This window comes from Polaromonas sp. P4_F4 (assembly GCF_056401355.1).
Genome location: NZ_JBFUJO010000003.1, coordinates 111,426 through 168,149, shown reverse-complemented (window position 1 = coordinate 168,149; position 56,724 = coordinate 111,426). Strand labels below are relative to the sequence as shown.

The window sequence follows — 56,724 nt, the reverse complement described above, 5'->3', positions numbered from 1 at the left end:
CGCAGCGGCATCACGCCTTACGCCTGGTGGGTGTCACGCTATGGCTTGTGGCCGCTGTGGGCGCTGGGCCTGGGGATTGTGGGGCTGGCGCTGGTGCTGCGCCGCCGCTGAGCCCTTCTCTCGATACGCGATACGCGATATCCGGCCTGCTCAATGGCTGGACGCCATCACCCCGCGCAGCAAGTCCGGCAGCATGCCCAGCATGCGCAAGGCGTCCTGGCCCGGTGGCGTGCTGGTTGCAAAGTACATCTGCAGTGGAATCGGTGCAAAGTCATGCAGGGCCACGGCACTGATGGATGACGGATCCAGGTTGCTGGCCGTGAGGAAGTCGACCACCGTCCAGCCCATGCCGCGCTTGACCAGTTCCAACGCCAGCCGGGAGGTGTGCACCTGCAGGCCGGCCGGCGCCGTGAGCCCCAGATGGCCGGCCAGCTCGTCAATCGACTGGCACATGGGGTCTTCGCCCACCAGCCGGATCAGCGGCATGCTGGCGAGAAACGACATCGGGTTCAGGCGCCGCGTACGCACCGCGCGCAGCCAGACATCCCGCGTCACGGCCAGATAGAGCGGCCCCCTGACCAGCATCTGGCTGGTCAGCAGCGGGTGCGGGTGCTCGTAGTAGCCCAAGGCAAAGTCGACGCTGCGCGTGAGCAGGGCCTGCACCATCTGGTCCTGGTGCAGGGTGCGCACTTCAATCTTGACGCGCGGATAGCGCGCCAGGTGCTTTTCCAGCACCAGCGGCAAAAACTCATGGCTGATCGAGGGGATGGCGGCCAGCCGCACCTGGCCATCGTCAGGCTGCCGCAAATTGAGCGCAATGCGCTTGAGCTCATCGAGCTTGCGGTGGATCAGGGTCGACTCGTCGAACAGCACCCGGGCCTCAGGGGTGGGGGCCAGCGTGCCCTTGCCGCGTGTGAACAGCTTGTAGCCGAGCTGGAGCTCGGTGTGTGCAATGGTCTTGCTGACGGCCGAAGGCGTGATGCAGATCAGGCGCGCGGCCGCGCTCATGTTGCCGGCCTGCATGACGGCCTGAAAGACTTCAAGTTGCCGGAGGTTCATGGCGTAGGAGGGGGGTGTGAGTTTTGCTCATACCCTGCGCCTGATTATGCATCGCCATGCCTGGTTGCCGTGGCTACGATGAGCCACCTTTCGCCCTGAAGCGCGGCGACCGGGGACAGATCGTGGCACAGCTCGGGCCTCAGGCCCGCGCTGCCTGCCAATTGGCCGTCATTGGCCTTGGCCTTAATTCAATGATCAGGAAACAACCGAAATGCAAGTCAAGTTAAACATCCAGAAGCTGGTAGCGGGCATGGGGCTGGCTGTGCTGGCCACGTTTGCCGCAGCGCAGGCTGCCAAGCCCAATGTGGTGATTCTGGCCACGGGCGGCACCATTGCCGGCGCCGGGGCGTCCGCCCTCAACAGTGCCACCTATGCCGCCGCCAAGGTACCCGTCGACAAGCTGCTGGCGGGCCTGCCCGAGCTGGCCAACGTGGCCAACGTCAAGGGCGAGCAGGTCTCGCAAATTGCGTCTGAAAGCTTTACCAACGACAACCTGCTCAAGCTCGGCAAGCGCATTTCGGCGCTGGTGAAGCAGCCCGATGTGGACGGCATTGTCGTGACCCACGGCACGGACACGCTGGAAGAAACGGCTTACTTCCTGAACCTGGTGATCCGCACCAACAAGCCCATCGTGGTGGTCGGCTCCATGCGGCCCGGCACGGCGCTGTCGGCCGATGGTGCGCTGAACCTGTTTGATGCCGTCAGCGTGGCGGCCAGCAAGGACGCCGCCGGCAAGGGCGTGCTGGTCACCATGAACGATGAAATCCAGAGCGGGCGCGACGTCAGCAAGACCATCAACATCAAGACCGAGGCCTTCAAGAGTCAGTGGGGCCCGCTGGGCATGGTGGTGGAGGGCAACAACTACTGGTTCCGCGCGCCGGTCAAGCGCCATACCCTGCAGTCGGAGTTCAACATCGACGAGATCGACACGCTGGCGCCGGTGGAAGTTGTCTATGGCTACGGCAATGTCTCGCGCACCGCGCTGGACGCCGTGGGCAAGTCAGGCATCAAGGCACTGATCCACGGCGGCACGGGCAATGGCTCGGTGGCTGACCGCATCGTGCCGGCGCTGCAGGATGTGCGCGCCAGGGGCATCCAGGTGATTCGCTCCTCGCGCGTGCCCGATGGTTTTGTGCTGCGCAACGCCGAGCAGCCCGATGACAAATACGACTGGGTGGTGGCGCACGACCTGAACCCGCAGAAGGCGCGCATCCTGGCGGCGGTGGCCATGACCAAAACCCTCGACAGCAAGGAACTGCAGCGGATTTTTTGGCAGTACTGACTCGTTACGCGGCACGCGCCGTTGTAAAAAAAGGCGGGCCTTGCGGTACCGCCTTTTTTTTTGTGGTTCGCCTTGCTCAGAGCTGGCTCATGCCGCCGTCCACGATCAGCTCGGTGCCGACAATGAAGGCTGCCGCCGGCGACGACAGGTACACGACGGCGCTGGCCACTTCATCGGGCGTGCCGAAGCGTTTCAGCGGAACTTGCGCCTGAATGCCGGCGGCCAGCGCATCGAGCTGGTCGGCAGGCACACCCAGCTTGCCATACAGCGGCGTCTGCACCGGGCCGGGGCTCACCACATTGACGCGGATGCCGCGGCTGATCAGTTCACCCGACAGCGTTTTGGCCAGCGAAATCAGCGCAGCCTTGCTGGCGGCGTACACGCTGGAGTTCGGCATGCCGATGTGGGCGTTGATGGAGCCATTGAGGATGATGGCCGCGCCCGTGTTGAGCAACGGTGACAGCGCCTGGATGGTGAAGAAGGCGCCCTTGACGTTGGTGTTGAAGGTCTGGTCCCAGAGGTCTTCTTCAACGGCCTCGAGGGGCGCGAATTTCGCCACGCCGGCGTTGACGAACAGCGCGTCCAGTGTGATGCCCTGCTCCTTCAGGTTGGCCGCCAGGGCTTTGGCGGCGTGGATATCACCGGCGTCATGGCGCAGGGCCACTGCGTTGGCGCCGAGCTCGGCACGAGCCCGGTCCAGCGCGGCCTGGTCGCGGCCCGTGATGATGACGCGTGCGCCCTGTTGGGCAAATTGCAGTGCGGTGGCCAGGCCGATGCCGCTGCTGCCGCCGGTGACGAGTACGGTTTTGTTGTCAAAGTTCTGCATGATGATTCCTTGGGTTGTGTGAGGAGGTCTGGAGGAGGTGTGGAGGAAGTCGGTGGGCGATGTGCCCGCCGATGGATGAACTGTAGGATTTACCTTCGCTTGGAGGAAGGCCTGAAAAGTGGTTTAATCGTTCAGCTTTTATGAATGTTTGGGGGGTGTGATGGACCGCTTGCGTGCTTTCGAGGTGTTCGCCTCCGTCGTGAGCCGGGGCAGCTTCACGCGTGCCGCCGACGCCCTCGACACCTCCCCGGCCAATGTCACGCGCTACATCAATGAGCTGGAAGCCCACTTGAGCACGCGGCTTCTCAATCGCAGCTCGCGCAAGCTGTCTCTGACGGAGAGTGGTGAGGCGCTGTACGAGCGTAGCAAATCCATCCTGGAAGAAGTCGCCGATGCCGAGGCGCTGGCCTCGTCGGCCACCCTGCAGCCGCGCGGGCGCTTGCGCATCAATGCGCCGGTGAGTTTTGGCATCCGGCACCTGGCGCCGCTGTGGCCGCACTTCATGCAGAGCTATCCCGAGGTGGAACTGGACATTGCGCTGAGCGACCGCGTGGTGGATATTGTGGAAGAGGGCTATGACCTGGCCATCCGCATCTCCCGCGCCGGGTCGGCCTCCCATGCGGCGCGCAAGCTGGCGACGTCCCGCAACATCGTCTGCGCCTCACCCGCCTACCTGAAAGCGCACGGGCAGCCCGAAAAGCCCGCAGACCTGGTGGGGCACCGGTGCCTCGGCTATACCTATGCGGCCACCGCCAACGAATGGCATTTTGTGGATGACGCGGGCCGGCCGCACATGGTCAAGGTCAATTACGTCATGCATGCCAATAACGGCGACACGGCGCGCGAAGCGGCGATTGCCGGGCAGGGCGTCATCTGGCAGCCGGCCTTCCTGATCGGGGACGATTTGAGGGCCGGGCGGCTGGTTGCCCTGCTGCCCGGCTACCGCATGCCTGACATCGACGTGCTGGCCGTCTACCCCAGCCGCCGTCACCTGAGCGCCAAGGTCCGGGTCATGGTGGATTTTCTGGTGGAGGCGTTCCGGCCCGCCCCTGCGTGGGAAGTCCCGCCGGGGCCGGGAGTGCCGGAGAAGGCGGCTGCCCGGGCGGCCCGTCATCGCCGCGTAAAATGAACGGTTTAGCGATTGCCACGTCAGTTGTCGCTACCCGCGGCGCCGAAGCAGGCGCCGCGCCTTTGTCACCAACACTCCTATGCTCACTTTCCAGCAAATTATCCTGAAGCTGCAGTCCTACTGGGATGCCCAGGGCTGCGCCCTGTTGCAGCCCTATGACATGGAAGTCGGCGCCGGAACGTCACACACTGCTACTTTTTTAAGAGCGCTGGGCCCCGAGCCGTGGAAGGCCGCCTACGTGCAGCCGAGCCGCCGGCCGAAGGACGGCCGCTATGGCGAGAACCCCAACCGCCTGCAGCACTACTACCAGTACCAGGTGGTGCTCAAACCCGCACCGGCCAACATCCTGGAGCTGTACCTCGGCTCGCTGGAAGCCCTCGGTTTTGATCTGAAGAAAAACGACATCCGCTTTGTCGAGGACGACTGGGAAAACCCCACGCTCGGCGCCTGGGGCCTGGGCTGGGAAGTCTGGCTCAACGGCATGGAAGTGACGCAGTTCACCTACTTCCAGCAGGTCGGCGGCATCGACTGCAAGCCCATCACCGGCGAGATCACTTACGGACTGGAGCGCCTGGCCATGTACCTGCAGGGCGTGGACAACGTCTACAACCTGACGTGGACCGAAGGCCCGGCGGGCGAGAAGTTGAGCTATGGCGACGTCTACAAGCAAAACGAGGTGGAGCAGTCCACCTACAACTTCGAGCACAGCGACGCTGACTTCCTGTTCACCGCCTTTACGGCGCATGAAAAGCAGGCCAAACACCTGATTGGCGTGCAACTGGCCCTGCCCGCGTACGAGCAGGTGCTGAAGGCCGCGCACAGCTTCAACCTGCTGGACGCCCGGGGCGCGATTTCGGTGACGGAACGCGCCGCCTACATCGGCCGCATCCGCAACCTGGCGCGTGCCGTGGCACAGAGCTACTATGAAAGCCGCGAACGGCTCGGCTTTCCGATGGCGCCCCGCGAGTGGGTGGAACAGATGACGAAGAAGGCGGCGTGAGAGCGATGACGATGACTACCCAAAACCTTCTGGTTGAACTGTTTGTGGAGGAGCTGCCGCCCAAGGCGCTCAAGAAATTAGGGGATGCGTTTGCTGGCGTGCTGCTTGAGCAGCTCAAGGCGCAAGGCCTGACGACTGCTGAATCGGCACTCACGTCTTTTGCCTCGCCACGCCGTCTTGCCGCGCATGTGACGGCTGTCGCTGCGCAGGCCGCCGACAAGGCGGTCTCGCAAAAACTCATGCCCGTCACCGTCGGGCTCGACGCGTCGGGCAGTGCCACACCGGCCCTGCTGAAAAAGCTGCAGGCGCTGGGCGCCGATGCCTCTGCCGTGGCGGGCCTCAAACGCGCACCGGATGGAAAGGCGGAAGCGCTTTTCTACAACAGCACCGTGACTGGCGCCACGCTGGCGGAGGGCCTGCAGAAAGCCCTGTACGAAGCGATTGCCAAACTGCCGATTCCCAAGGTCATGACCTATCAGCTGGCCGATGGCTGGAGCGACGTCAAGTTTGTGCGCCCCGCGCACGGACTGGTCGCGCTGCACGGCAGCGATGTCGTCGCCATTGAAGCGTTGGGCCTGAAGGCCGGCAACATCACGCACGGCCATCGGTTTGAGGCTGCGGTCGACCCGGTGGTGCTGCAGAACGCTGACAGCTACGCGGCCACGCTGCAAATGGATGGCGCGGTCATCGCCAGCTTTGCCGAACGCAAGGCCGAGATCGCCCGCCAGCTGGCGACTGCTGCTTCCAAGGTGGGCGGTGGTGCCCGGGCGATTGAAGACGACGCCTTGCTCGATGAGGTGACCGCACTGGTCGAGCGCCCCAACGTGCTGGTCTGCGAGTTCGAAAAGGAATTCCTCGACGTGCCGCAGGAGTGCCTGATCCTCACGATGAAGGCCAACCAGAAATACTTCCCGCTGCTCGATGCGCAGGGCAAGCTGACCCACAAGTTCCTTGTGGTCAGCAACATCAGCCCCACCGATGCGAGCGCGGTGATTGGCGGCAACGAGCGCGTCGTACGCCCGCGCCTGGCCGATGCCAAATTCTTCTTCGACCAGGACCGCAAGAAAACGCTGGCCTCGCGCGTGGACGGGCTGGGCAAGGTGGTTTATCACAACAAGCTGGGTTCGCAGGGCGAGCGTATGGAGCGGGTCCGCGCCATTGCCCGGGCAATCGCCGAAAAGCTGGGCGACGCGACATTGGTGCAACAAGCCGATCAGGCTGCGCAATTGGCCAAGACCGACCTGGTGACCGACATGGTCGGCGAGTTCCCGGAATTGCAAGGCACCATGGGTCGCTATTACGCGCTCAATGATGGCCTGGCCGTGGACGTGGCCGATGCGATTGAAGACCACTACAAGCCGCGTTTTGCGGGCGACGACTTGCCGCGCGGCAATGTTGGCGTGATCGTGTCGTTGGCCGACAAACTGGAAACCCTGGTCGGCATGTTTGGCATTGGCAACCTACCCACGGGCGACAAGGACCCGTTCGCGCTGCGCCGCCATGCGCTGGGCGTGATTCGCATGCTGGTTGAGAAGGATCTGCCGCTTTCACTTCATCGCTTGCTTGCAGTGGCGACTCGTCCGTTTGTAGAGCAGTTCTGCGGAGGAACGCTTGTACCCATCCAATTGATGCCACCAGACGCGGATGAGAATCTCCTGCAGTCGTTGAATAAACACTTTGGAGTGGCTAATTCAACGGGGCAGGAACTTGCAAGCTTCATCTACGACCGCCTCGCCGGCTCCCTGCGCGAGCAGGGCTACAGCGCGCAAGAAGTCGATGCCGTGCTGGCGCTCAAGCCCCAGCGCCTGGGCGATGTCGCCAAACGCCTGGCTGCCGTGCGCGCCTTCGCGGCATTGCCCGAGGCGCCGGCACTCGCCGCGGCCAACAAGCGTGTCGGCAACATCCTGAAGAAAGCCGATGGCGCGGTGGAGGCCAGCATCAGGCCGGAACTCCTGCAGGAAGCGGCGGAACAGGCACTGGCCGAAGCGCTGCAGTCCGTCGGGCCGAAAGCCGATGCGGCTTTCACCGCCGGTGACTACGCGGCGTCCCTGCAGGGGCTGGCCGCCCTGAAAGCACCCGTCGACGCGTTCTTTGATGGCGTGATGGTCAATGCCGAAGACCCGGCTCTGCGCGCCAACCGCCTCGGCCTGCTGGCCACGCTGCACCAGGCCATGAACCGCGTGGCCGACCTGTCCAAGCTGGCAACATGAGCCCCCTCGCTGGCTGACCCTTCAATGCAAAGCACCATGAAACTCGTCATCCTCGACCGCGACGGCACCATCAACAGCGACAGCGACGACTTCGTCAAGACGCCGGAGGAGTGGATGCCGCTGCCCGGTGCGCTGGAGGCGATTGCCCGGCTCAACCATGCCGGATGGCATGTCGTCATTGCGTCCAACCAGTCGGGCCTGGGGCGGGGCTTGTTTGATGTGGCCTCGCTCAATGCGATGCACGCCAAAATGAACCAGATGCTGGCCGCCCTGGGCGGGCGTGTCGACGCCGTGTTTTATTGTCCTCACAGCCCCGAGGAGGCTTGCCAATGCCGCAAGCCCTTGCCGGGCCTGTTCGAGCAGATCGGTGCGCGTTTTGGCGTGCCGCTCAAGGGGGTGCCGACCGCCGGTGATTCCCTGCGTGATCTGCTGGCGGGTGCCGCGRCCGGTTGCGAGCCGCACCTGGTGCTCACCGGCAAGTCGGCGCAGTACCGCGGCGGCCCGCCGCCCGAAGGCTTGCCGCCGGGCACTGTGGTGCACCAGGACCTGTCGGCGTTTGCCGACTTCCTCCTGGAGCGCAACGCCCGGCCTTTGCCGACGTCGCTGTGAACAGTATGGCTTGCTGTTCTTGCTGCGCCCGGTGGAGCAGGCGTCAAGTGCTTGCAGAACTTCAAAAGATTTTCAAATTCATCCCGAATGCCGGAACACTGACATGCCCCTGATCCGATCCATCCTGCACATGCTGTGGATGGCCCTGACGGTGATTCCGTGGGCCATTTTTGTGATCATCGCCTCGCTGTTTGTCAGCAGCACCACCATGTACTGGATGTGCGCGGGCTGGCTGCGCGTGGCGGTCAGCGGCGGCACGGTCATCCTGGGCATCAAAAACCGGGTGACCGGCATGGAAAACCTGCCCACGGGACAGACCAGCGCCGCAGTGCTGCTGCTCAAGCACCAGAGCACCTGGGAGACCCTGTGCATGCCAACGCTGATGCCGCATCCGCTGGCCTACGTGTTCAAGAAAGAGTTGCTCTACGTGCCATTTTTTGGCTGGGCCATGGCGCGCATGGACATGATCCATATCGACCGCAGCCAGCGGGCGCAGGCCTTCAACAAGGTCGTCGCGCAGGGCAAGCGGCTGATGAGCCAGGGGACCTGGGTGATCATGTTTCCCGAGGGAACGCGGATTCCACGCGGGCAAAAAGGGGTTTACAAATCCGGCGGCACACGGCTGGCCATTGAAACCGGCGCGCCGGTGATTCCGATTGCCGTGACGTCGGCCAAGTGCTGGCCGCGCAAGGCCTTCATCAAAAGGCCGGGCGTGGTGGACATCTCGATTGGCAAGCCGATTGACAGCACCGGCCGAAAACCCGATGAGCTGATGCGGGAAGTGGAGCGGTGGATTGAAGCCGAGATGCACCGGCTCGACCCGGAGGCTTACACCACCGTCAGTGACGCGGTGCCAAACGCGCCCTCTGCCTGAGCCATTCAGGCGGACAAGTGGCTTACAAGCCGAGATCGGTCTGGTGCCCGGCCGCCGCGCCCGCTAAACTGCCATGATGCAAAGGCTTGTACAGCTCACTCTCGACCTCTTTGAGCGGGAGCCGGCACCTCCTGCGAACGCCGCAGGTCCTGAAGCCGCGCCGGCTTCAAACGACATACCGCCGCAAGTCCCCGAAAGTAACGCGCATTCTGCTATTGAAAAAATAGCAAGCGCCAGCCCGTCCACGGATGATCTTCCCCCTCAGACCCTGCAGCAGGCGCTGGGGCCGGCCACTTTTCGCCATCCACGCGCCAAGCGCGAGGCCCTGCTCGATGGCGTGTTGGTGGCTTATGAATTCAGACGGGGTAAACGCCGCACCATCGGGTTTTCCGTGGGCACCGACGGACTCGCGGTCAGTGCGCCCAAATGGGTGCCGCTGTATGAAATTGACAAGGCCGTGCTGGAGAAGTCGGGCTGGATCCTCAAGAAGCTGCAGGAAAGCCGCGAGCGCCATCACCGGCTCGAGTCTGCGCGCATCGACTGGAAAGACGGCGTCACCCTTCCTTTTCTGGGTGAGCCGGTCATGGTGGCGATCGATTCGCGCCATGCGTTTGGCGGCGTGGGCGCCGAGCTCAAGACCCGCGCCGCCGAGGTTTTGCTGCACGCTGACAATGAGCCGCATAACGACACGCGGTCCGGCGTGGCACAGCTGAGCCTGCATGTGGGCCTGCCCAACAGCGCCACGCCCGAGCAGATCCGCGATACCGTGCAGGCCTGGCTGATGCGCCAGGCCAAGCGCATTTTCACCGAGCGGCTGAATCATTTTGCCCCGCATCTGGGGGTACAGTGGCGCAAGCTGAGCCTGAGCAGTGCTGGCACGCGTTGGGGCAGCGCCAGCGCTGATGGCTCCATCCGCCTGAACTGGCGGCTGATTCATTTCAAGCAGTCGGTGATTGACTACGTGGTGGTTCACGAGTTGAGCCACTTGCGGGTGATGGATCACAGCCCGCGTTTCTGGGACACTGTGCGGGCGGTCGTACCCGATTATGCTGAGTTGCGCGGGCAATTGAAGGATGAAGCCATTCCCCGCTGGTGACTCAGGGCCCGGAGTGTGCTGGTCCGCGGCAAAGATTTGGTGCTTCCATGAGGTAAGTCACGAAAGTAAGGAATCGTAACAATGGAGTTTAACCCCTTAATCTGACTAAAACCATAAAATCACAGGGAAGTTGATAGTCGTAATCGGGAAAACTCATGAACCACAAGCTGATACTGGTCGTTGAAGACAATCCCGACCACCTTGAGCTGACTGTACTGACGCTGGAAGAGCAGGGCGTGTCCGCCGAGATTGCGGTCGCGCGCGATGGCGCCCAGGCGCTGGATTACCTGTTTGGGCAGGGCAGCCATGCCGGCCGTGACACCCAAAAGCAGCCTTCGCTGATCCTGCTGGACATGAAGCTGCCCAAGCTGTCCGGACTGGACGTGCTGCGCAGTGTCCGCAGCAATCCCCTGACGGCCCTGGTGCCGGTGGTGATGCTGACGTCGTCCAGCGAACAGTCTGACATCGTGGCCTGCTACCAGAGTGGGGCCAACGGTTTTGTGCGCAAACCGGTCGACTTTGGGGACTTCACCGAAAAACTCAATTGCCTGCAGGCCTATTGGCTGAACGTCAATGAGTCAACCGCGACGGGATGACGGTCCGCGCGTCATCCCACATTCAGGCTCCACCGCTTGATGCGGGCTGTGCCTGCGTTGGCCGGCGTGCCAATTCCTGCACGGCAGTCGCCATTTGAAAGGCTGATGCGATGATGGGTCGGATGACGCTGCGGACGCGCCTGGTGATGCTGGTGGTTGCGGCGATTGTCCCGCTGTTTGGCCTGTCCATTTTCAAGGCTTGGGTCGACTCGGATGCGGCCATCAAACGCGCCACCGCCAACCTGCAGTTTGCCGTTTCACTGGTCGCTGCCAACCAGGCCCGGGTAGCCGAATCTGCGCACCAGATCCTGATTTCGATTGCCAGCATGCCCGGCCTGACCAGCGAGAAATCACTGGACTGCCAACGGTATTTCAAAACCTTGCGGGAGAAGTTCTCCATCTACGCCAACCTGGGCATCATTGGCGTTGACGGTTATGCACGTTGCCACGGAATCGACAGCCGGCCGGCTTACCTGGGGGATCGCGACTATTTTCGCGCCGCAGTGGCTCGCCGCAGTTTTGTCGCCGGCGAGTACATCCTGGGGCGCCTGTCGGGAAAACCCAGCATCACATTTGCGTTGCCGGTGCTTGGCGAGGACGGGCAGGTCCTGCGCGTTGTCTATGTTGCGGTCGATTTGACCGAGATGGCGAAGTCGGTTGCCGCCATTCAGGTGCCGCCCGGTGCCGCGGTGGGCATCCACGATCGCCATGGCGTGTTGCTGGCGAGCAAACCCGAGCTCCCCATCAAGGTTGGGCAAAAGGCTGCCAGCCAGGTTTTGCAGGACGCCGTGAAGACGATGAGCACCGGCGTGCGCGAAGGCGTGGACGCCGCGGGTCAGCAGCGGCTCTGGGCCTTCATGCCCAGCAGTCCCCTGGCAGACACAGCCTTTTTCGTCGCGATCAGCATCAACCGTGAACTCGTCGTGGGGCCCGGTCAGCGTCAGCTGTGGATTGAGTTGGCCGTCCTCGCGCTGGTGGCGTTTCTCGGGGCCTGGATTGCCTGGATGATGGGAGGGCGCACCATCGTGAAGCCCACCCGGGAAATTCTTGACGCGACCCGCTTGCTTCAGAACGGCCGGCGGGATGTACGCATCCCGATGCCCGCGGTTGAGGATGCGGGTGAGTTCACCAAAATTGCCGGCGGTTTCAACGTCATGGCCGAGGCGCTTCAGCAGCGCGAGCAGGACCTTGAAGCCGAACTGGCGCGAAGCCAGCAGGCACGGGCCACGCTGGACCTGACGATCAACAGCATGCAGGAGGGCCTGGTCGCCGTAGACGCCTCTGGCCGCCCGCTGCTGGTCAACGAAGCGGCCTCCTCGCGGCTGTTTGCCGCGGATGTGCTGGCGCAGGCCCCCACGGTGTTGTCCGCCGAATGGCCGCAGCACCTCGGGCTGTATGTGCCCGGCACCGACACTTTGTACGCCTTTGACCAATTGCCGCTGTACAAGGCTCTTCAGGGGCAAAGCGGTGGGCCGCAGCACATCCTGATGCGCAACGCCGCCGTGCCTGCGGGACGCCTGATCAGCTGCACTTACCGGCCCCTGCACGGCAGCGCCGGGCAGGTGGGCGCGTTGATGGTGTTTGCTGACATCACAAAGCTGGAGCAGTTGCAGCTGGCGCAGGCACGCAGCTATGACAAGCTGCGCGCGGTCCAGCACAAGCTGCTGGATTCCCAGCGTCTGGGCCGCATGGGCAGCTGGGAGCTTGATCCGGTGACCCAGCGCATCTGGTGGTCGGACGAGGTCTACGAGCTGACCGGCTTCACGCCTGAGTCGTTTGACGGGCGTTACGAAACCTTCCTGCAGCTGATTCATCCGGACGACAGGGCCGATTACGTGCTGAGCCGTGAACAGTCCCTGCAGCGGGGTTCCGATTTTGTGGCCGAGTACCGCATCATGACACCGGCGATGAATGTCCTGTGGTTTTACCAGTTGGGCAAGTACCACGTGGGCGAAAAAGGGCAGGCGGCCCACTTCTCCGGCATGGTGCAGGACATCACGGCGCGCAAACAGTCCGAGCTGGCGCTCGTCGCCAGTTCCGATCTGCTGCGTCGCACCGGTGAAATGGCCAAGGTGGGTGGATGGGAACTGGTGGTGGAGGGCCTGCACCTGACCTACTCTGAACAGCTGTACCGGCTGCTTGACCTGAGGCCGGGCACCGCGCTGAATGTGGAAGATGTCAAAAATGCCTACCCCCCGGGCGCGCGCGAGGTGTTCCTGGCGACGGTGCAGGCGGCGATCGACCATGGGACGCCCTGGGACCTGGAGTCACCCCTGACCACGCGGACGGGCCGGCGCATCTGGGTGCGGACGCAGGGCCAGGCGTTCATGCAGGATGGCAAGGTGGTGCGGCTTGCCGGCGCCTTACAGGACATCACTGCGCAGCATGAGTCAAGGGAGCACCTGCGCCTGCTGGAGGCCAGCATTTCACGCCTCAATGACATGGTGGTCATCACCGAAGCGGAGCCCTTTGACGAGCCCGGGCCCCGCATTGTCTTTGTCAATGACGCGTTCGTGCGCCGCACGGGCTACAGCCGTGAAGAGGTGCTGGGCAAGACCCCGCGCATTTTGCAGGGACCCCAGACCCAGCTCGCCGAGCTTGATCGCATCGGTGCGGCGCTACGGAAGTGGCAGCCGGTCCAGGCTGAGCTGATCAATTACACCAAGAGCGGCGAGCCGTTCTGGCTCGACCTCGACATTGTTCCCGTTGCCGACGCCCAGGGCGGGTTCAGGCATTGGGTGGCGGTCGAGCGGGACATCACCCAGCGCAAGCTGGCCCGGCAGGCGCTCATCGACAGCGAGCAGCGTTATGCCGCGCTGTTCGAGGCCGCACCGGTGCCGATGTGGATCGTTGATGGACAGACCAATGCCTTTTTGGCGGTCAATGGCGCGTGCACCGAGCGCTACGGTTACACGCGCGAAGAATTGCTGGGCATGACGATTTTTGATATCCGTTCGGAGGATGAGGCCCAGCGCTTGAAGGCTGAAATCGCCAGCGGAGTCCACAAGCCCGTCAACCGCCGCGTGCACCGTGCCAGGGACGGCGCCGACTGGCATGTCGAGACGGTTTCCCGCAAGATCCAGTACGAAGGCAGACCGGCGCGGCTGGTGGTTGCGTTCGATGTGAGCTCGCAGGTGAAGGCCGAAAAGGATGCCCAGGAATACCTGTTCACCCTGCAGCGCGCCGCCGACGCCGCCGCGGCCATCACTTGGCACCAGACGCTGGATGGCACCATGCAGGAAGTTGCCGAGCAGGCCCGGGGGGTGATTGGCGCCCACCAGTCCGCGGTGAGCCTGACCATGAACAGCGACTGGGCGCAGGCCATCAACGCGCTGTCCCTGTCCGAGAAATATGCGGCATACCGTGATCGGATGAAGCCACCGGACGGCACCGGCATCTACGCCGCCATCTGCGAGAACAACCGGTCCATGCGGCTGACCCAGGCCGAGCTGGAAGCGCACCCGCGCTGGCGCGGCTTTGGCAGCCATGCCGACAAGCACCCCGCGATGCGCGGCTGGCTGGCGGTACCCCTGGTGGCCCGGAGCGGACAAAACATGGGCGTGCTCCAGCTCTCGGACAAATACGAGGGCGAGTTCACCCAGCAGGATGAATATGTGGCGATGGAGCTTGCGCAGCTCGCCTCCATCGCCATAGAAAATGTCCAGTTGCTGGAAGAAGTGGGTCGGCTCAATGCGGGGCTCGAGCAAAAAGTTGCGGAGCGCACCGCCGCGCTGACCCGGCAGGAGGCTTTGTTCCGCGCCCTGGCCGAGCGGGCGCCGCAGGTGGTGTGGACCGCCGACCCGGGCGGCGCCGCAACGTATTACAACCAGGCCTGGTTTGACCTGGTGGGAGGCCGGTTCAGGGACTGGGCCGGGGCGCGATGGCTGACTGCGATCCATCCGGAAGACCTGCCCGAGGTCAAGGCGAGCTGGCAATTGGCCAGCGCCAGCAAGTCGCAGTATGAGAACATCCGCCGCCTGCGCGCCAGGGACGGCAGCTACCACACCATGTCCTCCCGGGCCACGCCGGTGCTTGACGAGCGGGGCGAACTGGCCTTTTGGGTGGGCATTGATGCGGACATCACCGAAATCAAGGCCATCGAGGCCGCCTTGCGCCTGTCAAACCACGAGCTCGAGGCCTTCTCGTATTCTGTCTCCCACGACCTGCGCTCACCGCTCAACACCATTGACGGGTTCAGCCGCCTGCTGTCCAAGCAGCTTCCCGGCAATGTCAACGAGAAGAGCCGGCACTACCTGTCGCGCATCCAGGCGGGCGTGGCGCAGATGGGGCAATTGATTGAAGACCTGCTTTCGCTGGCACAGGTATCGCGCGCGCAGCTGCGGATGGAAGCGGTGGACCTTTCTGCGCTGTCCCGGCGGATTCTGGGTGAGTGGCAGGCGCGCGATCCCGAACGCCGGGTCGCGGTCCATATTGAACGTGGCCTGCAGGCGCATGGCGACTCGCGCCTCCTGGGCGTGGTGATGGAAAACCTGCTGAGCAATGCCTGGAAGTTCACCTCGCGTAAAGCCGAGGCGAGCATCAGCGTCAGCCAGCAACCCGACGCAGCAGGGCTGCCGGTCTTCATGGTCCGGGATAACGGTGCCGGTTTCGACATGGCGTATGTCGACAAACTGTTCAACCCTTTTCAGCGTTTGCATGCGGCGTCGGAGTTTGCCGGCACCGGCATCGGGCTGGCCTCGGCCAGCCGTGTGATTGGCAGGCACGGCGGCCGGCTGTGGGCGCAATCCGAGCCCGGCGGCGGGGCCACTTTTTTCTTTACCCTGCCCAGGACCGCTATTTCGGTCTGAGCAGATCAGCCCGATCCACCCCACTCTCGCCAACTTTTCTCGCTTTCCTCACGCATTCCCCGCCGGACGCCACACCTCGCCCCGGTCTTTATTTGCGTTGCCCCGGTTTTCGCCGCCTGTTTTAAATTGCTGAAGTAATTAAAATGCTGAAAATGACAAGTCCCATCTCTGTTACAACAGGCCACCATGCCGCGTGAACCCAAATCCTTTGAAGATGCCATCAGTGCGACGGACTTCTCCAGTGAAGATTACTGTGGCACCAGCTATGCTGCCAAGCTGCTCGGGCTATCGGTCGCCACGGTGCAGTCGTTGGTCGAAAAAGGAGAAATAGACGCCTGGAAGACCCTGGGAGGCCATCGCCGGATTGCCCTGCAGTCCATCAATGCCTATCTGGCCAAAAACAACCCGCAAACCACCAAGGTCGACACCGACCCGAAGAACCGTTTGCGCGTGCTGCTGGTCGAGGACGACGAGGCCACCCGGGAGCTGTACCAGCTCCAGTTTGAGGACTGGGACCTGCCGGTCGATTGCACCTGGATGCCATCCGCACTCGAGGCCTTGATGGACATTGCCAGCATGCGTCCGGACTTGCTGATTACCGACCTGTCCATGCCCGGCGTCGATGGCATTGAAATGCTCAAGGCCCTCAAGCGCAACCAGCAGCTGGCGGACATGCAGATTATTGTGATCAGTGGCTTGCCGCCCGAGGCCATTGAAGAGCGGGGCGGTCTGCCGCCGGATGCCCACCGGTTGCAGAAGCCGGTGAATTTCGACTGGCTGCACGGGTATGTCACGGCACTGGTGACCGCCAACCGCAAGTGGCATTAACAGGCTGCACCGAAACCTGAAGCAAGCGAGCCCGAAGCAAACAATCCTCATGAGCCGATTCCTCAACCTGTTCGGGATGAAGCTGGCAGACAAGATGCCCGGCCCGGGTGCGCAGAACGGGGATCGTTCGGCGGCGCCGGCGGAACTGGGCTGGGGGCCTCTGGAGCAGGCCGGCGACGGTACGGTATTGCTCGACGACCAGGGCCGGATCACCGAGGCGAATTCCCGCGCGCTGGAACTCCTGCATTGCGCGCTGCCGGCCCTGTCCGGCCTCGATTTTTGGGACGCCGTGCCCGAAGAAATCACCGAGCAGCATCAGAGCGCCACGGGCCAGGCCCTGACCTTTGCCGCGCGGCACGCCTTCGTTGCCCACGACAAGTTTGAAGACAAGTGGGTCCGGTATGCGTTCACGAGGCAGCCCCCCGGCTACGTCGTCAGCCTCAGGGATGTCTCGTCCACGCAAAGGTTGCTGGATGTGCTGGAAGACAGCGAGCGCTACAACCAGCTGATTTTTGAGGCGAATCCCAATCCGATGTGGATCTTTGACGACAGCTCCATGCGCATCCTCGCTGTCAACCAGGCGGCCGTCGAGTTTTATGGCATTGAGCGCAAGAAGTTCCTGGCGCTGGGCATGGAGGCGCTATTTCCCGAGGGAGAAGGCGCCGCGTTGCTCGGTTCGCTGGCGTTGGACAAAGGCGTCGCGGAGGGCCAGCTCGAGTTGCGCCTGTGCCAACAGCAAAAGGCGGATGGGCAGCAGGTGCTGGTGGAATTGGCATGCGGCCCGCTCAGCTGGAACGGCCAGCAGGCTGTTTTCGTGAGCCTGGCGGATGTCTCGCAGCGCCACCTGGCCGATGGCGCCTTGCGGCGGGTCAATGCAGAACTGGAGCAGGAGCTGGCCAAGTGCCAGAGCGAACTGGGAAAAGCCAGGCGCGATGTGGCCGCTTTCACCCGTGCGGTGTCCCACGACTTGCAGGGGCCGCTGCATGCCGTCAACGGGTTCGCGAAAATGCTGGCAAAAAACTATTCGACGGCGCTCGATGCGTCCGGGCTGCACTATGTGAACCGCATTCAGGCCAGCACCCGTCAGCTGGCCAAGCTGGTGGATGACCTGCGAACCCTGGTCCAGCTGCCGGAGCTCTCCGGCAATCCTGAGAAGTTCGACCTTGTACCCGTCTGCCGCGCACTGGTCGACGATTTGCGCAAACGCGAGCCGGGCCGCAACGTGGCGATCGAGATGGATGCCAGCCTGCTGCTGGTCGGCGACAAGGGGCTGCTGGCGACGGCCTTGGCCTGCCTGCTGGAAAACGCCTGGAAATTCACCTCGAAAAAAGCCGAGGGCTGGATCAAGGTGGGGCTGACGCCCGGCCGCAGGCGCGGCGAACTGGTCCTGCTGGTGTCCGACAATGGTGCGGGCTTTGATATGGCCTACAGCGGCAAGCTTTTCACCGCTTTCCAGCGCCTGCACTCTTCAGCCGACTTCCCGGGCAACGGCCTGGGTCTGGCGATCGTCAAGGGGGTTGCGGCCCTGCACGGCGGCAAGGTCTGGGCTGAAACCGCTGACCAGGCCGGGGCCAGTTTTTTCATGGCGCTGCCGCACGCTGCGGACAGCGCCTGATGGCCGCCTGAAAGCCCGACGCATCACACACCAAACACCACACATCACGCACCGCGGTACCGCAGCACCGCCCGCGGCATGTCAGGCTGCGCTGAAGCGGTAAACCCCGTCAGGGTCCAGCGAGCGCCTGAGCTGCCCGCCAAACCACAGCAAATGCAGGTGCGCGATCGACTCGCCGATCGCGAAGGTCGTCTGGTGCAAATCCAGCTTGCGTTTGAACATGACGGGCAGGATGTCCGCAGCGCTGCAGGGGCTTGCCTTGCAGGCCTGCATCACCTCTTCGAGCCGGTCCCGGTGGTGGTCATGAAGCTGCTGGATGCGTGTGTGCAGGCCGCGGAACGGTTTGCCGTGCGAAGGCAGGGTGAGCGTGGCCTCATCCAGCGGCGCGAATTTGTCGATGGACGCGAGAAACTGGCTGAGCGCATTGGATTCGGGCTCCATGTCGTAAACGCTCACATTGGTGGAAATGCGCGGCAGCACCATGTCGCCGGAAATCAGCACCGGCGCCGGTTTCGGGGAGGAGGTGAACGGGGCGGACAAGGTGGACGAGGAGACATCGGCGCAGTACAGCGCCATGTGCTCCGGCGCATGGCCATAGCCGCTGATACACCGCCAGTCCCGCCCGCCAATGCGGATCACCTGTCCGTCGGCCAGGCGGCAAAAACTGTCCGGCACCTCGGGCACCATGCTGGCGTAGTAGCCGGTCCGGCCCCTGATTTTCTCGACGGATTCCGGATCGGTCAGGCCGTGGGAGGCGAAAAAGAGGGCGGCGCTGTCTCCGCCAAAGCCGGTGGTGCTCTGAGCGCCGAGGCGGGCGCTATGGTAGTCGGTGGCGCTCATCCACAGGCGGCAAACATGGCTTGCCGTCGTCCAGTGCCGGCACAGCCAGTGCGCCAGGCCCATGTGGTCCGGGTGCATGTGGGTCACGATGACACGCAGGATCGGCAGGCCCTCCAGCTGGGTCGAAAAAATGCTTTCCCACTGCGCTCTGGACTCCTCCCTGCTGATGCAGCAGTCCACCACACTCCAGCCCTGGATTGTTGCGCCGGCGTTGTGCGGATCATCGAGCTCATCGCGCAGCAGCCACAGGTTGATGTGGTCCAGCGCGAACGGCAGCGCCATGCGTATCCACTTGACGCCTGGTGCGACCTCGAGCGCCGTGCCGGCCTCGGGCAGGGTGTCGGCAAACGGGTACTCGAGCTGCTGTTCAAGGTGGTTCATGTAATATTCGCGCTATATTTGACGTTTACGTAAACGTCATGTTGAATCATTGTAGTGACGACGCCGGCCGCGCGCTGTGCCTGTGCCGCCCTGCTTCCCTGCTTCCCTGCTTTTTGCCGGCTTTTGTCCTGTTGATCCCTGTTCAGTACCCACCCAATTCATCATGGCCACGACTTACACCATCAGCGACCTTGCCAAAGAGTTTGACCTGACCACCCGCGCCATGCGGTTTTACGAAGACATGGGCCTGCTGCAGCCCCAGCGCATCGGGCCGGGCGGGCGCAACCGCGTGTACACGGCGCGGGACCGCACCCGGCTCAAGCTCACCTTGCGCGCCAAGCGGCTGGGGCTGTCGCTGGTGGAGGCCAAGGAAATCATCGATTCCTACGACAGCCCGCGCGACACCGCCCCGCAACTGAAAAAATTCCTGGCCGTGCTGACCGAGCACCGCAAGAAGCTGGAAGCGCAAATGCTCGACCTGCAGGCCAATCTGGACGAGATCCGCACCCACGAGAAAGAGGCCAAGGCGCTGCTCGACAAGGCGGCCAAAGCCAAAGACAACACCAAAACCAAAAACAGCCACGCTTGAATCCCTGTTTCTGCGCCTGGCTGGTTCAACTGTTTTCAACCATTTCAACCATCTCAGCGGTATCAACAATTGCCGGAGGCTTGCTGCGCCCGGGTCAAATGGTTCATAATTGACGTTTACGTAAACGTCAATTAAGGCGTGACCCCATTTGCTCCCGACAGCACTCTCGACAGAAGGCCCTCCCCATGGATGCACTTTCCGCGCCGTCAGCGCTTTTTCAGCGCATTGAAGCGAGTTTTTTACGCCAGGGCATGATGCAGCACCTCGGCGCGCGGCTGCTGCGGGTGGAGACCGGCTTGTGCGAAATTGCGCTGCCGTATTCAGAGCGCGTCACCCAGCAACAGGGCGGTTTCCATGGCGGCGCCATGGGTGCGCTGGCGGACATTGCCGGGGGCTATGCCGCCCTGACGGTGGCACCGCTCGAGGCTGAAGTCACCACGGTCGAATACAAGATCAATTTCATGGCCGCCTTCAAGGATGGTGAACTCCGGGCGACCGGCCGTGTCGTCAGGGCCGGCAAGCGAATCATCGTGACCACTGCCGACGTGGTGCATGTCGGTGCCAACGGGAAGGAAAGCGCTTGCGCGCTGATGCAGCAGACGCTTGTTCCCGTCCCCAAGACCTATTGACGGCTCTTTGACCGCTCACTGATAACTCACAGAAAAACCGCCCAGAAGCTGCCGAGCCGCCACAAGCTGCCCCAAGGCGCCTGGCTATAACCTGCAACCTACCCAGAAAGCCCATCATGACCAACCTGCCAGGACTTGACTTCCAGCTCGGCGAAGAGACCGATGCCCTGCGTGACGCCGTGCGTGAATTTGCGCAAGCCGAAATCGCGCCGCGTGCGGCCGAACTTGACCGCAACGACCAGTTCCCGATGGACCTGTGGCAAAAAATGGGCGCGCTCGGCGTGCTCGGCATCACCGTCGGCGAGGAGTATGGCGGCGCCGGCATGGGTTACCTGGCCCACATGGTGGCCATGGAAGAGATCAGCCGGGCCAGCGCCTCCGTGGGGCTGTCCTATGGGGCGCACAGCAACCTGTGTGTCAACCAGATCAAGCGCAACGGCACCGATGCGCAGCGCCAGAAATACCTGCCCAAGCTCATTTCTGGTGAGCATGTCGGCGCGTTGGCCATGAGCGAGCCCGGCGCCGGCAGCGACGTGATTTCGATGAAGCTCAAGGCCGAAGACAAGGGCGGCTATTACCTGCTCAACGGCAGCAAGATGTGGATCACCAACGGCCCCGACGCCGATACCCTGGTGGTCTATGCGAAAACCGAGCCCGAGCTGGGCGCCCGCGGCGTGACCGCCTTCCTGATCGAAAAGGGCATGAAGGGTTTTTCGGTGGCGCAAAAGCTTGACAAGCTTGGCATGCGCGGCAGCCACACCGGCGAGTTGGTGTTCAACAACGTCGAAGTTCCGGCGCAAAACATTCTGGGCGGCCTGAACAGCGGCGCCAAGGTGCTGATGAGCGGCCTCGACTACGAACGCGCCGTGCTCACCGGCGGGCCGCTGGGCATCATGCAGTCGGTGATGGACAACGTGGTGCCCTACATCCACGACCGCAAGCAGTTTGGCCAGAGCATCGGCGAATTCCAGCTGATCCAGGGCAAGGTCGCCGACATGTACACCGTGCTGCAGGCCGGCCGCTCCTTTGCCTATACCGTGGCTAAAAACCTGGACATGCGTGGCGTGGAGCATGCGCGCCAGGTCCGCAAGGACTGCGCTTCCGTCATTCTCTGGTGCGCCGAAAAGGCCACCTGGATGGCCGGCGAGGGCGTGCAGATTTTTGGCGGCAACGGCTACATCAACGACTACCCGCTCGGACGCCTCTGGCGCGACGCCAAACTCTACGAGATCGGCGCCGGCACCAGCGAAATCCGCCGCATGCTGATAGGCCGTGAGCTGTTTGCCGAAACCTGCTGAGGCCCGTACCCTGGCGCAACGAATGGCCAAGGGATGACCCTGTGAGGCCGCCCGGCCTGCAACTGATTAAGATCGTTCCCATGACAGCATCACTTGAAAACCTTTTCAGCCACAACCGCGCCTGGGCGGCACAAATGGAAGCCGAACGGCCAGGATTTTTCACCAGCCTGGTCAAGCAGCAAACCCCCAAGTACATGTGGATTGGCTGCTCCGACAGCCGCGTGCCGGCCAACCAGATCACCGGGCTGGAGCCGGGCGAGGTGTTTGTTCACCGGAACGTGGCCAACATCGTGGTGCATTCCGACCTCAACGCCCTGTCCGCGATCCAGTTCGCGGTGGAGCGGCTCAAGGTCAAGGACATCATGGTGGTCGGGCACTACGGCTGCTCGGGCGTGCAGGCCGCGCTGGAAGGTGCGCGCATTGGCCTGGCCGACAACTGGATACGCCACATCCAGGACGTGCGCCACCGGCACCGCCAACTGCTCGACAGCCTGCGCGAAGACGTGCGGGCCAATGCCCTGTGCGACATCAACGTGATCGAGCAGGTGGTGAACGTCTCGGTCAGCACCGTGATGGTGGACGCCTGGGCTCGCAACCAGGACGTCACCGTGCACGGCTGGGCCTTTGGCGTGCATGACGGCCTGCTGCAGGACCTGCAGATGAGTGTTTCAGACCCCGAGGAGCTGGATGCCCGCTACCGCCAGGCGGTGGACCGCGTCTGGGACCTCTGGAACAGCCGTTAACACCAGATAACGCCAGACAGCGCCAAAACCAGGACTCGCCGTGTTTCCCCAGCGCCTTGACTCCACCATTGCCTACGACATTGCGAAAGCGATGATGGACGGGTTCAACCGCCACTACCAGCTGTTTCGCACCGAGTCGGCGCGCGCCAAGCACCGTTTCGAAACCGCCGATTGGCACGGCCAGCAACGCGCCCAGCGCGAACGCATCGAGTTTTACGACCTGCGCGTGCGCGAGGCGTCGATGCGGCTGGAGCGTGAGTTCAAGGCGGGCGAGCAGTCCATGGATGTCTGGCACCAGGTCAAGCTGCATTACATCGGGCTGCTGGTCAATCACCACCAGCCCGAACTGGCCGAGACCTTTTTCAACTCGGTCACCACCAAGATACTGCATCGCAGCTATTTCCAGAACGACTTCATCTTTGTCCGGCCGGCCGTCAGCACCGAGTACATCGAAAACGAGGAGCCGACGGCGCGGCCGACTTACCGCGCGTACTACCCGACCCGCGACAACCTGCGCGAGATCATCATCAGGCTGGTGCGCGACTTTGACCTGCGCCTGGATTTTGAAGACCTGGAGCGCGATGCCGGCTATGTGCTGGAGGCCATGAGCGAGCGGCTCAGCGACGTAAAGCTGCGTGCCAATTTCCAGATCCAGGTGCTGTCGGGCCTGTTTTTCCGCAACAAGGGCGCTTACGTCGTCGGCAAGATCATCAACGGCTTCAACGAAGTGCCGTTTGCCCTGCCGATATTGCACAGCAAGTGCGGCAAGCTGGTGATCGATGCCGCGTTGTTTGGCGAGGATGACCTGCTCATCCTGTTCAGCTTTGCGCGCGCCTACTTCATGGTGGACATGGGCATTCCGTCGGCATACGTGCAGTTTCTGCGCAGCATGATGCCGCACATGCCGCGTGCGGAAATCTACAACGCACTGGGCCTGGCCAAGCAGGGCAAGACGCTTTTTTACCGCGACTTCCTCCATCACCTGCGGCACTCCACCGACAAGTTCCGCATTGCGCCAGGTATCAAGGGCATGGTGATGCTGGTGTTCGACCTGCCCTCGTTCCCTTATGTCTTCAAGGTCATCAAGGACTACTATCCGCCGCAAAAAGACACCAGTCGCGAGCAGATCAAGGGCAAATACCTGCTCGTCAAGCAGCATGACCGCGTGGGCCGCATGGCCGATACCCAGGAGTACAGTGAAGTGGCCTTTCCGCGCGCGCGGTTTGATGACGAACTGATTGCCGAACTTCAAAAGTTTGCGCCCAGCCAGCTCGAGATCAGCGACCGCGACGGCGACGGCAACACCGAAGTGATCATCAAGCACGTTTATATCGAGCGGCGCATGATTCCGCTGAACATTTACCTGCAGGAAGCATTTGACGCCGGCGTCGGCGAGCCCGCCGCCAAAGACCAGATCGAGCGCGCCGTGGTCGAATACGGCAACGCCATCAAGGACCTGGTGGCGGCCAACATCTTTCCGGGTGACATGCTGTGGAAGAACTTCGGCATCACGCGCCACGGCAAGGTTGTTTTCTACGACTACGACGAGATCGAATACATCACCGACTGCAATTTCCGCCGCGTGCCGGCGCCGCACAATGACGAAGAAGAAATGAGCGGTGAAGTCTGGTATTCCGTCGGACCCAAGGACGTGTTTCCCGAAACCTTCGCGCCCTTCCTGCTGGGCAACGATGCCGTGCGCGAAGTCTTTATGAAGCACCACGGTGATTTGCTGGATGCCGATTTCTGGCAAAGCCACCAGGCGCGCATACAGGCCGGCCATGTGCACGACGTCTTTCCCTATGAACGGGAAAAGCGCTTCACGCGGCGCCATGCATCCGACCGCCATGACAACCAATTGTTGACCCACCTTCCGCCTGAGCCGGTGTTGACCGGCCTCAGCGGCATGACACCCTGAGCGCGGCAAGAGCCTGGCAAGCGCGCAAGAACAGCACCACAGTTTTCATTCAACCCTGAAAGGACACACATCATGTCGGATTCCATCGTTATTCTCGGCGCCGCCCGCACGCCCATGGGCGGCTTCCAGGGCGACTTCAGTGCGCTCGCCGCGCACGACCTCGGCGGCGCCGCCATCAAGGCCGCCATTGAGCGCGCCGGCATCGCGCCTGAAAAGGTCGACGAAGTCCTGTTTGGCAACTGCCTGATGGCGGGCCAGGGCCAGGCGCCGGCGCGGCAAGCCGGCTTCAAGGGCGGCTTGCCTGCCAGCGCAGGCGCCGTGACGCTTTCGAAGATGTGCGGCTCCGGCATGGAAGCCACCATGCTGGCGCACGACCAGCTGATGGTGGGCAGCCGCGACGTGGTGGTGGCCGGCGGCATGGAAAGCATGACCAACGCACCGCATCTGCTGCTCAAGGGCCGCAGCGGTGTGCGCATTGGCCACGACCGCATCTTTGACCACATGATGCTCGACGGCCTGGAAGACGCCTACGAACCCGGCCGCGCCATGGGCACCTTTGGTGAGCAGTGCGCTGAAAAATACCAGTTCACCCGTGAAGCGCAGGACGCTTTCGCGGTGGCCAGCGTGCAGCGCGCCAAGGCGGCCACGGAGTCCGGTGCCTTCAAGGCCGAGATCACGCCCGTCACGGTCAAGGGCCGCGCCGGCGACACCGTGATCTCCATCGACGAAGGCCCGGGCAAGGTCAAGCTCGACAAGATCGCGACGCTGCGGCCCGCCTTCAAGAAAGACGGCACCATCACCGCCGCATCCAGCTCGTCGATCAACGACGGCGCGGCCGCGCTGGTGCTGACCCGCGAATCCACCGCCAAAGAGCTGGGCGCCACACCCATCGCCCGCATCGTCGGCCACGCCACCTTTGCCCAGGCGCCCGAGTGGTTCACCACCGCACCGGTGGGCGCGGTGCAAAAGCTGCTCAAGAAGATCGGCTGGAGCGTCAAGGACGTGGACCTGTGGGAAGTCAACGAAGCCTTTGCCGTGGTGCCCATGGCCGCCATGAAAGAGCTCGGCATCAGCCACGACATCGTGAATGTGAATGGCGGCGCCTGCGCGCTGGGCCATCCGATTGGCGCCAGCGGCGCCCGCATCATCGTGACGCTGATCCATGCGCTGAAAGCCCGCGGCCTGAAAAAAGGCGTGGCGACGCTGTGCATCGGCGGCGGAGAAGGCACGGCGCTGGCGGTTGAGCTGATGTAATGTCTTGTCATCAGGGCCGCTGGCCGCATCCGCGCGAGGTGGCCCGGACTGGCTTTTACGTGAGATCTTTCGCATGAGCACGGTGTTGGTCATTGGCGCTTCCCGCGGGATTGGCCTGGAACTGGTCCGCCAGTACCGTGAGGCCGGCGATCGCGTGATCGCCACGGCGCGCGACGATGCCGGCCTGCAGCGGCTGCGCGCGCTCGGTGCCCACACCTTGAAGGTGGACGTGGCCGACCCGGCCAGCGTCAGCGGCCTGGCCTGGCTGCTGGACGGCGAGCAGATCGACGTGGCCTTCTACGTGGCCGGCGTTTACACCACGGCAGATGCCACCATGCCGCCCACATGCGAGGAATTTGACCGCACCCTGCACACCAATGTGCTGGGCGCGATGCAGGTCATCCCGCAGGTCGCGCCGCTGGTGGAGGCGGCGGGCGGCAAGTTTGCCTTCATCACCAGCGGCATGGGGCGGATCGGCGGGGTGGGCTCCAGCTTTGGCTGGACTTACCGCGTCAGCAAAGCTGCACTCAACATGGCCGTGGTTGCGGCCCAGCACGACTACCCCCAAGCCATCCTGGTGGCGCTGTCGCCCGGCTGGGTGCGGACCGACATGGGCGGCCCGGGCGCGCCGCTGGCGGTCAGCGACAGCGTGGCCGCCCTGCGCAAAACCGTTGCCTCTCTGAAGGCCCAACACAAAGGCGCGTTCCTCGACTACGACGGGCGCCCATTCGAATCATGGTGACCACATGCTGTTGACACAAGACCAGGAAATGATCCGTGACGCCGTGCGTGCCTTTGCGCAGGAGGAGCTCTGGCCCCACGCCGCCCGCTGGGACAAGGAGCATCATTTCCCGAAGGACGCGCACAAGGGCCTGGCCGAACTCGGCGCCTACGGCATCTGTGTGCCGGAAGAGTTTGGCGGCGCCCACCTCGACTATGTGACGCTGGCGCTGGTGCTGGAAGAAATCGCCGCGGGCGACGGCGGCACCAGCACGGCCATCAGCGTGACCAACTGCCCGGTCAATGCCATCCTGATGCGCTACGGCAATGCCGCCCAGAAAAAGCAGTGGCTGACCCCGCTGGCACAGGGCCAGATGCTGGGCGTGTTCTGCCTGACCGAGCCGCATGTCGGCAGCGATGCCTCATCGCTCAAAACCACCGCCGTGAAAGACGGCGACAGCTACGTGATCAACGGCGTCAAGCAGTTCATCACCAGCGGCAAGAACGGCCACGCGGCCATCGTCATTGCCGTCACTGACAAGGGCGCCGGCAAGAAAGGCATGAGCGCCTTCATCGTGCCCACCGATGCACCGGGCTACGTGGTGGCCCGGCTGGAAGACAAGCTGGGCCAGCATTCCAGTGACACCGCGCAAATCAACTTCGACAGCTGCCGCATTCCGGCCGAAAACCTGATTGGCGCCGAAGGCGAGGGCTACAGGATTGCCCTGGGCGCGCTCGAAGGCGGGCGCATCGGTATCGCCGCGCAAAGCGTGGGCATGGCCCGCAGCGCGTTTGAATTTGCGCTGGGCTACGCCAAGGAGCGTCAGAGCTTCGGTACCGCCATCTTCAACCACCAGGCGGTCGGCTTCCGGCTGGCGGAGTGCGCCACCAAACTGGAGGCCGCGCGCCAGCTGATCTGGCACGCCGCCAGCCTGCGCGATGCCGGCCGGCCCTGCCTGAAGGAAGCCGCCATGGCCAAGCTGTTCGCCAGCGAGATGGCCGAAGAAGTCTGCAGCGCCGCCATCCAGACGCTGGGCGGCTATGGTTATGTCAGCGACTTTCCGGTGGAGCGCATTTACCGTGACGTGCGGGTTTGCCAGATCTACGAAGGCACCTCTGACGTGCAGAAAATCATCATCCAGAGAGCACTTTAGGCCCCCACGGTCGTTCACTGCGTGTAACTCCCTGCCCCCCGAGGGGGCCGCTGCGCCTGCGGCCCGGCAAAGCCGGTTCCGCGGCCCCTGCTGGTTTGGGTATGGGCCTTGCCTTAGCCGCGTGGAAAGCACGCCGTAAACTTGCCGATTCAGTCCGCAATCCACAGCAGGAGACAAAACATGCCGATTACCAAAGGATTCCGTGCCCTGGTCGATGAAGCCATGGCGCAGGTCAAGAGCTACTCGGTGGACGAGGTGAAAGCCAAACTCGCTGACCCCCACGTGCAGGTCGTCGACATCCGCGATGTGCGCGAGCTGGCGGGCGGCACGGTGGTGGGCGCCTACCATGCGCCCCGGGGCATGCTCGAGTTCTGGGTGGACCCCGCCTCGCCTTATCACAAGCCCGTGTTTGCTGACGAGGGTAAGGAGTTCATCCTGTTCTGCGGCGCCGGCTGGCGCAGTGCGCTGGCCACCAAGACGCTGCAGGACATGGGCATGACCAACGTCGCGCACATGGACGGCGGGTATGCCGAATGGCTCAAGCAGGGCGGGCCGACCGAGACACTGGAAGACCGGGAAAAGCGCAAGGCCGGCAAAAGCTGATACTGCTGATGCCCCAGCCCCCGTTGCTGCCGTCGCAGCCTTGCCCCTGCGGCCGCCTGGCCGCCTCCGGAAAGCCCCTCGCTTTTTCACCATGCTGCGGCCGCTACCTGGATGACTTTGCGGGTTCGCCCGCGCCCGACGCCGAGTCGCTGATGCGCTCGCGTTACACCGCTTTTGTGCGGGAACGGGCCGACTACTTGCTGGCTACCTGGCACGCCAGTCACCGGCCGCCATCGATTGATTTTGATCCGGGCGTCAAATGGCTGGGCCTGGAAGTGCGGCAACACCGCGCGCTGGATGCTACCCATGCCGAAGTTGAATTTGTCGCCCGACAGAAAAGCCCCGGCAGCCCGGCTGTGCGTCTGCACGAGCGCAGCCGCTTCGTGCACGAGGCAGGCCGTTGGTACTATGTGGACGGCGATACGTGGTGATTGAGGTAACCACACCGGTCACAGCACATGGCGCTGAGCCGTTCCCTCTGTGCCCTTCTTGCTCCTTCCCGCCTTTGGGGGAAGGCTGGGATGGGGGCCATGCGACCCATGAGAAACGCTGTTTGGTTCATGGCAGCTTGCACCGCTTTAATGGGGCTGGAGACGGTTTGCTCGATTAGTCAGGGCCGTCCGGGTAGTTTTGTCTCTAACCACAAGAGGAGTCAAGTCCAGGGCGCGCTCACCCACATGCGGTGAGCCCCCATCCCGGCCTTCCCCCAAAGGCGGGAAGGGGTAACGCGGGGGGACTCAATCCGAACCATGTCTGGCGGGTGTAGTGCGCATACTGAATGCGTAGTATTGAAAGGTTTTTGCTTTGAAATTTGATGCGGTGTTGTTTGACTGTGATGGCGTGCTGGTCGACAGCGAAACGATCACCAACGATGTGTTGCGCGACATGCTGGAAGAGCGGGGCTGGAAGCTCACGCGCGAGGAATGCATGCGCATCTTCGTCGGCAAGGCCGTCAAGGACGAGGCCGCCACCATCGAAGCCCACACCGGCCGGCCGCTGACCGAGGACTGGATGGTGCGTTTTCGCGAGCGCCGCAATCAGGGGCTGATGGAGGGCGTCAAGCCCATTCGCGGCGCAGTGGAGGCTGTGGCGAAGATTCATGAGCTGTACCAGGGCCGCATCGCCTGCGCGTCGGGAGCCGACCGCTTCAAGGTGGAGCTGCAACTGGAGAAATGCGGGCTGATGCCCTACTTCAAGGGGCGCATTTTCAGCGGGCATGAAATGCCTCGCTCCAAGCCGGCGCCGGATGTTTACCTGGCGGCTGCTGCGGCGCTGGGTATCGACCCCAAGCGGTGTGCGGTGGTGGAGGACACGGTGACCGGCGTCACTGCGGGTGTGGCGGCCGGGGCGACGGTGTTTGGCTATAGCCCGCCGGAAGCGGGGCATGACGCGCCGGGTGCGTTGACGAAGACGGGCGCCGTCCGGGTCTTTGTGGCCATGAGCGGGTTGCCGGCGCTGCTGAACTGAGCTGGCGCGGCCCCATTCAGTTTAGGTCAGCGCCATGTGTTTGGCCAGATGGCTGAACACCGTGGAGACCCGCCGCAGGTGCCGCGATTCGGTATGCGTCAGAAGCCAGAGTTCGGTCTGACACTCATCCAGCGCGCCGGTCAAGGCCACCAGGTCGGCCCGGCCTTGCGCAAGAAACAGAGGCAACAAGCCGATGCCCATGCCTTGCGCCACCATTTCCGCGACGGTGAGTATGCTGCTGACCCGATAGCGCGGCGACACCCTGGGAAAATGCTTCTTGCGCCAGACGACCGACGGGTGCTCCGGCAAGGCGTCATCCGGGGCGATCCAGTCGACTTTCCCGGCCACATCGGCATCGAAGCGCCTGGGGCCGCCTTTTTTGGCGGCAAACAGCGCCACCCGGATCGGACCGACATGCTTGCCCACCAGGTGCTGCGGCGGCCGCTTGGTGGCGCGCACGGCAATGTCGGCATCACGCCGCGTGAGGCTGGCCAATTCGTTCCCTGTGTGCAGCTCGTAGACCAGCAGCGGGTGGGTTGACTGCAGCAACTTGAGCGCCGGCGCGACCAGGCCATGCAACACGGTATCGGTGGTGGTGAGGCGCACGCTGCCGGAGACCTGTTCGGGACTGGCCTGCGCGGCCGAGCGGGCCGACTCCAACTGCACCTCCAGTTGCTCCCCGTGGCTTGCCAGCACCTGCGCCAGTTCCAGCGGCTGGTAGCCAGTCCTTGAGCGTTCAAACAGACGCTGGCCCAAACCCTTCTCGATGCGCTGCAGCGAGCGGAAAACCGTTGATGCATCCACCGCAAGCCGCTCGCCCGCTTCTGCCAGGGTGTTGGTCCGCACCAGCGCGAGCACGACCTCGATATCGGGGGCGCTGAGTTTGTATTGCGTTGCTGCATTCATGGCTTGCACCTGTGCCTATTTTCATTGTCTGTTTGCAATCCTACATTACCCCCATCAATCAACTCAATGGAGCAATGCAATGCGGCAACCGGAAGCCAACAACACCGCCCCTTACGGCGTGGCCCTGCTTCGTATCAGCCTGGGCGTGATGTGGATGGCCCACGCCCTGTTGAAATGGCTGGTTTTCACCTTGCCGGGAACGGCGCAGTTTTTTGCGGGCGTGGGCTTCCCCGGCGTGCTGGCCTACCCCGTGTTCGCTGCGGAACTGCTGGGCGGCCTGGCCATCCTGCTCGGGCTGTATGCCCGCCAGGTGTCGCTGGCGCTGGCGCCCATCATGGCCGTGGCCGCGTCGGTGCATTTTGGCAACGGCTGGGTCCACACCAGCCAGGGGGGCGGCTGGGAGTATCCCGTGTTCCTGACCGTGGCCTCCGTGGCGCTTTGGCTGGCCGGCGACGGCGCCTTCGCCCTGCGCCGCAGCCCGCGTTTTGTGCCCGCCTGGTGAAGGAGTACACCATGGCCTCCCAACTTACATTGATCAGCCACACGCTGTGCCCTTACGTCCAGCGCGCGGCGATTGTCCTGGCCGAGAAGGGCATTGGTTTTGAGCGGCAGGACATTGACCTGGCCCACAAGCCCGACTGGTTCCTCAAGATCTCGCCGCTGGGCAAGACGCCCGTCCTGCGGGTGGACGGCGAAGCGATTTTTGAATCCGCCGTCATCTGTGAATACCTCGACGAAACGGCCGCACCCCGCCTGCACCCCGAAGACGCGCTGCAACGTGCCCGGCACCGCAGCTGGATGGAGTTCGGTTCGGCGATCCTCAACACCATCGGTGCCTTCTATAACGCGCCCAATGAAGAAGTCCTGGTGGCCCGCGCCGCCGAGCTACGCGCAAAGTTCCGGCAGGTCGAAGCGGCCCTGGGAAGCGGCCCCTACTTCGCTGGCGAACAGTTCAGCATGGTGGATGCGGTCTTTGGCCCGGTCTTTCGGTACTTCGACGTGTTCGACGAGATCGGTGATTTTGGCGATTTCGGTGTTTTCGCCGGCTTCACCGATATGCCCAAGGTGAACGCCTGGCGGCGTGCGCTGGCACAACGCGAATCGGTTCGCAACGCGGTTTGCCCCGACTACCCTGAATTGCTGCGCGCCTTTCTGCGGCAACGCGAGTCGGCGCTGTCCAGGCGCATAACTGTCGCGCTGCCAACTTGAGAGCCGGACATTTGCAAGGGAGAGAACTCTTTTTTCAAGGTTTGCGGATCGGGTGTCGAAATGCAGGTTTGTCGATCGTCGTAGGGGTGTAAGGTTCAAAATCTGAAAGGACTTCCCCATGAAATACCTCTGCCTCGCCTACTACAACCCCGAAAAATTCGCCGCACTGCCCCCTGGCGAGGTCCAAGCCCTGGTGAGCCAGTGCCCAGCCAAAGACGCCGAGTTGAAGAAGACCGGCCGCCTGGTGGTGAGCGCCTCGCTCGAGGGCCCGCAGGCCGCCTTTGCCTTGCGCCCGCGCGATGGTAAACCACAGGTGACCGACGGCCCCTATGCCGAGGCCAAAGAAATGGTTGGCGGCTTTTTCATCATTGAGGCGGCTGACCGGGACGAGGCGGTGCGGGTGGCTTCTCTGCATCCGGCTGCCACCTTGGGCGAAAACGTCGGCTGGGCGATCGAGCTGCACCCTATTGGGTTTTTTGAGCAGGCATTTAACCAGTAGGTCGTTGCGAAAAGGCGGTGGCTAAGAAGGTACGGTCACCGGGGTGACGGCGGGGATGGCTGCAGGTTGCGCGGTGTTTGGCTGTAGGCCGCCGGAGGCCGGGCATGATGCGCCGGCGGCGCTGCGCAAAACCTCGGGAGCCAAAAAAACGGCCTGGCATGCTAAGCTGCCAAGTCGTTTTTTTCAAACTACCCCGAGAAAACCCTATGCCCGGACTGCTGCCCAACGTTGACCCTGATGGCTTGCTTGAATTTTCGGTGGTGTACACCGACCGCGCGCTGAATCACATGTCGCGCAGCTTCCAGGGCGTGATGACCGACATCTCCAGCATCCTGAAGGAGGTGTACAACGCGCCCTCTGCTGTGCTGGTGCCCGGCAGCGGCACTTACGGCATGGAGGCCGTGGCGCGCCAGTTTGCCACGGGCAAACAGGTGCTGGTCATTCGCAACGGCTGGTTCAGCTACCGCTGGACGCAGATATTCGATATGGGGAGCATTCCCGCCTCGTCCAACGTTCTCAAGGCCCGCCAAACCGGCCCGGGTGCTCAGGCACCCTGGGCGCCCGCATCCATCGCCGAAGTGCAGGCCGCCATTGCAAAAGAAAAACCTGCCGCCGTCTTCGCACCGCACGTGGAGACCGCTTCCGGCATGATCCTGCCCGACAGCTACCTGCGCGCCGTGGCCGATGCCGTGCATGCCGTGGGCGGCCTGTTCGTGCTCGACTGCATCGCCTCGGGCGCCATGTGGGTAGACATGAAAGCCACGGGCGTGGACGTGCTGATTTCCGCGCCGCAAAAAGGCTGGAGTAGCTCACCCTGCTGCGCCATGGTCATGCTCAGCGAGCGCGCCCGCGCGGCCATTGAAGGCACCACCAGCACCAGCTTTGCCTGCGATTTGAAGAAGTGGCTGCAGATCATGGAGACCTATGAAAAAGGTGGCCACGCCTACCACGCCACCCTGCCGACCGACGCCCTCACGCGCCTGCGCGCCGCCATGAAGGAAACGCAAGCCTACGGTTTTGCCAAAGTGCGCGCCGAGCAGGAAGCACTGGGCGGCAAGGTGCGCGCGCTGTTTGAAAGCCGCGGCCTGCCCAGTGTCGCCGCCGAAGGCTTCAAGGCGCCCGGCGTGGTGGTCAGCTACACCACCGACCCCGAGATCCAGTCCGGCAAAAAATTCATGGACCAGGGGCTGCAGACGGCCGCCGGTGTGCCGCTGCAATGCGACGAAGGCGCCGACTTCATGACCTTCCGCGTCGGGCTGTTCGGGCTCGAGAAATGGCACCAGTCGGATCGCACGGTGGGGCAATTGGCGGCGGCGCTGGATCGCATTGGGTTGACAGCGCCGGTTGCCGAGACCGTTACCGGTTGAAGACCGGCTGAAGACCGGCCGGCTCCGGCGGTCCCCTTTTTTCTTTTCTCCCCTTTCAGATGAATGAAGAGATGTGTCTATGAAATGCGCATTGGTGGGCTCCCGTTTCTTCGCCGCCTCGGTCTTCGAGGCGCTGCGCAAGGAAGAGGGGATCGAGTTCACAAGCATCGTCGCTCCCGCTGCGGATGACCGGCTGGCGCTGGCTGCACAAGCGGCCGGCATCGCGGTGCATGTGCTCGAGAACCCCAGGTTCGTTCCGGGCAACGCGATTGCCGAGGGCACCGACCTCATCATCGCCGCGCACACGCACGCACGGGTGAGCGACGAGGCACTCGCGCGTTCGCGCCTGGGCGGCATCGGTTATCACCCTTCGCTGTTGCCCCGGCATCGTGGCATTGCGGCTGTCGAATGGACGATTCTGGAGGGCGATCCGATCGCTGGGGGCTCGATCTATCACCTGGCCGACGGATGGGATGCGGGCGCCATCGCCGCCCAGGACTGGTGCTTTGTCGCCAGGGGCGAGACGGCGCGCGAATTATGGGAGCGCGCCCTGGCGCCGATGGGCCTGGCCCTGCTGCGCAAGGTGGTTCATCACGCCCGGTTGCAGGGTTCCGTTCCCGCCTACCCGCAGGATCCGGGCTTCGCCACCAAGGCCCCCATGATCCGCAAGTCTGTCGTGTTGACCGAGGAAGTCTCTTCGGTGAACACATCGCTCGTGGTTTCAATCGTGGGTGCCGACCGCCACGGCATCGTGAGCTCGCTGGCCGAGCGGGCAGAGCGCTTCGGTGCCAACTGGGCGGCGAGCCGCATGACAAAACTGGCCAATGAATTTGCCGGTACGGTTCACTTCGAGGTGCCGCGCGGGAACGCGGACGCACTGGTGGCCGCGCTGCGCGGACTCGAGTCCAGCGGCTTGCAGGTGGTCATCGCCAGGAGCGACGGCGCCCACACGCCCACCTCGCTTCGTGTGGTTGAGCTTGAACTGGTCGGCGAGGATCAGGTCGGGATCGTCAGCAAACTGACCAGGATATTGGCCGAGCGCGCCATCAGCATCGAGAGCATTCATACCGAGATCGTCCGCAGCGGCGTGTCCGGCAAGCAGACCTTCAAGATCGAAGCGCACTTGCTGGTGCCTGCCGCCCTGTCCGTCGATGCGCTGCGACAGGAACTCGGCACCTTGGCCCGCGAAATGATGGTCGACATCGCTTTGGGAGAGCGGCAGAATCCCGGCCCTTGAGTTGAATGCCGGGCGGTTGCCTGTCAGCGTATCAACGTATCAATGCTGGGCGCCAGACCAACCCTCCCGTGCGCTCAACCCAACAGGCGCACCAAGCCGTAGAGCGCAAGTATTGCGGATACCAGCAGGAGTGCGGTCTTTGCGGAGCGAGCGCCGACCAGTGTTCCGGTTACGTTGCAGGCCAAAATGGCGCCAAGGATGTAGGTTGTTTTCATGCCCCAATGGTAAGGCCTCGCCTGCCGGCAGACGCCCTGTGTGTCGCAAGGAAACCACTCCGGCATCGGACGCCGTGGTTCAGCGGTCGCGGCAAATTGGCGGGAGCCGCCACCCGGCCGGCGATGTAGTAAGCCCATCCGGACCGCGGCGATTTGGCATGGTGTCTTGCGGCGCTATGCCGGCAGATCCGGCACCAGGGCGGCCAGTTTTTCATGGTCGAGTTCAAGGCTGCCGGGCTGCAGCAACGCCCGCATCTGGACTCTGATGGGTTCGGCCAAGGCGTCGGCTGCGGCGGATGGGGTGCGACCCTGCGCGCTCAATAGAAAAATCTCACGAACCACGCCCGGTGGAGTGAGCGGCTTGATCGCAATCTGGCTGCTCATGAAATGAAAAAGGGTGAGGCTGGGGACCAGGCTGATTCCCACCCCGCTCTCCACCAGCCCCTTGACCGCTTCGACCCTTTCGACTTCCAGGACGGTGTTGAGCTTGTGTGGCCGCAATGCCGCGTCGATCTGGTGGCGAAGGCGGGTCGGGCGGGTGAAGTGAATAAACGGAAACCGGGCGAGCTCTTCGAGGTCTATCGTCGCCTTGCCGGCGAGTGCGTGGTTCTGCCCGCAGACGACGTAAAAGCGGTCAAGACAGAGCAATTCCTTGTGAACGTCAGCGTCTTTCGCATCAACGGTCGACAGCGCCAGATCGACCTTTCCGTCACGAACCAGATCCACGCATTGCGGCGGGAGCGCATCGACGATCTCGATGTCGATAGCCGGATGCCTGCGCCGGAAGCCGGCCACGACAACGGGCAGGAAGCGGGCGCAGAGCGAGGGGATACCCGCTACCGCGACGCGATCAACAATGCTCAGATCGCGGCAGACGCCGCCCATCACCTCGTCAAAGTGTGAAATCACCTCACGCGCGGCGCGGTCAAAGCGCCGGCCGGCGGCCGTGAGGTCGACTTTCCGGGTGTCCCTGTCAAACAGCTTCGCCGCCAGCGTGTCTTCCAGCGAACGGATCAGGGAGCTGAAGGCCGGCTGCGATAAATGCATCTGCTCTGCAGCGCGCGTGAAGCTGCGAAGGTCAGAAAGTGCCAGGAAGGCACGGAGTTGACGTGTGGACAGGTTCATCCGTGACGATGATAGCCACGGATGCCGGATACGGGAACCCGCGGGCAGTCGCGCCCTTGTCCTTGGGATGGGGAGTCATTCGATTTTCCTTTGAGTCCCATTCAAAGTTTCGAATTTACAGGGGCCCTTGCCTCATCCATAGTTCGTCTGGTGCGACGCTGTTACGTACGTTGTCACGCTGTGACGCTGTCACGTTGTACTTTGAAACAGAGATACCCGCTGAAAGACCATTCCATGAAAACCATCCGCATTGGCGCCGGCGCCGGCTACTCGGGGGACCGCATTCCCCCCGCCATCGAGTTGGCGGAGAAGGGCGATCTGGACTACCTGGTGTTCGAGTGCCTGGCGGAGCGCACGATTGCCCTGGCCCAGCTGGAGCGGAGCAGGGATGCCCGCCTGGGCTTTGACCCCCTGCTCAGGGACCGCATGGAGGCGGTGCTGCTGTCATGCGTCAGCCGGGGGGTGAAGATCATCACCAACATGGGGGCCGCCAACCCCCAGGCGGCGGGACAGGAAATCATCAACATCGCGCGGGAGCTGGGATTGGACAGCCTGAAGGTGGCGGTGGTCCAGGGCGACGACGTGTTGCCGCGCCTCCATGACCACGAGCTGACCCTTCTCGAGAGCGGCGCGCCGCTGCGCTCTCTCGGGAGCTCCGTGCTTTCAGCGAATGCCTATATCGGCGCCGAGGCGCTGGTGAGGGCGCTGCGCCTGGGCGCCGATGTGGTCGTCACCGGGCGCGTCGCCGATCCGGCCCTGTTTCTCGCCCCGCTCATCCACGAGTTCGACTGGTCCATGTCGGACTGGAAGATGATGGGTCAGGGCACGGTGGTCGGGCATCTTCTGGAGTGCGCCGGGCAAATCACCGGCGGGTATTTCGCCGATCCGGGTTATCGCGATGTGCCCGATCTGGCCAGACTGGGCTTTCCCCTGGCCGAAGTGTCTGCAGATGGACGCGCCATCATCACCAAAGTGCAGGGTTCGGGCGGTTGCGTCACGACTGCCACCTGCGCGGCGCAGCTCTTGTATGAGGTCGAAAACCCCGCGAGATACCTGCAGCCGGATGTCGTCGCGGACTTTTCGGGTGTCACGCTGACCCAGGTCGGGCCCGATCGGGTACGCATAGCAGGTGCCAATGGACATCCGCGCCCGGCGACCTTGAAGGTGACCGTGGGACACCGTGACGGCTTCATCGGCGAAGGCCAGATTTCCTACGCGGGCCTGGGGGCCGAGGCGCGAGGCCGGCTGGCCCTGGACGTGCTGCGGCAGCGCCTGGAGAGCTCAGGCATCCAGGCGCTCGATAGCCGCTATGAACTCATCGGGGTGGATTCCATCCATGGCCAAACCCTGGCCCGCGGCTATCAGCCCTATGAAGTCCGGGCACGCGTGGCCATGCGCGTGGGAAGCAAAAAAGACGCCGAACGGGTGGCCAATGAGGTGGAGGCCATGTACCTCAACGGGCCTGCCGGTGGCGGAGGTGTCACCAAGTCGGTCCGCGAGGTGATTGCAGCGGCTTCCACGCTGGTCCCGCGCGACCTTGTCCAGCCAACTGTCACCACGATGGAGCTTTAAATGCTATTGCGAGAAATTGCCCATTCCCGTACCGGAGACAAGGGAAACCGGTCGACCATATCCGTCATTGCCTACGATCTCAGGGACTTCCCGGCGATTGAGCGTTCCGTGACGGCGGAACGTGTGCGTGCGCTGTACGCGGACGTCGTCAAAGGCGAGGTGGACCGCTATGTCGTGCCGCACCTGGGGGCCTTGAATTTCGTTCTGCACGACTCACTGGGTGGGGGTGTCACCCGGTCTCTCGCGCTGGACGCGCATGGCAAGTGCCTGAGCTCCGCCATCCTCGGCCTGTCCATCGAATAAGCTCGGCGTATTCAACAAAATTTTATTTTTAATTTTTAACAGGAGACATACACATGAAGTGCAAATCGATTCTTTTCCTGGCGGTGGCGAGCTTATCTTTCGCCGCCTTCGGCCAAGCCTACCCGAACAAGCCCATCAAGGCCATCGTGCCGTTTGCCGCGGGTAGCGCCACGGACCAGATTGGACGCGCTTTCGCGGCCAAGATGTCGGAAACGCTGGGGCAGGTCATCGTGGTGGACAACAGGGCCGGCGTCAACGGCATGCTGGGGGCCGATGCCGTCGCCAAGGCTGCTCCCGACGGCTACACCATCCTGATCGGAACCAACAGCACCAACGCGGCGCTCAAGAGCCTGATGAAAAAGCTGCCCTACGACCAGGACACGGCCTTCGCGCCTTTGGGGTACATGGGCTCGGTGCCGCTCATCGTGGCTGTCAACAACGATGTGCCTGCCAAGACCCTGCGCGAGCTGGTCAACCTGGGCAAGAGCAAGCCCGGCCATGTCACCTTTGCCAGCGCCAGCACCTCGCAGCTGGTTTCCTCCGAGATGTTGGCCAACATGGCGGGCGTCGAAATGACCAACGTGCCGTACAAGAGCGGCCCTGCGGCCATGACCGACCTCCTCGGCGGGCAAGTGATGATGTTCACCGCTGATTTCGCGGTGACCCTGCCGCAGGTCAAGGCGGGCAAGATCCGCGGCCTGGCGGTGACGTCGACCAAGCGCTCGCCCGCGATTCCGGAACTGCCAACGGTCAATGAGGCGCTGGGGCTCAAGGACTACGAACTGATCGCCTACTTCGCCATGTTTGCGCCCGCCGGAACGCCACCCGAGATCATTGCCAAGCTCAACCAGGCCATCAATGCCGCGGCACAGAGCAAGGACCTGCAGGAAAAATTTGCGCCGATTGGCTTCGTGGTTGAGCCCGGAACGCCTGAAGCCCTGGCCCAGCGCAGCCGCCTGGAAACCGCCAAGTGGGCCAAGGCCATCCGCGATGCCAAGATCGAGCCGCAATAAATAGCCGAACCAGGGCCGCAAGGCCTGGGCGGCGTGCATGGCTCGCGCGCATGAGCGCGGTCGCCCGGGTTTTGGGGATGTGCTCGAGCCTTCCTGCCTCACCTCGCCACGCCTCATTGCCGGGGCGATGGGGCGATGGGGCGATGGGGCGGTAGCGGCCCGTGGAGGACAGGCCTTACCTATCGATAAAACGCTTCGACCTTGCCCTTCAACTTGATCATCAGCGGATTGCCCTTGCGATCCAGCGTCTTGCCGGCCGGCACCTTGACCCAGCCCTCGCTGATGCAGTACTCGCCGACATCCAGGCGCTCCTTGTCATTCAATCGAATGCCCACGTCATGTTCGAACACGGCCGCGACGTGATGGGGGCTGCGCGGGTCAATCGACAGGCGGTCGGGCAGCGGGGGCAATGAAGTGGGAGTGGGGGTGGGGGTGGGAGTGGCTTCGTTCATGGGTGTCTCTTGTCAGTTAACGCGAATCTACATCCATTTTCCAGCATTTGATTCTTGACTGGTCTGGATGGGGACGCAACCGGGTTTTTCAACAGAATAGACCCATTGCGGTCCGACCGGAATTCACCATGGATCACTGCACAGCGTCGTTTGCGGTTGCCCGTTCTGGGAAATAATGATCTTATGAATGATCCCATGCCGATCACCCCCTCTATCTGGAGTCCCCTGCGCCAGCCCGCCTTTCGCGGGCTTTGGTTTTGCGGCGGCGTCTTTTTCATTGGCAACGGCATGCAGTCCATGGTGGCCGCCTGGCTCATGGTCGAGCTGACCGGTTCGTCCTTCCTCGCCGCGCTCGTGCAGACAGCGGTTTTCCTGCCCATGTTCCTGCTGGCGCTGCCTGCGGGCGTGCTGGCCGACACCAGCGATCGCCGGCGCCTGATCTCCAGCGCGCTGCTGGCGCAGGTGGCCGCATGCGCGCTGCTGGCCTTGCTGGTGCTGGGCGGCTGGGGTGGGGCGGCATCGGTACTTTTCCTGGTGTTTGTGTGCGGCTGCTGCACGGCGGTGCTGACGCCGGCCTGGAACTCGTCCGTGGTGGACCCGGTTCCCCGGGCCGAATGGCCGCAGGCCATCACCGCCGTCAGCATTGCCTACAACGTGGCGCGCGCCGTAGGCCCCACGCTCGCCGGTGTGCTGTTTGCACGCCTGGGTGCGGGCTGGGTGTTTGCGGTCACGGTATTCACGACGCTGGTCATGTGGGAATCGATTCGTCGCTGGCCGCCACGCGCTCACCCGCCGTCGCGCCTGCCGGCCGAGCGCCTGTGGAGCGGCACGCTCAGCGGGCTGCGCTTTGCCTGGCACTCGCGCATGATCCTGGCGCAACTGGTGCGGGCCATGGCCTTTGGCGCGGCCGGCTCGGCCCTGTGGGCGCTGCTGCCTGTGATTGCACAGCGCCAGCTGGGCGCCGGCGCGCAAGGCTTCGGCCTGTTGATGGGTTGCATGGGTATGGGTGCGGTGGTCACCGGTCTGGTCATCGGTCGTATGCGTGTGCGTTTCGGACTCGACGCTGTCGTTGGCGCCAGCTGCGTGGCGTTTTCTGCGGTCATGCTGCTCACCGCATGGGTCCGCGTGCCGCTGCTGATCTATGGCGCCATGGCGGTGGGCGGCGCTGCGTGGATGTCGGCCATGTCGACCTTCAACACCGCCACGCAGTCCAGCGCGCCGCCGTGGGTGCGCTCGCGCGCGGTGGCGCTGCATATCGTGGCCGCGCTGGGCGCCTTCGCCTTCGGCTCGGCGTTCTGGGGCGCGGTGTCCGACATCGCCGGCCTGACAGCCGCGCTGGTCGCGGCCGGCCTGCTGATGGCCGCCGGCTTGCTGCTGGCGCGCCCGTTCCCATTGCGCGTGGGCGCGGACCACGAAGTGACACAGGGCACGCCCTGGGAAGAGTTGTTCGTGGCGGCCGAACCCAGCCCCGAGGCCGGCCCGGTGGCGGTGGAGGTGGCCTACCGCATTCGCCCCGGGGAAGACCACGCCTTTCTCGACACCATTGGCCAGATGAAGGCGCCGCGCCGGCGCGATGGTGCCACCTTCTGGCGCGTCTACAAGGACCTGGGCGAACCGTCCCGTTATGTCGAGCGTTTCCTGGTGACCTCATGGGCCGACTACCTGCACCAGCGCGCTCGCGCTACCGTGGCCGATCACACGCTTGAAGTCGAGGTGCGCGCCTTCCTGGCGCACGGCGAAAGCGTGCGCATGTCGCACTACATTGCAGAGCGCTGAGGCGACGGCTGCCGGACGGTTATGGAGGAGCAGTTGCCGCCTTCATTCCTGCGCTCTGTGCCGAAACTCCCCAAGTGACAGCAGGGCGGCGCCATCACGTCAAAGTAGCTGGAGGTTTTGGCGGCCCAGGCCATCCGCCGTAATTCATACGAATTTTCAGCGGTCATGAGCTGCCCCACTCCAAGCCCGCGTCCGATGTCTACCTGGCAGCGGCCAGCGCACTGGGTGTGAATCCCCGTGCGCTGCGCCGGGCCGGCCTGAGCGCGGGCGGGAGCGATGGTCACGCCGGGCGTGTGTCCGGCGCCGCGACGGTGGACACGCCCTGGTCCACGGCCGCCTGCCACTGGGCTTTCATCGCGCGCTGGAAGGCCTCGCGGTTTTTCAGCCGCAGCCAGTAGTCGCGCACCGCGGGCGAGAAGCGCGGCTCCAGCGCCAGATGTTCCGCGAGCATGAGCGCATAGCCCACCGAGACGTCGGCGGCAGTGAAGCGCCCCGCGCAGAGAAACAGCTGCTGTGCCAGCGCGCCATCCAGCACGCGCAGCCGGGCCAGGAACCAGCGCGTGTAGTCGTCCGCGACCGCCTGCAGCGAACGCGCGGGCTCGAAGCGCGAGTAGCGCAGGACCAGGGTTTGCGGAAAGGTCAGGGTGGCCTCGCCGAAATGCAGCCAGTTCAGCCAGTTGCCGAAGCCGGGCTCGGTCACCGCCACGTTCAGTGGCGTGGGGGCCTGTTGGGCCTGCCGCGCCACGAGGTACTGGCAGATGGCAACCGACTCGCTCATGCGCAACTCCCCGTCTTCAAGCAGCGGCACCGTGCCCAGGGGATTGATGGCCAGATAGTCCCGCGCCAAGGCCCGGGGCGGGAAGGGCAGCATCTTCAGTGTGTAGGGCAGGCCGAGTTCTTCCAGCACCCACAGGGGGCGGAACGAGCGGGCGCTCATGCAGTGGTGAAGTGTGATCATGTGGGCATTCCGTTCATTTGCAGTCTAGTGTGGTGTTGCATGCTTGATGGCACAAATAAAAATGATGGATTTTTGGTCAAGGCAAGGCGCAAACCGCAGCAATAGTTCCACTATTGCGAGGATTTGCAACGCCGCCATGGCCGAAAAGACGCATTTTTATGTGCCAGATAGCGTGCAACACCACACTAGGGTGGACGAGGGTGCATGTGTGGCCAGCGAAGGGTCTGATTCTGCCAAATCGAACCCCTCTACACTCTGATTCATGAAGCCCGTATCAGCCACACCGCTCGCGTTTGTCAGGACGCTGCTGCTGGCGTATGCGCGTTATGGCCTTGATCCGGCCGGCGCCCTGGCCAAGGCACAAATCGCGCCAGCAGCCTTGCAGCAGCCGGGCGGCGCCATCACGTCCAAGCAGCTGGAGGTTCTGGCGGCCCAGGCCATGCGCGAACTCGACGACGAAGCCCTGGGCTGGTTCTCGCGCAAGCTGCCCTGGGGCAGCTACGGCATGCTGCTCAGGGCTTCGCTGAGCGCGCCCGACCTGGGCGTGGCGCTCAAGCGCTGGTGCCGTCACCATGGCCTGCTGACGGGCGATGTGGTCCTGAGTTTGTCGGTGGCCAATGAGGTGGCCAGCCTGACACTGCTGGACCAGGGGGTGAACCCCGCCATGCGCGAATTTTGCCTGGTGACCCTGCTGCGCAACCTGCATGGCGTGGCCTGCTGGCTGATTGACTCGCGCATTCCGCTGCAGGCGGCGTGCTTTCCGTTTGCCGCCCCGGCGCATGCGGCGGTGTACCCGGTGCTGTTTCCCGGGCCGGTGCAGTTTGACGCGCCGCAGGCGTGCCTGCGCTTTGACGCGCGTTACCTCGCCATGCCGCTGCGCCGGGATGAAAAAGCCCTGACCGCCATGCTGCCGCAGGCGCTCGCTCTGGTGGTGCGGCCCTACCGCCGTGACCGGCTGCTGGTGCAGCGCGTGCGCCTGTTGCTGCAAAGCCAGGCCGCCCCCGCCAATGCCGCGGCACTGGCCGACGCCTTGAATGTGTCGCCCCGCACGCTGCACCGCCAGCTGCAGGAAGAGGACGCGTCACTGCAGGCGCTGAAAGACGAGGTGCGGCAGGCGCAGGCCATGGACGCGCTGCGCCGCACCACGCGCCCCATCAAGCAGGTCGCGCTGGCGGTCGGATTTCGCAACGAGAAAAGCTTTGCGCGCGCCTTCCGGCAATGGACGGGCGACTCGCCGGCGGAGTACCGGCGCAAGGCTGCGCTGGGGCCTGGTCTGGATCAGGCGCTGGACGATGGCCGCGCGCGTCGCAAGCTCTTGTGACACCGCTTGCGAAGCCCGCAGGCCGCTTTCATCGTTCGGCTCGGACAACCTGTCTGCCAAGGCCTGGTTCATTGGGTGCCGTAGGCTATAAAAACATAGCAACCTGCATCGGGCCTCATGCCGCAGTGCATCCAGCGGGCTGGCGGTACTACCAGCCGCGACCTTGAGCACGTGGGTGTAAATCATGGTGGTGCTCACATCCGAGTGGCCCAGCAACACCTGCACCGTGCGAATGTCGGTGCCCGCCTGAAGCAAATGCGTGGCGAAGCTATGCCGTAGGGTGTGCACGCTCAAGACTTATGAATGCCTGCCTGTATCACCGCCTTCTTCAGGGCGCGCTGCAGGCGCTCCATAGTGTTTGTAACGAATTCGCTTACGGACCTGATCCAGCAACCGTGTGGCGCGCAAGGCAGGAGAGGATTTGCACAGTCTATCGAGCGCAAAGCCTTGCGGCGCGGCAGATAAACGCTTATTGTTGGGCGTCACATGTCTGAGCCCCCAAGCGCCACGGGGCAACCGAGTGGCGCATCTCTTCTTGAGGAGCATCGATGCGACCCTTCCTACGCCGTTCTCTTATCGCACTTGGCTGCACAGTTGTTCTTGGAGCTATCGCCTACGGAACCACATACGCGCCCGCACAAGCTCAAGCTCCATTGACGGCGCCCGCACAGTGCCAATGCTCACAGGACACACGGTTCCTTGTCGACGGGCACATCCTAAATTGCCAGTGCGGCGCGCTCCAGTGTGTAGCAGTTGTCTGGCCCAAGCCGGGTGTCCCACATGCCCCGGCGCTGGCATGCGTCAAATAGTCTGAGAAACACAGGAGAGAGATCTGCAAGTCAAAACGGAACTCATCGAAGGCGGCGTCGAGATCGAAGCCGCCGGCTTCACGACCGGCTTCATCACTAACAACGGTGTTGACATCAAGCATGACGTTTGCATCACGGCCCGAATAGAGGTGAATGGTCAACTTCAACGTTTCCCTCTAGCCAATGTGCTTGCTACAGGCCGGGGGGTCGGTTTTCGTTCGAAGCAGACGGTGGGCGAGTTATTGACTACTCATTTCAGTGGCGAGATGACGCAGGAAGGGTTCGTTATTCAACTGAATCAAGAGGCGCGTCTAGCGGCCAGTTCTTTTCGTCAGTTGGCAGATGGTGGTTAACCGATTCAGACGCTCCTAGAGCGCAGTCCTTTGCACCCATTTGGAAACTCGCGAAGGACGCTTGACGCGGTGATGCCCAACCCTTCCATCGAGCGGACGTCTTCCAGCGAGCATCGCCCGCCTCCAGCCGCCGCTCATGTCAAACGTCTAGGCATACAGAATGAACGGATTTGAGCAAAGGAAGAAGGATGTCCTTCAGCCGATATTTTTTGAAGCTGGGGCGGCTCTATTCGACTGCCAATCGTTCGAGTACGGAATAGCCTATCTGCTGTACCTATTCTCTCGTCTTGGTGTGAAGGACTTGGACACCCGGCGAGCAATATCAATTCTCGATGACGAAGAAAGAAAGACAGCCGGTCAATTAATCGGAATGCTCAAGAAACATTTGGCAGTGAGTGACGGGATTGAGGACGGTCTAACCGCCGCGCTCCAAGCTAGGAACCAATTGGTTCATCGTTATCTCGTCGAGAATGTGGAACGCATGGCTGATCCGAAGGAGCATGAGGATCTCGCGAGCGAAATACGAGCACTTCGTTCTCAGGTCAGGAAGGCGCACAAACAGCTTGAGCCATTTGTGAAGGCAGTCGCGGAGATTCTGGATGGGGTTGCCATCGATGAGTTGGCGGCTGAGGCCAAAGCCAAATTCATGTCTGATACACGGCAGCACTAAGATGCCCAACAAGCCTATATGGACTTCCCCACAACGGCAAGAAACTGACCAATAGTTTTGGTTTGAGGGATGCGCCTGCGGTCGTATACGCGATAGCTTTTCCTTGATAACGGTATTTCCATCGCTGGCGCGAAGTGAAGCGGCGCTGAAACGAGGAGCAGGCGCACATCTACTACTGCCCTGACCTGGCAGGATTTGCAACCTCTGTGGCCGGTATGAATCCGGCCCTCCGTCTATGCTCGAAGGCCTAAGGGCTCGTTCGGAAATAACTTGCACATTTGGCCTGCCAGCTTCGGGCGCGCTGCGTTGTTGTGAATCGCTTGTGTGGCTGGGCCACACGGCGCGCTTCACGCCTAGCATCGCATCCCGAATCCGGCGGCCAAATGCACAACTTATTCCGGAACGAGCCCTAATCCCGGTTTCTCAAACCACCGGCCTGCATGGAGACAGACATGACGCAACCCCCCTCGGCCCCAACCGGCCTGAGCCTGGCCTGCGGCGCCACCGAGGTGCCGCTGATAGCGCAGACCCTAGGCGACTTTTTTGATGCCATGGTGGAGCGCCAGCCCGACCTTGAGGCGCTGGTCAGCGCTCACCAGGGCCTGCGTTACAGCTACCGCGCACTGCAAACCGAAGCCAACCGGCTGGCCAGCGCGCTGCTCGGGCTGGGTCTGCTGCCCGGCGACCGTGTAGGCATCTGGTCGCACAACAATGCACAGTGGCTGTTGATGCAGCTGGCCACGGCCAAGGTCGGGCTGATCCTGGTCAACATCAACCCGGCTTACCGCGTGGCCGAGCTGGAATATGCGCTGAATAAGGTGGGCTGCAAGGCGCTGGTGACCATGGCGCGCTTCAAGACCAGCGACTACCTCGGCATGCTGCGCGAGCTGGCGCCGGAGTGGGCGCACGCGCAGCCGGGTCGGCTGGAGTCGGCCCGCCTGCCCCATTTGCACACCGTGGCCTGGATCGACGAGCCGGGGCAGGGCGCCGAGCTCGATGAAGACCAGCCCGGCCTGCTGCGCTTTTCCGCGCTGCTGGCCAGCGGCAAACCTCAGGACCCGCGGCTGGCCGAGGTGGCCCGCAGGCTCAAGGCCGGCGACCCGATCAACATTCAGTTCACCAGCGGCACCACGGGGTTCCCGAAGGGCGCGACGCTGACGCACCGCAACATCCTGAACAACGGCTTTTTCATCGGCGAGGCCATGAAGCTCACGCCGGCTGACCGCCTGTGCATTCCGGTGCCGCTGTACCACTGCTTCGGCATGGTGCTGGGCAACCTGGCCTGCCTCACGCATGGCGCGACCATCGTCTACCCCAACGACGGCTTCGATGCGCTGAGCGTGCTGCAAACCGTGCAGGACGAGAAATGCACGGGCCTGCACGGCGTGCCCACCATGTTCATCGCCGAGCTCGACCATCCGCGCTTCAAGGAGTTCGACCTGTCGACGCTGCGCACCGGCATCATGGCCGGCTCGCCCTGCCCGATCGAGGTCATGAAGCGCGTGGTCGGCGAGATGAATCTGCGCGAAATCACGATCGCCTACGGCATGACCGAGACCAGCCCGGTCAGCTGCCAGAGCTCGACCGACACGCCGCTGGAAAAGCGCGTGGCGACCGTGGGCCTGGTGCAGCCGCACCTGGAGGTCAAGATCATCGACCCCGAGAGCGGCGAGATCGTCGCGCCAGGGGTCTCGGGCGAGCTGTGCACGCGCGGCTATTCGGTCATGCACGGCTACTGGGGCGACGAGGCCAGGACGGCCGAGGCCATCGATGCCGAAGGCTGGATGCACACCGGCGACCTGGCCACCATGGATGCCGAAGGCTATGTCAACATCGTCGGCCGCATCAAGGACATGGTGATACGCGGCGGCGAAAACATCTACCCGCGCGAGATCGAGGAATTCCTCTACCGCCACCCCAAAGTGCAGGACGTGCAGGTGGTTGGCGTGCCCGACCCGAAATACGGCGAGGAGCTCTGCGCCTGGATCATCGTCAAGCCCGGCCAGTCTGTGAACGAGGAAGAGATTCGCGCCTTTTGCAAGGGCCAGATTGCGCACTACAAGGTACCGCGCTACATTCGTTTTGTGTCGGGCTTTCCCATGACGGTGACCGGCAAAATCCAGAAGTTCAAGATTCGCGACGAAATGAAGCACCAGCTGGGGCTGGAAGAAGACAAAACCGCTTGAAAGAGACAGTCTGAATGACCATCCTCGACACCAAATTGAACGCCCGCTCGGCCGATTTCCAGGCCAACGCCGACGCCATGCGCGCGCTGGTGGACGACCTCCATGTGCAGATCGCCAAGGCGGCGGCCGGTGGCGGCGACGCCGCGCGCGCCAAGCACACGGCGCGTGGCAAGCTGTTGCCGCGCGAGCGCGTGCAGATGCTGCTGGACCCGGGCACGCCATTCCTTGAATTGGCGCCGCTGGCCGCGCACGGCATGTACCACGGCGATGCGCCCTGTGCCGGCCTCATTGCGGGCATAGGCCGCGTCAGCGGTGTCGACTGCATGATCGTCTGCAACGACGCCACCGTCAAAGGCGGCACCTACTACCCGCTCACGGTCAAAAAACATTTGCGGGCCCAGGAAATCGCGCAGCAGAACCGCTTGCCCTGTGTTTACCTGGTGGACTCGGGCGGTGCCAATTTGCCGAACCAGGACGAGGTGTTTCCCGACCGCGACCACTTCGGCCGCATCTTTTACAACCAGGCCAATATGAGCGCGCAGGGCATCGCACAGATTGCCGTGGTCATGGGCTCCTGCACGGCGGGCGGCGCCTATGTGCCTGCCATGAGCGACGAAAGCATCATCGTCAAGAACCAGGGCACGATTTTTCTGGGCGGGCCGCCGCTGGTCAAGGCGGCGACGGGCGAAGTCGTCAGCGCAGAGGACCTGGGCGGTGGCGATGTGCATACCCGCCTGTCGGGCGTGGCCGATCATCTGGCGCAAAACGACATGCATGCGCTGGCGCTGGCCCGTGCCTCCGTCAAGAATTTGAATAAAAACAAGGCCCCGGATCAGACGGTACAGGCGTCAATAGCGCCTAAATTCATGGCAAAAGAGCTGTACGGCGTGATTCCCGTGGACACGCGCAAACCTTTCGATGTGCGCGAGATCATCGCCCGCATCGTCGATGGCAGCGAGTTCGACGAGTTCAAGGCGCGTTACGGCGCCACGCTGGTCTGCGGCTTCGCGCAGATCGAGGGCATGCCAGTCGGCATCATTGCCAACAATGGCATTTTGTTCAGCGAGTCGGCGCTCAAGGCCACGCATTTCATCGAACTCTGCTGCCAGCGCAAGATTCCGCTGGTGTTCCTGCAGAACATCACCGGCTTCATGGTGGGCCGCAAGTACGAGAACGAAGGCATCGCCCGCAACGGCGCCAAGATGGTGACGGCCGTGGCCACGGCCGCGGTGCCCAAATTCACCATCATCATCGGCGGCAGCTTTGGCGCCGGCAACTACGGCATGTGCGGCCGTGCTTATTCGCCGCGCTTCCTCTGGATGTGGCCGAACGCGCGCATCAGCGTGATGGGCGGCGACCAGGCCGCCGGCGTGCTGGCAACGGTCAAGCGCGACGGCATTGAAGCCAAGGGCGGCGCCTGGTCGCCTGAGGAAGAAGAGGCCTTCAAGGCGCCGATACGCCAGCAGTATGAACACCAGGGCCACCCCTACTACGCGACGGCGCGGCTGTGGGACGACGGCGTGATCGACCCGGCCGATACGCGCCGCGTGCTGGCGCTGGGCTTGAGTGCTGCGCGCAATGCGCCGATTCCGGAGACGAAGTTTGGTTTGTTCAGGATGTAGTTGTAGCAAAAAATGTCATGAACTGTGTAGCATCCGGCTACGCCCGCTGTGGGCGGACTGGAGGAGAAATGATGTATCGATGGATCGTGAAAAGCCTGGCCGTGCTTCTGGTGCTGTTTCTTGCGGGATGCGCGGGAACCATTCAGCGTGAGTCTTTGAGTGGGGCCAAAAAGATCGAGGGAGGCACTTACCACAACGTGGAGGTTGTGCTGACCGATGCGGCACGTCGCATGCAGGGCGAGAATCCGCAGTTCAGCGTGCGTGAACTGAGCGATTATGTGCGCCGTCGGCTGGAAGCTCAGGAGCTGCTGCAAGCGGACGGCCGCTACCGGGTTGAGGTCACGATCGAGAGTTTCCGCGTGCGTTCGGCCGTCGCAGCCGTCCTGCTTGGCATCATGGCCGGCACCGATTCGATTGACGGCTATGTTCGCGTCTACGACAGTGGCGGACGGCAGGTTCATGGCTACAAGGTCAACGCCTCCTATGGTTTGGGCGGCTGGGGCGGAGGGCAGGACGGCACCCGCATGAACTGGATGTACGACAAGTTCTCGGAGCTGGCAGTCGCCGAACTCGGCGGCAAGTCAGACGCGGCCAACGTTGCCAAGGGGCGGGCCGTGTCGGTGAAGCCAACGTCCGGGCCCACCGCCGTGTCAATCGCGCCTGCGGGCAACACGTCCACCCGGCTGGAGCCGGCGGCTACCGCTGCGCCCGCGGTTACCTTGTCGCCATCTCCCGCCGCGCCGACTCCGCGCACGGTGCCCGTCCCGGCGGCAGCTGCGCAACCTGCGATGCTGGCCTCCGGTTTTGCGGCCATCAATGATGTGGATGCCATTCCGTATCTCAGTGACAAGGGGCGCGACAACTACCGGGAATGGGTCGCCCGACCCACGCCCAAGGCGTTCGCCATCTCGTCTGCTGGTCACTGGTTCGGGGCCTGGAGTCTCAAGCCGGCCGATCCCACCCATCCCACGGATCCCGCCGAGCGCGCGTTGCACGTCTGTGGCCAGCGCGCGCAGGGCGCCGCGACTTGCAAGCTCTATGCGATCAACAACTCGGTGGTCTGGGTCAAGGAGCCGTCGGCTGCGGCCGCGTCAGCGCCGGCCATGGCGACCGTGCAGCCCGTCAGCTACACGCCGGCCGCGCCGGCATCCCCGTTGGGAGTGAAGTAATGCAGGCGTTGCGCACACAGCAAGCCGAGGCCATTGCCACGATCACGCTCGACCGGCCGCAGGTTCGCAACGCCTTCAATGACGAGGTGATTGCCGAACTTGCGCAGGCCTTCCGCGAGCTGGGCCAACGCGACGATGTGCGCTGCATCGTGCTGGCCGCCAGCGGCCCGGCCTTTTGCGCCGGCGCCGACCTCAACTGGATGCGGCGCATGGCGGACTACACGCGCGAGGAAAACCTGGCCGATGCGGGCGCGCTGGCCGAGATGCTGCGCGTCATGTACGAGTGCCCCAAGCCCACCATTGCCCGCATCCAGGGCGATGTCTATGCGGGCGGTATGGGGCTGGTGGCGGCCTGCGACATCGCGGTCTCGGTGGACACGGCGAACTACTGCCTCAGCGAGGTCAAGCTGGGCCTGATACCGGCCACCATCAGCCCTTATGTGATTCGCGCCATGGGCGCGCGCGCGGCCCACCGCTATTTTTTGACGGCCGAGCGGTTTGATGCCCAAGAGGCGCATCGGGTCGGTTTTATCCATGAAGTGGTCAAGGCGGAGGCGCTGGATGCCAGGGTGGCCGAGATCACGCAGGCGCTGGTCAATGCCAGCCCGCAGGCGGTCAAAGCCTGCAAGCGGCTGGTGCAGGATGTGGCGCAGCAGGACATCACGCTCGCCCTGATCGCGCAGACCGTGCAGGGCATTGCCGATATTCGTTCCAGCGAACAGGGCAAGGAAGGCGTGCAGTCTTTCCTGCAAAAGCGTAAACCGTCCTGGATCATCTGATGCTCCCCCCCTTTGCTTGCTCACCTCGTGTAGCCGCCTCCCCCCTCAAGGGGGCAACACCAGCGGTCCGGCAAAGCCGGTCCCGCGGTGTTCGCTGGGTTTCGAGTTGTGCCTCGCCTGATCTTCGGGTGTTCTGCTGATGCAGCCGATGGACACCGCACAACTGATTGCCTTGGCCGGTGTCCTGGGCTGGGCCAGTGGCGTGCGCCTGTACCTGGTGGTTTTCCTCACGGGCCTGGCTGGTTTCATGGGCTGGGTCACGCTGCCGCCAGGGTTGCAGATGCTGGCCCATCCGGTGGTGCTGGGTGTCAGCGGCTTCATGGTGTTCATGGAATTTTTCGCCGACAAGATTCCCGGCGTTGATTCGCTGTGGGACGTGGTGCATACCGTGATCCGGATTCCTGCCGGTGCGGCGCTTGCCGCCGGTGTCTTTGGCGCCGACAGCGGCATGATGGCGCTGATCGCGGCCCTGCTGGGCGGCACGCTGGCGGCCACCAGCCATGCAGCCAAGGCCACTACGCGCGCTGCCATCAATACCTCCCCCGAGCCTTTCACCAACGTCGGCGCGTCGCTGCTCGAAGACGGTCTTGTGCCGTTGGGTTTGTGGTTGGCCATTGCCCACCCGCTGGTGTTTGCGTTGATGCTCGCGCTGGTGCTGGTGGCCAGTGTCTGGTTGATTCGCATTTGCTGGCGCTTTTTAATGCAGCTGTTTACCCGCGTCGCCCGCATTTTCAGCGGCAAGCCGGATCCGGGCCTGTCGCCTGCTTTTACCTTGAAGTCACCCTTTTCAAAGAACGACCCACATGTTTAAAAAAATACTGATTGCAAACCGGGGCGAGATAGCGTGCCGGGTGGCGGCCACCGCCAGGCGCATGGCCATCAAAACCGTTGCGGTGTATTCGGATGCCGATGCGAACGCCAAGCATGTCGGCGTTTGTGACGAAGCCATTCACATTGGCGGCAGCGCACCCAAAGACAGCTACCTGCGCTGGGAGCGAATTATTGAAGCGGCCAAAGCCACGGGGGCGCAGGCGATTCATCCGGGCTATGGCTTTCTGAGCGAGAACGAGGAGTTTGCCCAGGCCTGTGCCAGCGCGGGCCTGGTCTTCATCGGCCCGCCGGCGTCGGCCATCAAGGCCATGGGCCTCAAAGCCGAGTCCAAGCAGCTCATGGAAAAGGCTGGCGTGCCGCTGGTGCCTGGCTACCATGGCAGCGACCAGGACCCGGTGATGCTCAAGCACGAGGCCGACCGCATCGGCTACCCGGTGCTGATCAAGGCCAGCGCGGGTGGCGGCGGCAAGGGCATGCGTGCGGTGGACAAGGCCGAAGACTTTGACGCGGCGCTGGCCTCCTGCAAACGCGAGGCCATCAACAGCTTTGGCGATGATGCCGTGCTGGTGGAAAAATACGCGCAGCGGCCCCGGCATATTGAGATTCAGGTGTTCGGCGACACGCACGGCAACTACGTCTACCTGTTCGAACGCGACTGCTCGGTGCAGCGCCGCCACCAGAAGGTGCTGGAAGAGGCCCCCGCGCCCGGCATGACGCCCGAGATGCGCCAGCAGATGGGGCTGGCCGCCGTGGCCGCCGCACGGGCCGTCAATTACGTCGGGGCGGGCACGGTGGAGTTCATCGTCGAGCAGCGCGCCGATGGCAGCATGAATTTTTTCTTTATGGAGATGAACACAAGGCTGCAGGTTGAGCACCCGGTGACCGAAGCCATTACCGGGTTGGACCTGGTGGAGTGGCAGTTGCGCGTGGCCTCGGGCGAGAAGCTGCCGCTGGCGCAAGAGCAGCTGCGCATCAACGGCCACGCCATCGAGGCGCGCATCTGCGCCGAAAACCCGGACAACAACTTTTTGCCCGCCACCGGCACCTTGCATGTGTACCAGAAGCCGGCATGCACCAGCTTCGAGCGTGGCCCGGTTCGCGTGGACGACGGGGTGCGCGAAGGCGATGCGATTTCACCGTTTTATGACTCGATGGTGGCCAAGTTGATCGTGCATGGCCAGACGCGTGAAGAAGCGCTGGCCCGGCTCGACGAGGCGCTGGCGCAAACCCATATCGTGGGCCTGAACACCAATATGCAGTTTTTGCGCTACGTGCTGCGCAGCCCCTCGTTTGCCCAAGCCAACCTGGACACGGCCTTGATCCCGCGCGAAGAGGCCGTGCTCTTCAAGCAGGAACCCGTCGGGCTGGCGATGGCCGCAGCCTGTGCGATTGCCCAGACGCTGCTGCATGAAAAAGCCAGTGAAGACAATGACCCCTTCAGCCGCCGTGACGGCTGGCAAACCCATGGCGTGACACAGCGGCCTTTCGAGTTCGACTTCCACGGCGAGCACTCCAAAGCGGCATTGACCTATCTGCATGACGGCGCCTTGCAATTAAAGGTGGGCGACGTGTCAGGGCCGCTGGTGTTTGCCGAAAGCGCTCAAGGCATCGACATCCAGTTTGCGGGCCAGCGCCTGACGGCGGCGGTCTATACCCAGGGCGAGGTGGATTACGTCTTTACCGCAAGGGGCGCAACCCAGATCACGGCCATCGATCTGCTGGCCCATGCGGGCGAGAGTCACACGGAAGGCGGACGCCTGACCGCGCCCATGCCGGGCAAGGTCGTGTCCTTCGCCGTCAAAACGGGCGACAAGGTCAGCAAAGGCCAGGCGCTCGCGGTGATGGAAGCCATGAAAATGGAGCATACGATTGCGGCGCCGGCCGACGGCGTGGTGCAGGAGGTGCTCTATGCGCCCGGTGACCAGGTGGCTGAAGGCGCGGAACTGCTTAAGATCGGGAGTTGATCTTTCCTGGAAGCACCATGCGCATCAGTTTTTGCTGTACCGACACCAAAACCCAGCCCTGGCTTGAAGGCCTGCGCGCCGCCCTGCCCGATGCGGAGGTGGAGCTGTGGTCCGCGGGCGCGGCGCCGGCGGACTACGCAGTCGTCTGGGCGCCGCCGCAACAATTTATGGATGAGCAGACCCGGCTCAAAGGCATCTTCAATATTGGCGCCGGCGTGGATGCGCTGATGAAGCTGCGCCTGCCCGCCGGCACACCGGTCGTCCGGCTGGACGATGCCGGCATGTCGGTGCAGATGGCCGAATATGTCTGCCATGCCGTGATCCGTCATTTCCGTGAGTTCGACGGCTATGAGGCCGATGCGGTGCAGGGCAAATGGTCGTACCGAAAAACCCGGCTGCGCAAGGACTTTCCGGTCGGCGTGATGGGGTTGGGGGTGCTGGGCGAGCGCGTGGGCCAGGCCCTGGTGCAGTTTGACTTTCCGGTGATGGGCTGGAGCCGCTCGGCAAAAACCGTGGTCGGCATGCAATGCTTTGCCGGCGAGGCGGGGTTTCCGGAATTCCTGGCGGCCACCCGTATTTTGGTGTGCCTGCTGCCACTGACGCCGGACACCGAAGGCATCATGCGGCGCGACACGCTGGCCAGGCTGCAGCCCGGCGCCTATGTGATCAACGTGGCACGGGGTGGCCATCTGGTCGACGAAGACCTGATCGCCCTGATTGACAGCGGCCACATCGCGGGCGCCATGCTGGATGTGTTCCGCACGGAGCCGCTGCCCGCATCGCATCCATTCTGGGCGCACCCGAAAATCACCGTCACGCCGCACACCTCGGCCCGAACGCTGCGCGAAGAGAGCATTGCGCAGATTGCGGGGAAGATACGCGCGCTGCACAGTGGCACGCCGATTGCCAGCCTTGCCGGTGTGGTTGACCCAAAAAAAGGATACTGATGTTGCCCCCACGGTCGTTCGCTTCGCGTAACTCCCTGCCCCCCGAGGGGGCCGCTGCGCCTGCGGCCCGGCTAAGCCGGTTCCGCGGCCCCTGCTTGCTTGAGAACCGGTCTCCGGCTTGCGACCACAGTTGCGCCCCACGGTCGTTCGCTTCGCGTAACTCCCTGGACGTGCCCACGCCTGAGGCGTTGGCCCTTCCTCCCGTCCAAACCTGCGCAGGCAGGTTGGGAGCCGCGGTCGTCAGCCCCGAGGGGGCCGCTGCGCCTGCGGCCCGGCTAAGCCGGTTCCGCGGCCCCTGCTTGCTTGAGAGCCGGTCCCCGGCTCGCGACCACCCTATCTCCTGAAGGAGCCCCATGAAACTTCCATCCAAAGTCAAAATCGTCGATGTCGGCCCGCGGGACGGCCTGCAGAACGAAAAGGCACCGGTGCCTGCTGCCGTGAAGATCGAGCTGGTGCACCGCCTGCAGGACGCCGGCCTCAATGAAATCGAAGTCACCAGTTTTGTGTCGCCCAAATGGGTGCCGCAGATGGCCGACAACGCGGAGGTGATGGCCGGCATACGGCGCAAGCCCGGCGTGCGCTACTCCGTGCTGACGCCAAACATGCAGGGGTTTGAGGCGGCGCTCGCGCCGGCACGTGAGTTGTGGCCCGACGAGATCGTGGTATTTGCCGCGGCCAGCGAAGCCTTCAGCCAGCGCAACATCAATTGCTCCATCGCCGAGAGCATCGAACGTTTTCGCCCGGTGGTGGAAGCGGCCAAAGCCAACAACATTTATGTTCGCGGCGCCATCTCCTGCACCGTCGGATGCCCCTACGAGGGCGAGATCGCACCGCAACGGGTCGAGCTGGTGGCGCGCCTCATGAAGGACATTGGCGTGCAGCACATCGGCGTGGCCGACACCATTGGCGTGGGCACACCCCTGAAGGTGCAGCGTGCCCTGGAGGCCGCGCTCAAGCACTATGCCCTCGACGACGTGTCGGGCCACTTCCACGATACCTACGGGCAGGCGCTGAGCAACACGCTGGCGTCCCTGCAGATGGGCATCTGGCAATTCGATACCTCGTCGGCCGGCCTCGGCGGCTGTCCGTTTGCCAAAGGCGCCACCGGCAACGTGGCAACCGAAGACGTCGTGTATCTGCTGCACGGCATGGGCATCGAGACGGGCATTGACATGGACAAGCTGATCGACGCCGGGAAATTCATCAGCGATTTCCTGGAGCGCAAGCCCAATTCCCGCGCGGCGACGGCCTTGCTTAACAAGAGGATGGGTTGATGTGTGGCGCTGAACTGAAGGCCTTGCCGGAAGGGGTGCAGAGAGTGGCTGCTGTGCTGCAGGAGAGCGGCCACCCGCATTTGCCGGTCATGCTCGACGACGCTGCACGCACGGCGCAACAGGCCGCCGATGCACTGGGCGTGAAGCTGGGGCAGATTGCCAAGAGCATCATTTTTCGCCGCAAGTCGGATGACGCTGCGGTGCTGGTGGTCACCTCCGGCGACAGGCGGGTCGACGAAAGAAAAGTCGAAGCCCTGGTGTGCAGTGACGGCAGGCGCATCGGCCGGGCCGACGCCGAGTTTGTGAAAGCCAAAACCGGATTCTCCATCGGCGGCGTGTCGCCGTTGGCGCATGCCGCAGACGTGATCACCCTGGTGGACTTGAGCCTGCTGCGCTTTGAGGAGGTGTGGGCCGCCGCCGGGCATCCGCATGCGGTGTTCAAACTCATGCCGCAAGAGCTCGAGCTGCTGACGGGCGCGCCGGTGGTCGATGTCGCGGTCGACCTGGACGAAGAAACGATGGCCCGCCAGAACGCCATTGATTTGGTGACCGAGCGTGCGCGCACGGTCAGCGCAGCCGGCGATGTGGTTCCTTCACCCTGCATCTCTGTTTGCCGCATCAATGCGGACACCGGTTGGT

The 56,724-nt window shown here is 63.3% G+C and carries 52 protein-coding genes and 1 pseudogene (2 of these 53 running past the window's edge); 43 read left to right on the top strand and 10 right to left on the bottom strand.

The annotated features are described in order from the left end of the window. Window positions 1–111 carry the end of an apolipoprotein N-acyltransferase gene (gene lnt, locus AC1DUR_RS05105; RefSeq protein ID WP_477721396.1) on the top strand. It extends 1,572 nt beyond the left edge of the window, so the window shows 111 of its 1,683 coding nt (coding positions 1,573–1,683); the start codon falls outside the window, past its left edge; its stop codon occupies window positions 109–111. A 39-nt stretch (window positions 112–150) separates the two neighbouring features. On the opposite strand, the gene AC1DUR_RS05100 is transcribed toward lnt, so the two are convergent. Continuing rightward, window positions 151–1,059, bottom strand: coding sequence for a LysR family transcriptional regulator (locus AC1DUR_RS05100; protein ID WP_477719093.1), 909 nt, complete (start codon window positions 1,057–1,059; stop codon window positions 151–153). Between the two features lie 250 nt (window positions 1,060–1,309). Here AC1DUR_RS05100 and AC1DUR_RS05095 point away from each other — a divergent pair, with 250 nt between their 5' ends. After that, a complete protein-coding gene (locus AC1DUR_RS05095) occupies window positions 1,310–2,341 on the top strand; it encodes an asparaginase (RefSeq protein WP_477719234.1) in 1,032 nt (343 codons plus the stop codon). A 76-nt stretch (window positions 2,342–2,417) separates the two neighbouring features. On the opposite strand, the gene AC1DUR_RS05090 is transcribed toward AC1DUR_RS05095, so the two are convergent. Then, window positions 2,418–3,167: an SDR family oxidoreductase gene (locus tag AC1DUR_RS05090; protein WP_477721395.1), complete on the bottom strand. Its 750-nt coding sequence runs from the start codon at window positions 3,165–3,167 to the stop codon at window positions 2,418–2,420. A 160-nt stretch (window positions 3,168–3,327) separates the two neighbouring features. Between AC1DUR_RS05090 and AC1DUR_RS05085 the strand changes: the two genes are divergently transcribed. The 10 genes from AC1DUR_RS05085 to AC1DUR_RS05040 all read left to right on the top strand — a co-directional run bounded on the left by AC1DUR_RS05085 (window position 3,328) and on the right by AC1DUR_RS05040 (window position 17,932). After that, window positions 3,328–4,296 (top strand): LysR family transcriptional regulator, encoded by a 969-nt coding sequence (locus AC1DUR_RS05085; RefSeq protein ID WP_477719091.1) that lies wholly within the window; start codon window positions 3,328–3,330, stop codon window positions 4,294–4,296. Window positions 4,297–4,375: 79 nt separating this feature from the next. Continuing rightward, window positions 4,376–5,296 (top strand): glycine--tRNA ligase subunit alpha, encoded by a 921-nt coding sequence (glyQ, locus tag AC1DUR_RS05080; protein WP_477719090.1) that lies wholly within the window; start codon window positions 4,376–4,378, stop codon window positions 5,294–5,296. A gap of 11 nt (window positions 5,297–5,307) precedes the next feature. Beyond that, window positions 5,308–7,506, top strand: coding sequence for a glycine--tRNA ligase subunit beta (glyS, locus tag AC1DUR_RS05075; RefSeq protein WP_477719089.1), 2,199 nt, complete (start codon window positions 5,308–5,310; stop codon window positions 7,504–7,506). Window positions 7,507–7,542: 36 nt separating this feature from the next. Then, window positions 7,543–8,115 (top strand): D-glycero-beta-D-manno-heptose 1,7-bisphosphate 7-phosphatase, encoded by a 573-nt coding sequence (gene gmhB, locus AC1DUR_RS05070; protein WP_477721394.1) that lies wholly within the window; start codon window positions 7,543–7,545, stop codon window positions 8,113–8,115. 103 nt (window positions 8,116–8,218) lie between these two features. Beyond that, window positions 8,219–8,989: a lysophospholipid acyltransferase family protein gene (locus tag AC1DUR_RS05065; RefSeq protein WP_477719087.1), complete on the top strand. Its 771-nt coding sequence runs from the start codon at window positions 8,219–8,221 to the stop codon at window positions 8,987–8,989. 73 nt (window positions 8,990–9,062) lie between these two features. Next, the gene (locus AC1DUR_RS05060; protein WP_477721393.1) at window positions 9,063–10,085 is read left to right on the top strand and encodes a M48 family metallopeptidase; all 1,023 of its coding nucleotides are present in this window, start codon (window positions 9,063–9,065) and stop codon (window positions 10,083–10,085) included. 155 nt (window positions 10,086–10,240) lie between these two features. Continuing rightward, window positions 10,241–10,681 (top strand): response regulator, encoded by a 441-nt coding sequence (locus AC1DUR_RS05055; RefSeq protein WP_477719085.1) that lies wholly within the window; start codon window positions 10,241–10,243, stop codon window positions 10,679–10,681. A 122-nt stretch (window positions 10,682–10,803) separates the two neighbouring features. Then, window positions 10,804–15,489: a PAS domain S-box protein gene (locus tag AC1DUR_RS05050; protein WP_477721392.1), complete on the top strand. Its 4,686-nt coding sequence runs from the start codon at window positions 10,804–10,806 to the stop codon at window positions 15,487–15,489. A gap of 186 nt (window positions 15,490–15,675) precedes the next feature. Next, window positions 15,676–16,317, top strand: coding sequence for a response regulator (locus tag AC1DUR_RS05045; RefSeq protein ID WP_477719083.1), 642 nt, complete (start codon window positions 15,676–15,678; stop codon window positions 16,315–16,317). Window positions 16,318–16,366: 49 nt separating this feature from the next. Further along, on the top strand, window positions 16,367–17,932 hold the full coding sequence (locus AC1DUR_RS05040) for a sensor histidine kinase (RefSeq protein ID WP_477719082.1): 1,566 nt from the start codon (window positions 16,367–16,369) through the stop codon (window positions 17,930–17,932). Window positions 17,933–18,013: 81 nt separating this feature from the next. On the opposite strand, the gene AC1DUR_RS05035 is transcribed toward AC1DUR_RS05040, so the two are convergent. Continuing rightward, window positions 18,014–19,153, bottom strand: coding sequence for an MBL fold metallo-hydrolase (locus tag AC1DUR_RS05035; protein ID WP_477719081.1), 1,140 nt, complete (start codon window positions 19,151–19,153; stop codon window positions 18,014–18,016). Window positions 19,154–19,316: 163 nt separating this feature from the next. On the opposite strand from AC1DUR_RS05035, the gene AC1DUR_RS05030 reads away from it, so the two are divergent. From AC1DUR_RS05030 to AC1DUR_RS04980, 11 genes are all read left to right on the top strand, one after another. After that, window positions 19,317–19,742, top strand: a complete 426-nt coding sequence (locus AC1DUR_RS05030; protein WP_477719080.1) for a MerR family transcriptional regulator — start codon at window positions 19,317–19,319, stop codon at window positions 19,740–19,742. Between the two features lie 185 nt (window positions 19,743–19,927). Further along, window positions 19,928–20,371: a PaaI family thioesterase gene (locus AC1DUR_RS05025; protein WP_477719079.1), complete on the top strand. Its 444-nt coding sequence runs from the start codon at window positions 19,928–19,930 to the stop codon at window positions 20,369–20,371. Between the two features lie 116 nt (window positions 20,372–20,487). After that, window positions 20,488–21,669, top strand: a complete 1,182-nt coding sequence (locus AC1DUR_RS05020) for an isovaleryl-CoA dehydrogenase (RefSeq protein WP_477719078.1) — start codon at window positions 20,488–20,490, stop codon at window positions 21,667–21,669. An 80-nt stretch (window positions 21,670–21,749) separates the two neighbouring features. Next, the gene (gene can / locus AC1DUR_RS05015; protein ID WP_477719077.1) at window positions 21,750–22,412 is read left to right on the top strand and encodes a carbonate dehydratase; all 663 of its coding nucleotides are present in this window, start codon (window positions 21,750–21,752) and stop codon (window positions 22,410–22,412) included. A gap of 40 nt (window positions 22,413–22,452) precedes the next feature. After that, the gene (gene aceK, locus AC1DUR_RS05010) at window positions 22,453–24,330 is read left to right on the top strand and encodes a bifunctional isocitrate dehydrogenase kinase/phosphatase (RefSeq protein ID WP_477719076.1); all 1,878 of its coding nucleotides are present in this window, start codon (window positions 22,453–22,455) and stop codon (window positions 24,328–24,330) included. Between the two features lie 72 nt (window positions 24,331–24,402). Then, window positions 24,403–25,584 (top strand): acetyl-CoA C-acyltransferase, encoded by a 1,182-nt coding sequence (locus AC1DUR_RS05005; RefSeq protein WP_477719075.1) that lies wholly within the window; start codon window positions 24,403–24,405, stop codon window positions 25,582–25,584. 73 nt (window positions 25,585–25,657) lie between these two features. Then, window positions 25,658–26,326, top strand: a complete 669-nt coding sequence (locus tag AC1DUR_RS05000) for an SDR family oxidoreductase (protein WP_477719074.1) — start codon at window positions 25,658–25,660, stop codon at window positions 26,324–26,326. A 4-nt stretch (window positions 26,327–26,330) separates the two neighbouring features. Beyond that, window positions 26,331–27,458, top strand: coding sequence for an acyl-CoA dehydrogenase family protein (locus AC1DUR_RS04995; protein ID WP_477719073.1), 1,128 nt, complete (start codon window positions 26,331–26,333; stop codon window positions 27,456–27,458). Between the two features lie 180 nt (window positions 27,459–27,638). Beyond that, window positions 27,639–28,061, top strand: coding sequence for a rhodanese-like domain-containing protein (locus AC1DUR_RS04990; RefSeq protein ID WP_477719072.1), 423 nt, complete (start codon window positions 27,639–27,641; stop codon window positions 28,059–28,061). Window positions 28,062–28,069: 8 nt separating this feature from the next. Further along, the gene (locus AC1DUR_RS04985; protein WP_477721391.1) at window positions 28,070–28,492 is read left to right on the top strand and encodes a YchJ family protein; all 423 of its coding nucleotides are present in this window, start codon (window positions 28,070–28,072) and stop codon (window positions 28,490–28,492) included. 373 nt (window positions 28,493–28,865) lie between these two features. Continuing rightward, window positions 28,866–29,528 carry an HAD family hydrolase gene (locus AC1DUR_RS04980; protein ID WP_477721390.1) on the top strand — a complete coding sequence of 221 codons (663 nt, stop codon included), beginning with the start codon at window positions 28,866–28,868 and terminating at the stop codon, window positions 29,526–29,528. A 21-nt stretch (window positions 29,529–29,549) separates the two neighbouring features. Here AC1DUR_RS04980 and AC1DUR_RS04975 read toward each other — a convergent pair whose 3' ends face one another. After that, on the bottom strand, window positions 29,550–30,434 hold the full coding sequence (locus AC1DUR_RS04975) for a LysR family transcriptional regulator (RefSeq protein WP_477721389.1): 885 nt from the start codon (window positions 30,432–30,434) through the stop codon (window positions 29,550–29,552). Between the two features lie 79 nt (window positions 30,435–30,513). Between AC1DUR_RS04975 and AC1DUR_RS04970 the strand changes: the two genes are divergently transcribed. From AC1DUR_RS04970 to AC1DUR_RS04950, 5 genes are all read left to right on the top strand, one after another. Further along, complete coding sequence (locus AC1DUR_RS04970; RefSeq protein ID WP_477721388.1) at window positions 30,514–30,936, top strand: DoxX family protein; 423 nt, start codon at window positions 30,514–30,516, stop codon at window positions 30,934–30,936. An 11-nt stretch (window positions 30,937–30,947) separates the two neighbouring features. After that, window positions 30,948–31,643 (top strand): glutathione S-transferase family protein, encoded by a 696-nt coding sequence (locus AC1DUR_RS04965; protein WP_477721387.1) that lies wholly within the window; start codon window positions 30,948–30,950, stop codon window positions 31,641–31,643. Window positions 31,644–31,761: 118 nt separating this feature from the next. Further along, window positions 31,762–32,142, top strand: a complete 381-nt coding sequence (locus tag AC1DUR_RS04960) for a YciI family protein (RefSeq protein ID WP_477721386.1) — start codon at window positions 31,762–31,764, stop codon at window positions 32,140–32,142. A 206-nt stretch (window positions 32,143–32,348) separates the two neighbouring features. Beyond that, the gene (locus AC1DUR_RS04955; protein ID WP_477721385.1) at window positions 32,349–33,509 is read left to right on the top strand and encodes an aminotransferase class V-fold PLP-dependent enzyme; all 1,161 of its coding nucleotides are present in this window, start codon (window positions 32,349–32,351) and stop codon (window positions 33,507–33,509) included. A 79-nt stretch (window positions 33,510–33,588) separates the two neighbouring features. Then, entirely contained in the window at window positions 33,589–34,746 is a 1,158-nt protein-coding gene (locus tag AC1DUR_RS04950) for a formyltransferase family protein (RefSeq protein ID WP_477721384.1), read from the top strand. Window positions 34,747–34,820: 74 nt separating this feature from the next. Here AC1DUR_RS04950 and AC1DUR_RS04945 read toward each other — a convergent pair whose 3' ends face one another. After that, a complete protein-coding gene (locus AC1DUR_RS04945; RefSeq protein ID WP_477721383.1) occupies window positions 34,821–34,961 on the bottom strand; it encodes a hypothetical protein in 141 nt (46 codons plus the stop codon). A 174-nt stretch (window positions 34,962–35,135) separates the two neighbouring features. Further along, window positions 35,136–36,086, bottom strand: a complete 951-nt coding sequence (locus AC1DUR_RS04940; protein WP_477721382.1) for a LysR family transcriptional regulator — start codon at window positions 36,084–36,086, stop codon at window positions 35,136–35,138. Between the two features lie 234 nt (window positions 36,087–36,320). Here AC1DUR_RS04940 and AC1DUR_RS04935 point away from each other — a divergent pair, with 234 nt between their 5' ends. Genes AC1DUR_RS04935 through AC1DUR_RS04925 form a run of 3 tightly spaced genes read left to right on the top strand, consistent with a single transcriptional unit; the run spans window position 36,321 to window position 38,974 of the window. Continuing rightward, entirely contained in the window at window positions 36,321–37,658 is a 1,338-nt protein-coding gene (locus AC1DUR_RS04935; protein ID WP_477721381.1) for an acyclic terpene utilization AtuA family protein, read from the top strand. Further along, the gene (locus AC1DUR_RS04930) at window positions 37,659–37,961 is read left to right on the top strand and encodes an AtuA-related protein (protein ID WP_477721380.1); all 303 of its coding nucleotides are present in this window, start codon (window positions 37,659–37,661) and stop codon (window positions 37,959–37,961) included. Window positions 37,962–38,014: 53 nt separating this feature from the next. Next, window positions 38,015–38,974, top strand: a complete 960-nt coding sequence (locus AC1DUR_RS04925; RefSeq protein WP_477721379.1) for a Bug family tripartite tricarboxylate transporter substrate binding protein — start codon at window positions 38,015–38,017, stop codon at window positions 38,972–38,974. A 179-nt stretch (window positions 38,975–39,153) separates the two neighbouring features. Here the strand turns inward: AC1DUR_RS04925 and AC1DUR_RS04920 are convergent, their stop codons facing one another. Continuing rightward, on the bottom strand, window positions 39,154–39,426 hold the full coding sequence (locus tag AC1DUR_RS04920; RefSeq protein ID WP_477721378.1) for a DUF3297 family protein: 273 nt from the start codon (window positions 39,424–39,426) through the stop codon (window positions 39,154–39,156). Between the two features lie 195 nt (window positions 39,427–39,621). Here AC1DUR_RS04920 and AC1DUR_RS04915 point away from each other — a divergent pair, with 195 nt between their 5' ends. Continuing rightward, entirely contained in the window at window positions 39,622–41,202 is a 1,581-nt protein-coding gene (locus AC1DUR_RS04915) for an MFS transporter (protein WP_477721377.1), read from the top strand. A 280-nt stretch (window positions 41,203–41,482) separates the two neighbouring features. Here AC1DUR_RS04915 and AC1DUR_RS04910 read toward each other — a convergent pair whose 3' ends face one another. Continuing rightward, complete coding sequence (locus tag AC1DUR_RS04910) at window positions 41,483–42,160, bottom strand: glutathione S-transferase family protein (protein WP_477721376.1); 678 nt, start codon at window positions 42,158–42,160, stop codon at window positions 41,483–41,485. 262 nt (window positions 42,161–42,422) lie between these two features. Here AC1DUR_RS04910 and AC1DUR_RS04905 point away from each other — a divergent pair, with 262 nt between their 5' ends. Next, window positions 42,423–43,481, top strand: a complete 1,059-nt coding sequence (locus AC1DUR_RS04905) for an AraC family transcriptional regulator (RefSeq protein WP_477721375.1) — start codon at window positions 42,423–42,425, stop codon at window positions 43,479–43,481. Between the two features lie 123 nt (window positions 43,482–43,604). On the opposite strand, the pseudogene AC1DUR_RS04900 reads toward AC1DUR_RS04905, so the two are convergent. Both AC1DUR_RS04900 and AC1DUR_RS04895 read right to left on the bottom strand, forming a co-directional pair. Beyond that, window positions 43,605–43,831, bottom strand: a pseudogene (locus AC1DUR_RS04900) (tyrosine-type recombinase/integrase); the annotation flags it as partial. A 293-nt stretch (window positions 43,832–44,124) separates the two neighbouring features. Next, the gene (locus tag AC1DUR_RS04895; protein ID WP_477721374.1) at window positions 44,125–44,457 is read right to left on the bottom strand and encodes a hypothetical protein; all 333 of its coding nucleotides are present in this window, start codon (window positions 44,455–44,457) and stop codon (window positions 44,125–44,127) included. A 346-nt stretch (window positions 44,458–44,803) separates the two neighbouring features. On the opposite strand from AC1DUR_RS04895, the gene AC1DUR_RS04890 reads away from it, so the two are divergent. The 10 genes from AC1DUR_RS04890 to AC1DUR_RS04845 all read left to right on the top strand — a co-directional run. After that, on the top strand, window positions 44,804–45,313 hold the full coding sequence (locus tag AC1DUR_RS04890) for a hypothetical protein (protein WP_477721373.1): 510 nt from the start codon (window positions 44,804–44,806) through the stop codon (window positions 45,311–45,313). 452 nt (window positions 45,314–45,765) lie between these two features. Then, window positions 45,766–47,499: an AMP-binding protein gene (locus AC1DUR_RS04885; RefSeq protein WP_477721372.1), complete on the top strand. Its 1,734-nt coding sequence runs from the start codon at window positions 45,766–45,768 to the stop codon at window positions 47,497–47,499. 14 nt (window positions 47,500–47,513) lie between these two features. Beyond that, a complete protein-coding gene (locus tag AC1DUR_RS04880; RefSeq protein WP_477721371.1) occupies window positions 47,514–49,121 on the top strand; it encodes a carboxyl transferase domain-containing protein in 1,608 nt (535 codons plus the stop codon). 71 nt (window positions 49,122–49,192) lie between these two features. Continuing rightward, window positions 49,193–50,290, top strand: coding sequence for a DUF4410 domain-containing protein (locus tag AC1DUR_RS04875; protein ID WP_477721370.1), 1,098 nt, complete (start codon window positions 49,193–49,195; stop codon window positions 50,288–50,290). Beyond that, a complete protein-coding gene (locus tag AC1DUR_RS04870) occupies window positions 50,290–51,069 on the top strand; it encodes an enoyl-CoA hydratase/isomerase family protein (RefSeq protein ID WP_477720157.1) in 780 nt (259 codons plus the stop codon). The genes AC1DUR_RS04875 and AC1DUR_RS04870 overlap by 1 nt, the downstream gene beginning before the upstream one ends. Window positions 51,070–51,208: 139 nt before the next feature. Beyond that, the gene (locus tag AC1DUR_RS04865) at window positions 51,209–51,880 is read left to right on the top strand and encodes a DUF4126 domain-containing protein (RefSeq protein WP_477720156.1); all 672 of its coding nucleotides are present in this window, start codon (window positions 51,209–51,211) and stop codon (window positions 51,878–51,880) included. Continuing rightward, a complete protein-coding gene (locus AC1DUR_RS04860; protein ID WP_477720155.1) occupies window positions 51,873–53,864 on the top strand; it encodes an acetyl/propionyl/methylcrotonyl-CoA carboxylase subunit alpha in 1,992 nt (663 codons plus the stop codon). Before AC1DUR_RS04865 ends, AC1DUR_RS04860 begins: the two co-directional genes overlap by 8 nt. A gap of 17 nt (window positions 53,865–53,881) precedes the next feature. Next, window positions 53,882–54,811: a 2-hydroxyacid dehydrogenase gene (locus tag AC1DUR_RS04855; protein ID WP_477720154.1), complete on the top strand. Its 930-nt coding sequence runs from the start codon at window positions 53,882–53,884 to the stop codon at window positions 54,809–54,811. A gap of 353 nt (window positions 54,812–55,164) precedes the next feature. Then, window positions 55,165–56,085 (top strand): hydroxymethylglutaryl-CoA lyase, encoded by a 921-nt coding sequence (locus AC1DUR_RS04850; protein ID WP_477720153.1) that lies wholly within the window; start codon window positions 55,165–55,167, stop codon window positions 56,083–56,085. Then, window positions 56,085–56,724, top strand: the 5' portion of a protein-coding gene (locus AC1DUR_RS04845) for a YbaK/EbsC family protein (protein ID WP_477720152.1). 116 nt of this gene lie beyond the right edge of the window; the window shows 640 of its 756 coding nt (coding positions 1–640); the start codon lies at window positions 56,085–56,087; its stop codon lies beyond the right edge, outside the window. Before AC1DUR_RS04850 ends, AC1DUR_RS04845 begins: the two co-directional genes overlap by 1 nt.

Coding starts and splice junctions, on each gene's coding strand:
- AC1DUR_RS05100 (WP_477719093.1), bottom strand. CDS start 1,059: ATGAACCTCCGGCAACTTGAAGTCTTTCAGGCCGTCATGCAGGCCGGC.
- AC1DUR_RS05095 (WP_477719234.1), top strand. CDS start 1,310: ATGGGGCTGGCTGTGCTGGCCACGTTTGCCGCAGCGCAGGCTGCCAAG.
- AC1DUR_RS05090 (WP_477721395.1), bottom strand. CDS start 3,167: ATGCAGAACTTTGACAACAAAACCGTACTCGTCACCGGCGGCAGCAGC.
- AC1DUR_RS05085 (WP_477719091.1), top strand. CDS start 3,328: ATGGACCGCTTGCGTGCTTTCGAGGTGTTCGCCTCCGTCGTGAGCCGG.
- glyQ (WP_477719090.1), top strand. CDS start 4,376: ATGCTCACTTTCCAGCAAATTATCCTGAAGCTGCAGTCCTACTGGGAT.
- glyS (WP_477719089.1), top strand. CDS start 5,308: ATGACTACCCAAAACCTTCTGGTTGAACTGTTTGTGGAGGAGCTGCCG.
- AC1DUR_RS05065 (WP_477719087.1), top strand. CDS start 8,219: ATGCCCCTGATCCGATCCATCCTGCACATGCTGTGGATGGCCCTGACG.
- AC1DUR_RS05060 (WP_477721393.1), top strand. CDS start 9,063: ATGATGCAAAGGCTTGTACAGCTCACTCTCGACCTCTTTGAGCGGGAG.
- AC1DUR_RS05055 (WP_477719085.1), top strand. CDS start 10,241: ATGAACCACAAGCTGATACTGGTCGTTGAAGACAATCCCGACCACCTT.
- AC1DUR_RS05050 (WP_477721392.1), top strand. CDS start 10,804: ATGACGCTGCGGACGCGCCTGGTGATGCTGGTGGTTGCGGCGATTGTC.
- AC1DUR_RS05045 (WP_477719083.1), top strand. CDS start 15,676: ATGCCGCGTGAACCCAAATCCTTTGAAGATGCCATCAGTGCGACGGAC.
- AC1DUR_RS05040 (WP_477719082.1), top strand. CDS start 16,367: ATGAGCCGATTCCTCAACCTGTTCGGGATGAAGCTGGCAGACAAGATG.
- AC1DUR_RS05035 (WP_477719081.1), bottom strand. CDS start 19,153: ATGAACCACCTTGAACAGCAGCTCGAGTACCCGTTTGCCGACACCCTG.
- AC1DUR_RS05030 (WP_477719080.1), top strand. CDS start 19,317: ATGGCCACGACTTACACCATCAGCGACCTTGCCAAAGAGTTTGACCTG.
- AC1DUR_RS05025 (WP_477719079.1), top strand. CDS start 19,928: ATGGATGCACTTTCCGCGCCGTCAGCGCTTTTTCAGCGCATTGAAGCG.
- AC1DUR_RS05020 (WP_477719078.1), top strand. CDS start 20,488: ATGACCAACCTGCCAGGACTTGACTTCCAGCTCGGCGAAGAGACCGAT.
- can (WP_477719077.1), top strand. CDS start 21,750: ATGACAGCATCACTTGAAAACCTTTTCAGCCACAACCGCGCCTGGGCG.
- AC1DUR_RS05005 (WP_477719075.1), top strand. CDS start 24,403: ATGTCGGATTCCATCGTTATTCTCGGCGCCGCCCGCACGCCCATGGGC.
- AC1DUR_RS05000 (WP_477719074.1), top strand. CDS start 25,658: ATGAGCACGGTGTTGGTCATTGGCGCTTCCCGCGGGATTGGCCTGGAA.
- AC1DUR_RS04995 (WP_477719073.1), top strand. CDS start 26,331: ATGCTGTTGACACAAGACCAGGAAATGATCCGTGACGCCGTGCGTGCC.
- AC1DUR_RS04990 (WP_477719072.1), top strand. CDS start 27,639: ATGCCGATTACCAAAGGATTCCGTGCCCTGGTCGATGAAGCCATGGCG.
- AC1DUR_RS04985 (WP_477721391.1), top strand. CDS start 28,070: ATGCCCCAGCCCCCGTTGCTGCCGTCGCAGCCTTGCCCCTGCGGCCGC.
- AC1DUR_RS04975 (WP_477721389.1), bottom strand. CDS start 30,434: ATGAATGCAGCAACGCAATACAAACTCAGCGCCCCCGATATCGAGGTC.
- AC1DUR_RS04970 (WP_477721388.1), top strand. CDS start 30,514: ATGCGGCAACCGGAAGCCAACAACACCGCCCCTTACGGCGTGGCCCTG.
- AC1DUR_RS04965 (WP_477721387.1), top strand. CDS start 30,948: ATGGCCTCCCAACTTACATTGATCAGCCACACGCTGTGCCCTTACGTC.
- AC1DUR_RS04960 (WP_477721386.1), top strand. CDS start 31,762: ATGAAATACCTCTGCCTCGCCTACTACAACCCCGAAAAATTCGCCGCA.
- AC1DUR_RS04955 (WP_477721385.1), top strand. CDS start 32,349: ATGCCCGGACTGCTGCCCAACGTTGACCCTGATGGCTTGCTTGAATTT.
- AC1DUR_RS04950 (WP_477721384.1), top strand. CDS start 33,589: ATGAAATGCGCATTGGTGGGCTCCCGTTTCTTCGCCGCCTCGGTCTTC.
- AC1DUR_RS04945 (WP_477721383.1), bottom strand. CDS start 34,961: ATGAAAACAACCTACATCCTTGGCGCCATTTTGGCCTGCAACGTAACC.
- AC1DUR_RS04940 (WP_477721382.1), bottom strand. CDS start 36,086: ATGAACCTGTCCACACGTCAACTCCGTGCCTTCCTGGCACTTTCTGAC.
- AC1DUR_RS04935 (WP_477721381.1), top strand. CDS start 36,321: ATGAAAACCATCCGCATTGGCGCCGGCGCCGGCTACTCGGGGGACCGC.
- AC1DUR_RS04930 (WP_477721380.1), top strand. CDS start 37,659: ATGCTATTGCGAGAAATTGCCCATTCCCGTACCGGAGACAAGGGAAAC.
- AC1DUR_RS04925 (WP_477721379.1), top strand. CDS start 38,015: ATGAAGTGCAAATCGATTCTTTTCCTGGCGGTGGCGAGCTTATCTTTC.
- AC1DUR_RS04920 (WP_477721378.1), bottom strand. CDS start 39,426: ATGAACGAAGCCACTCCCACCCCCACCCCCACTCCCACTTCATTGCCC.
- AC1DUR_RS04915 (WP_477721377.1), top strand. CDS start 39,622: ATGCCGATCACCCCCTCTATCTGGAGTCCCCTGCGCCAGCCCGCCTTT.
- AC1DUR_RS04910 (WP_477721376.1), bottom strand. CDS start 42,160: ATGATCACACTTCACCACTGCATGAGCGCCCGCTCGTTCCGCCCCCTG.
- AC1DUR_RS04905 (WP_477721375.1), top strand. CDS start 42,423: ATGAAGCCCGTATCAGCCACACCGCTCGCGTTTGTCAGGACGCTGCTG.
- AC1DUR_RS04890 (WP_477721373.1), top strand. CDS start 44,804: ATGAACGGATTTGAGCAAAGGAAGAAGGATGTCCTTCAGCCGATATTT.
- AC1DUR_RS04885 (WP_477721372.1), top strand. CDS start 45,766: ATGACGCAACCCCCCTCGGCCCCAACCGGCCTGAGCCTGGCCTGCGGC.
- AC1DUR_RS04880 (WP_477721371.1), top strand. CDS start 47,514: ATGACCATCCTCGACACCAAATTGAACGCCCGCTCGGCCGATTTCCAG.
- AC1DUR_RS04875 (WP_477721370.1), top strand. CDS start 49,193: ATGTATCGATGGATCGTGAAAAGCCTGGCCGTGCTTCTGGTGCTGTTT.
- AC1DUR_RS04870 (WP_477720157.1), top strand. CDS start 50,290: ATGCAGGCGTTGCGCACACAGCAAGCCGAGGCCATTGCCACGATCACG.
- AC1DUR_RS04865 (WP_477720156.1), top strand. CDS start 51,209: ATGCAGCCGATGGACACCGCACAACTGATTGCCTTGGCCGGTGTCCTG.
- AC1DUR_RS04860 (WP_477720155.1), top strand. CDS start 51,873: ATGTTTAAAAAAATACTGATTGCAAACCGGGGCGAGATAGCGTGCCGG.
- AC1DUR_RS04855 (WP_477720154.1), top strand. CDS start 53,882: ATGCGCATCAGTTTTTGCTGTACCGACACCAAAACCCAGCCCTGGCTT.
- AC1DUR_RS04850 (WP_477720153.1), top strand. CDS start 55,165: ATGAAACTTCCATCCAAAGTCAAAATCGTCGATGTCGGCCCGCGGGAC.